The 46,793-nt window shown below is 62.4% G+C and carries 47 protein-coding genes (1 of these 47 cut by a window edge); 34 read left to right on the top strand and 13 right to left on the bottom strand.

Annotated features, from left to right (window positions below; translation table 11 throughout):
- Positions 1 to 299, bottom strand: partial view of an Asp23/Gls24 family envelope stress response protein gene (locus ACFWEM_RS24160; protein WP_003941912.1) — the 5' portion only. Its footprint begins 169 nt before the window's first position; 299 of the gene's 468 nt are visible here — the first part of the coding sequence; it begins with the start codon at positions 297 to 299; its stop codon lies beyond the left edge, outside the window.
- 127 nt (positions 300 to 426) lie between these two features.
- Here ACFWEM_RS24160 and ACFWEM_RS24165 point away from each other — a divergent pair, with 127 nt between their 5' ends.
- Both ACFWEM_RS24165 and ACFWEM_RS24170 read left to right on the top strand, forming a co-directional pair.
- Complete coding sequence (locus ACFWEM_RS24165; protein WP_378537695.1) at positions 427 to 1,662, top strand: NAD(P)/FAD-dependent oxidoreductase; 1,236 nt, start codon at positions 427 to 429, stop codon at positions 1,660 to 1,662.
- Positions 1,663 to 1,704: 42 nt separating this feature from the next.
- A complete protein-coding gene (locus ACFWEM_RS24170) occupies positions 1,705 to 2,469 on the top strand; it encodes a glutamate racemase (RefSeq protein ID WP_378447216.1) in 765 nt (254 codons plus the stop codon).
- Positions 2,470 to 2,502: 33 nt separating this feature from the next.
- Here the strand turns inward: ACFWEM_RS24170 and ACFWEM_RS24175 are convergent, their stop codons facing one another.
- Positions 2,503 to 2,871 (bottom strand): SPW repeat protein, encoded by a 369-nt coding sequence (locus ACFWEM_RS24175; RefSeq protein ID WP_378537707.1) that lies wholly within the window; start codon positions 2,869 to 2,871, stop codon positions 2,503 to 2,505.
- Between the two features lie 359 nt (positions 2,872 to 3,230).
- On the opposite strand from ACFWEM_RS24175, the gene ACFWEM_RS24180 reads away from it, so the two are divergent.
- Together ACFWEM_RS24180 and ACFWEM_RS24185 are read left to right on the top strand one after the other, a co-directional pair.
- Entirely contained in the window at positions 3,231 to 3,968 is a 738-nt protein-coding gene (locus tag ACFWEM_RS24180; RefSeq protein WP_378537714.1) for a DNA alkylation repair protein, read from the top strand.
- A gap of 38 nt (positions 3,969 to 4,006) precedes the next feature.
- The gene (locus tag ACFWEM_RS24185; RefSeq protein ID WP_378537716.1) at positions 4,007 to 5,323 is read left to right on the top strand and encodes a glycosyltransferase 87 family protein; all 1,317 of its coding nucleotides are present in this window, start codon (positions 4,007 to 4,009) and stop codon (positions 5,321 to 5,323) included.
- Here the strand turns inward: ACFWEM_RS24185 and ACFWEM_RS24190 are convergent.
- Entirely contained in the window at positions 5,295 to 6,350 is a 1,056-nt protein-coding gene (locus tag ACFWEM_RS24190) for a ferredoxin--NADP reductase (RefSeq protein ID WP_003941851.1), read from the bottom strand. The genes ACFWEM_RS24185 and ACFWEM_RS24190 overlap by 29 nt on opposite strands.
- Before the next feature lie 361 nt (positions 6,351 to 6,711).
- Here ACFWEM_RS24190 and mdo point away from each other — a divergent pair, with 361 nt between their 5' ends.
- From mdo to ACFWEM_RS24210, 4 genes are all read left to right on the top strand, one after another.
- On the top strand, positions 6,712 to 7,986 hold the full coding sequence (gene mdo, locus ACFWEM_RS24195; RefSeq protein ID WP_003942095.1) for an NDMA-dependent methanol dehydrogenase: 1,275 nt from the start codon (positions 6,712 to 6,714) through the stop codon (positions 7,984 to 7,986).
- A gap of 85 nt (positions 7,987 to 8,071) precedes the next feature.
- Positions 8,072 to 9,154 carry an AAA family ATPase gene (locus ACFWEM_RS24200; protein ID WP_378537718.1) on the top strand — a complete coding sequence of 361 codons (1,083 nt, stop codon included), beginning with the start codon at positions 8,072 to 8,074 and terminating at the stop codon, positions 9,152 to 9,154.
- Positions 9,151 to 10,674 (top strand): VWA domain-containing protein, encoded by a 1,524-nt coding sequence (locus ACFWEM_RS24205; RefSeq protein WP_378537720.1) that lies wholly within the window; start codon positions 9,151 to 9,153, stop codon positions 10,672 to 10,674. The genes ACFWEM_RS24200 and ACFWEM_RS24205 overlap by 4 nt, the downstream gene beginning before the upstream one ends.
- Before the next feature lie 56 nt (positions 10,675 to 10,730).
- Positions 10,731 to 10,883, top strand: coding sequence for a hypothetical protein (locus tag ACFWEM_RS24210; protein WP_378537722.1), 153 nt, complete (start codon positions 10,731 to 10,733; stop codon positions 10,881 to 10,883).
- Positions 10,884 to 10,920: 37 nt separating this feature from the next.
- Here the strand turns inward: ACFWEM_RS24210 and ACFWEM_RS24215 are convergent, their stop codons facing one another.
- Both ACFWEM_RS24215 and ACFWEM_RS24220 read right to left on the bottom strand, forming a co-directional pair.
- Entirely contained in the window at positions 10,921 to 11,340 is a 420-nt protein-coding gene (locus ACFWEM_RS24215; RefSeq protein ID WP_378447223.1) for an RNHCP domain-containing protein, read from the bottom strand.
- Between the two features lie 15 nt (positions 11,341 to 11,355).
- A complete protein-coding gene (locus tag ACFWEM_RS24220) occupies positions 11,356 to 11,718 on the bottom strand; it encodes an RNHCP domain-containing protein (RefSeq protein WP_003941922.1) in 363 nt (120 codons plus the stop codon).
- 436 nt (positions 11,719 to 12,154) lie between these two features.
- On the opposite strand from ACFWEM_RS24220, the gene ACFWEM_RS24225 reads away from it, so the two are divergent.
- The 3 genes from ACFWEM_RS24225 to ACFWEM_RS24235 are packed head-to-tail and all read left to right on the top strand — an operon-like array spanning position 12,155 to position 15,442.
- Positions 12,155 to 13,360, top strand: a complete 1,206-nt coding sequence (locus tag ACFWEM_RS24225; RefSeq protein ID WP_378537724.1) for an iron-containing alcohol dehydrogenase — start codon at positions 12,155 to 12,157, stop codon at positions 13,358 to 13,360.
- Positions 13,361 to 13,388: 28 nt separating this feature from the next.
- Positions 13,389 to 14,762: a GAF domain-containing sensor histidine kinase gene (locus ACFWEM_RS24230; protein ID WP_003941844.1), complete on the top strand. Its 1,374-nt coding sequence runs from the start codon at positions 13,389 to 13,391 to the stop codon at positions 14,760 to 14,762.
- On the top strand, positions 14,759 to 15,442 hold the full coding sequence (locus ACFWEM_RS24235) for a response regulator (RefSeq protein ID WP_378537726.1): 684 nt from the start codon (positions 14,759 to 14,761) through the stop codon (positions 15,440 to 15,442). Before ACFWEM_RS24230 ends, ACFWEM_RS24235 begins: the two co-directional genes overlap by 4 nt.
- On the opposite strand, the gene ACFWEM_RS24240 is transcribed toward ACFWEM_RS24235, so the two are convergent.
- Entirely contained in the window at positions 15,439 to 15,978 is a 540-nt protein-coding gene (locus ACFWEM_RS24240; protein WP_378537728.1) for an RNA polymerase subunit sigma, read from the bottom strand. The two genes, ACFWEM_RS24235 and ACFWEM_RS24240, sit on opposite strands and share 4 nt — an antisense overlap.
- A gap of 83 nt (positions 15,979 to 16,061) precedes the next feature.
- The gene (locus tag ACFWEM_RS24245; protein WP_378537730.1) at positions 16,062 to 16,556 is read right to left on the bottom strand and encodes a GbsR/MarR family transcriptional regulator; all 495 of its coding nucleotides are present in this window, start codon (positions 16,554 to 16,556) and stop codon (positions 16,062 to 16,064) included.
- A gap of 68 nt (positions 16,557 to 16,624) precedes the next feature.
- Between ACFWEM_RS24245 and ACFWEM_RS24250 the strand changes: the two genes are divergently transcribed.
- Both ACFWEM_RS24250 and ACFWEM_RS24255 read left to right on the top strand, forming a co-directional pair.
- Positions 16,625 to 17,560 carry an ATP-binding cassette domain-containing protein gene (locus ACFWEM_RS24250; RefSeq protein ID WP_378537732.1) on the top strand — a complete coding sequence of 312 codons (936 nt, stop codon included), beginning with the start codon at positions 16,625 to 16,627 and terminating at the stop codon, positions 17,558 to 17,560.
- Positions 17,557 to 19,227, top strand: a complete 1,671-nt coding sequence (locus ACFWEM_RS24255) for an ABC transporter permease (RefSeq protein WP_378537734.1) — start codon at positions 17,557 to 17,559, stop codon at positions 19,225 to 19,227. Before ACFWEM_RS24250 ends, ACFWEM_RS24255 begins: the two co-directional genes overlap by 4 nt.
- Positions 19,228 to 19,250: 23 nt before the next feature.
- Here ACFWEM_RS24255 and ACFWEM_RS24260 read toward each other — a convergent pair whose 3' ends face one another.
- Complete coding sequence (locus ACFWEM_RS24260; protein WP_378537736.1) at positions 19,251 to 20,039, bottom strand: thioesterase family protein; 789 nt, start codon at positions 20,037 to 20,039, stop codon at positions 19,251 to 19,253.
- A gap of 233 nt (positions 20,040 to 20,272) precedes the next feature.
- Positions 20,273 to 20,749 carry a MaoC/PaaZ C-terminal domain-containing protein gene (locus tag ACFWEM_RS24265; RefSeq protein WP_378537738.1) on the bottom strand — a complete coding sequence of 159 codons (477 nt, stop codon included), beginning with the start codon at positions 20,747 to 20,749 and terminating at the stop codon, positions 20,273 to 20,275.
- Positions 20,750 to 20,859: 110 nt separating this feature from the next.
- Here ACFWEM_RS24265 and ACFWEM_RS24270 point away from each other — a divergent pair, with 110 nt between their 5' ends.
- On the top strand, positions 20,860 to 21,285 hold the full coding sequence (locus ACFWEM_RS24270; protein WP_378537741.1) for a DUF6314 family protein: 426 nt from the start codon (positions 20,860 to 20,862) through the stop codon (positions 21,283 to 21,285).
- 16 nt (positions 21,286 to 21,301) lie between these two features.
- Here the strand turns inward: ACFWEM_RS24270 and ACFWEM_RS24275 are convergent, their stop codons facing one another.
- Positions 21,302 to 21,514, bottom strand: coding sequence for a molybdopterin-binding protein (locus ACFWEM_RS24275; RefSeq protein WP_003942061.1), 213 nt, complete (start codon positions 21,512 to 21,514; stop codon positions 21,302 to 21,304).
- 141 nt (positions 21,515 to 21,655) lie between these two features.
- On the opposite strand from ACFWEM_RS24275, the gene ACFWEM_RS24280 reads away from it, so the two are divergent.
- On the top strand, positions 21,656 to 21,859 hold the full coding sequence (locus ACFWEM_RS24280; RefSeq protein WP_378447235.1) for a DUF4287 domain-containing protein: 204 nt from the start codon (positions 21,656 to 21,658) through the stop codon (positions 21,857 to 21,859).
- A 6-nt stretch (positions 21,860 to 21,865) separates the two neighbouring features.
- Here ACFWEM_RS24280 and mftM read toward each other — a convergent pair whose 3' ends face one another.
- Together mftM and mftR are read right to left on the bottom strand one after the other, a co-directional pair.
- Positions 21,866 to 22,699: a mycofactocin oligosaccharide methyltransferase MftM gene (mftM, locus tag ACFWEM_RS24285; RefSeq protein ID WP_378537743.1), complete on the bottom strand. Its 834-nt coding sequence runs from the start codon at positions 22,697 to 22,699 to the stop codon at positions 21,866 to 21,868.
- 30 nt (positions 22,700 to 22,729) lie between these two features.
- A complete protein-coding gene (gene mftR / locus ACFWEM_RS24290; RefSeq protein ID WP_317552370.1) occupies positions 22,730 to 23,329 on the bottom strand; it encodes a mycofactocin system transcriptional regulator in 600 nt (199 codons plus the stop codon).
- A 150-nt stretch (positions 23,330 to 23,479) separates the two neighbouring features.
- Between mftR and mftA the strand changes: the two genes are divergently transcribed.
- The 18 genes from mftA (at position 23,480) to ACFWEM_RS24380 (ending at position 45,070) form a co-directional block, all read left to right on the top strand.
- Entirely contained in the window at positions 23,480 to 23,575 is a 96-nt protein-coding gene (gene mftA, locus ACFWEM_RS24295) for a mycofactocin precursor MftA (RefSeq protein WP_063836238.1), read from the top strand.
- Positions 23,560 to 23,847, top strand: a complete 288-nt coding sequence (gene mftB / locus ACFWEM_RS24300) for a mycofactocin biosynthesis chaperone MftB (protein ID WP_007728309.1) — start codon at positions 23,560 to 23,562, stop codon at positions 23,845 to 23,847. The genes mftA and mftB overlap by 16 nt, the downstream gene beginning before the upstream one ends.
- Positions 23,848 to 23,924: 77 nt before the next feature.
- Complete coding sequence (mftC, locus tag ACFWEM_RS24305) at positions 23,925 to 25,139, top strand: mycofactocin radical SAM maturase (RefSeq protein WP_317552369.1); 1,215 nt, start codon at positions 23,925 to 23,927, stop codon at positions 25,137 to 25,139.
- A gap of 40 nt (positions 25,140 to 25,179) precedes the next feature.
- Complete coding sequence (gene mftD / locus ACFWEM_RS24310) at positions 25,180 to 26,358, top strand: pre-mycofactocin synthase MftD (protein ID WP_378447238.1); 1,179 nt, start codon at positions 25,180 to 25,182, stop codon at positions 26,356 to 26,358.
- Between the two features lie 26 nt (positions 26,359 to 26,384).
- Positions 26,385 to 28,316 (top strand): mycofactocin system FadH/OYE family oxidoreductase 1, encoded by a 1,932-nt coding sequence (locus ACFWEM_RS24315; protein ID WP_378537747.1) that lies wholly within the window; start codon positions 26,385 to 26,387, stop codon positions 28,314 to 28,316.
- Entirely contained in the window at positions 28,313 to 29,140 is an 828-nt protein-coding gene (locus tag ACFWEM_RS24320) for a mycofactocin-coupled SDR family oxidoreductase (protein ID WP_003941966.1), read from the top strand. Before ACFWEM_RS24315 ends, ACFWEM_RS24320 begins: the two co-directional genes overlap by 4 nt.
- A complete protein-coding gene (locus ACFWEM_RS24325; RefSeq protein WP_378537749.1) occupies positions 29,140 to 31,089 on the top strand; it encodes a mycofactocin system FadH/OYE family oxidoreductase 2 in 1,950 nt (649 codons plus the stop codon). The genes ACFWEM_RS24320 and ACFWEM_RS24325 overlap by 1 nt, the downstream gene beginning before the upstream one ends.
- Positions 31,090 to 31,141: 52 nt before the next feature.
- Entirely contained in the window at positions 31,142 to 32,380 is a 1,239-nt protein-coding gene (locus ACFWEM_RS24330) for a DUF222 domain-containing protein (protein WP_378537751.1), read from the top strand.
- A 101-nt stretch (positions 32,381 to 32,481) separates the two neighbouring features.
- Positions 32,482 to 33,174, top strand: a complete 693-nt coding sequence (gene mftE / locus ACFWEM_RS24335; protein ID WP_378537753.1) for a mycofactocin biosynthesis peptidyl-dipeptidase MftE — start codon at positions 32,482 to 32,484, stop codon at positions 33,172 to 33,174.
- 97 nt (positions 33,175 to 33,271) lie between these two features.
- Positions 33,272 to 34,669, top strand: coding sequence for a mycofactocin biosynthesis glycosyltransferase MftF (mftF, locus tag ACFWEM_RS24340; protein WP_378537756.1), 1,398 nt, complete (start codon positions 33,272 to 33,274; stop codon positions 34,667 to 34,669).
- Complete coding sequence (gene mftG / locus ACFWEM_RS24345) at positions 34,666 to 36,147, top strand: mycofactocin system GMC family oxidoreductase MftG (RefSeq protein ID WP_378537758.1); 1,482 nt, start codon at positions 34,666 to 34,668, stop codon at positions 36,145 to 36,147. The genes mftF and mftG overlap by 4 nt, the downstream gene beginning before the upstream one ends.
- Before the next feature lie 106 nt (positions 36,148 to 36,253).
- Positions 36,254 to 37,567, top strand: a complete 1,314-nt coding sequence (locus tag ACFWEM_RS24350) for a helix-turn-helix domain-containing protein (protein ID WP_019744245.1) — start codon at positions 36,254 to 36,256, stop codon at positions 37,565 to 37,567.
- Between the two features lie 143 nt (positions 37,568 to 37,710).
- A complete protein-coding gene (gene adh / locus ACFWEM_RS24355; RefSeq protein WP_007730158.1) occupies positions 37,711 to 39,234 on the top strand; it encodes an aldehyde dehydrogenase in 1,524 nt (507 codons plus the stop codon).
- An 89-nt stretch (positions 39,235 to 39,323) separates the two neighbouring features.
- Positions 39,324 to 39,884 carry a DUF779 domain-containing protein gene (locus ACFWEM_RS24360; protein WP_378537760.1) on the top strand — a complete coding sequence of 187 codons (561 nt, stop codon included), beginning with the start codon at positions 39,324 to 39,326 and terminating at the stop codon, positions 39,882 to 39,884.
- 141 nt (positions 39,885 to 40,025) lie between these two features.
- The gene (gene eat / locus ACFWEM_RS24365) at positions 40,026 to 41,498 is read left to right on the top strand and encodes an ethanolamine permease (RefSeq protein ID WP_003941913.1); all 1,473 of its coding nucleotides are present in this window, start codon (positions 40,026 to 40,028) and stop codon (positions 41,496 to 41,498) included.
- Positions 41,495 to 42,919, top strand: coding sequence for an ethanolamine ammonia-lyase subunit EutB (locus ACFWEM_RS24370; RefSeq protein WP_378537762.1), 1,425 nt, complete (start codon positions 41,495 to 41,497; stop codon positions 42,917 to 42,919). Before eat ends, ACFWEM_RS24370 begins: the two co-directional genes overlap by 4 nt.
- Positions 42,916 to 43,689: an ethanolamine ammonia-lyase subunit EutC gene (gene eutC / locus ACFWEM_RS24375; protein WP_378537764.1), complete on the top strand. Its 774-nt coding sequence runs from the start codon at positions 42,916 to 42,918 to the stop codon at positions 43,687 to 43,689. The genes ACFWEM_RS24370 and eutC overlap by 4 nt, the downstream gene beginning before the upstream one ends.
- Before the next feature lie 82 nt (positions 43,690 to 43,771).
- Complete coding sequence (locus tag ACFWEM_RS24380; RefSeq protein ID WP_378537766.1) at positions 43,772 to 45,070, top strand: HAD family hydrolase; 1,299 nt, start codon at positions 43,772 to 43,774, stop codon at positions 45,068 to 45,070.
- A gap of 15 nt (positions 45,071 to 45,085) precedes the next feature.
- On the opposite strand, the gene ACFWEM_RS24385 is transcribed toward ACFWEM_RS24380, so the two are convergent.
- The gene (locus tag ACFWEM_RS24385; RefSeq protein WP_378537768.1) at positions 45,086 to 45,961 is read right to left on the bottom strand and encodes a glycosyltransferase; all 876 of its coding nucleotides are present in this window, start codon (positions 45,959 to 45,961) and stop codon (positions 45,086 to 45,088) included.
- Between the two features lie 177 nt (positions 45,962 to 46,138).
- Here ACFWEM_RS24385 and ACFWEM_RS24390 point away from each other — a divergent pair, with 177 nt between their 5' ends.
- On the top strand, positions 46,139 to 46,678 hold the full coding sequence (locus ACFWEM_RS24390; RefSeq protein ID WP_378537770.1) for a hypothetical protein: 540 nt from the start codon (positions 46,139 to 46,141) through the stop codon (positions 46,676 to 46,678).
- Positions 46,679 to 46,793: the final 115 nt, after the last annotated feature.

A 46,793-nucleotide genomic window follows, 5' to 3' on the forward strand; every position in this document is an offset into this window, starting at 1 on the left:
GCGACGCCGTACTCGGCGACGATTCCGATGTCGATGGCGGCTTGTTTCTCGCCCACCTCCACCGCCACGCCCTGGGCATGGTTGACGCGGGCGCCCGGTATGCGGTCGCGAAGTGCCCCCACCGCACGCGCTGTGCCCCCGCCGACGTCGTACACACCGTTGATCTCGCGGGTCGCGATACCGGCGATCTTGGCGACCACGGCGTCGGCGATGATCGTCTTGCCCTGGGTGCTGACTAGTTCCGCGCCACCGTCGGCGCCGAATCGGACGCTGTTCTTTTCACTGGAATCGCTGGTCATGGGGGCTCCCTGCTCATGTGTCAGTGCGTGCGTCTGAAGTACTTACAACTGTAGTGACTGGTCGGTGGCCATGCGGGATGCACCACACCTACTCCGGCATTTCGTATGGCAGAGTCGGAGGCAAATAGTGACGGCGTTCATAGCGGACGCTGCAAGTGACGTGGGTCGGACAGGGTGGTACGTGGTGGCACGGATAGTGATCGTGGGTGCGGGTTTGTCGGGACTGCGGACCGTCGAGGAACTACGACGAGCGGGTTTCGACGGCGAGTTGACGCTCGCCGGTGGGGAAACGCATCTGCCTTACGACAGGCCTCCGTTGTCGAAGGAAGTGATCCGCGGTGACAAGGACGAGACAACGCTGCGCCCGGCCGAGTTCTACGTAGAGAACAAGGTGGACCTCAAGCTCGGTTCGCCGGCAACCTCGGTGGACACTGCTGCCAAGTCCGTGGCGTTCGCCGACGGATCCACCCTGGACTACGACGAGTTGATCATCGCGACCGGACTGACTCCGCGTCGGATCGCCGGCCTTCCGGAGCTGTCCGGAGTGCACGTTCTGCGCTCCATCGAGGAGGCGTTGGCCCTTCGCGCCGACTTGGCTCCCGGCAAGCGCGCGCTGATCGTCGGGGCAGGCTTCATCGGTTGTGAACTGGCCGCGAGCATGAAGTCTCACGGCGTCGACGTCGTCCTGCTCGAACCCCGACCGACACCGCTGGCATCGGTGCTGGGCCCTGTCGTCGGCGCTCTCGTCGAACGTCTACACCGGAACGAGGGTATCGACGTCCGCGTCGGCACCGGCTTGACCTCGCTGTCCGGTGAGGAAGCGGTTACGGCCGCGACCTTGAGCGACGGTTCGGAGATCCCGGTCGACGTGGTGGCGATCGGAGTCGGTTCGGTGCCTGTCACGGGCTGGCTCGACGGTTCGGGGATCGAACTCGACAACGGAGTGCTCTGCGACGGCGTCGGCCGCACCAGCACCGAACACGTCTGGGCGGTCGGCGACGTCGCGTCCTGGCAGATCGGTGATCGACGCAAGCGTGTCGAACACTGGACCAACGCGGGAGATCAGGCCAAGATCCTGGCAGGTGCGATCACCGGCACGGGTGATCCGGATGCGCCGGCGCAGGTTCCGTACTTCTGGAGCGATCAGTACGACGTCAAGATCCAGGCTCTGGGGACCGTCGCACCCACGGACACCGTTCACATCGTCAAGGACGACGGCCGCAAGTTCGTCGCCTACTACGAGCGCGACGGTGTGTTGGCCGCTGTCGTCGGCGGAGGTAGCGCGGGAGCCGTGATGAAGATGCGTGCAAAGATCGCGGCCGGCACGCCCATCTCGGACGTGTTGGAGTCCACGCCAGCCTGAACGGATGAGGCAGGACCGGTTCCGAGACGATAGATTTGTGCGGTGATCGTTGCACTCATCGACTCGGGGCTGGGCCTGCTCCCTACCTCTGCGTGGCTCAGACGCCTGCGCCCGGATCTCGATCTGGTGCTGTCCCTGGATCCGGACGGCGCCCCCTGGGGGCCCAAGCCAGAGCCGTGGGTCATCGACCGGGTCCTCGGTGCGGTGCGGCGGAGCCTCGATCGTGGAGCTCAGGTCATCGTTCTCCCATGCAATACCGCCAGCGTCACAGCGCTGCCGCACGTCCGCGAACTCGTCGGACCGCAAGTGCCCGTCATCGGAACCGTGCCCGCGATCAAGCCCGCTGCCGCCGCGTGCGATTCGGTGGCGATCTGGGCGACCGCCGCTACAACTGCCAGCCGGTACCAAGCCGATCTGATCGAGCAGTTCGGCAACGGCGCCAAGGTCGTCGGGGTGCCGTGCCACGGCCTGGCCGATTCGATAGATCTCGGTGATCGCGCAGCCGCACTTGCTGCCATCGATTCCGCGGTTGCCCGGACGCCGGACGACGTCAGCGGCGTTGTCCTCGGGTGCACCCACTACCCACTGCTCGCCGACGAAATCGCAGCGCGGTTGCCGGCGGGCGTTACGCTCTTCGACAGCGCGGAAGCCGTTGCACGACAGACTTTGCGGCGGATCGACGGGCTCGGCGCCGCGGGCGTGGGATCGGGAACCGTCGAGGTATTTGTGAGCGGGAGGCCGGGCGCGCTACCGCCCAGCGCCGAAGCCTTCGACGCCGGGCGATTGTTGGGCGCGATCAAAGCCTGATTCAGCAGCTCTGTCCCTGATCCAGCGGCTCTGTCAATGGGCAGCTACGCCGCCGTGACCCCCGTGATGCATCCGCGCACTCATCACCGGCATCGCACTCACCGCGACCACAACTGTCAAGGCCCCGACCACCCAGGCTGTCCACGACGCACCGCGCAGAGCGTCGAAGTTCATGACCCAGGGTGAAATGAACATCAAGACGCCGAAAACGCCCATCGCGTAATCCGCCATGGCCAGGTCCGGACGTGCCATGTGCGCCAGACCCGACAGTGCAACCAGGACACCCAGGACGACGAGTGACCACATTGCCCGATCGGTGGTGTCGAGCCACATCGGCGAGAGAGCCGCAAAGACGCCGAGAACCACCGCGACGGCATCTTGCATTCGATTCCACGACTTCATGACGAGACCTCCAAAGACGAGAGTGTGTCCACCTGTAGTACACGCCCGCGGAAGATCGAGATCAACTCTCCGCCAATTGCATTCGCGTTGCAGTTAGGGTCGATACGGGGGCTCGAATATCAAGATTTGTGACCATTCGTCCGGATTACCACGAGCCCACGCGGCGCGCTTGCCGCGATATGTCCCGAGAGTGCCATGAGGGTGAGAGTGGTGAATGCGATAGCGGCGGTGATCATGGGTGGTCCTTTCACTGACTGTCCTCGAGTGTCGTCTGCCGACCTGTGGCCGAGCAGGGCACACGGTGTGAGCACGCTGAGAATCGAAGAGTCAGCACGGGCGACCCGTGAGAAGGTTCTGGGGTGACGCAATCGAGTGCCCAGGACGTGATCGAGCAATTGGCCGATCTCGCGGATCCCGCAGATGCCGTCCACCTTCAACGGTTCTTCAAGACGGGGCCGGGGGAGTACGGCGAGGGTGACGTCTTCATCGGAGTGCGAGTGCCGAAGACGCGTTCGGTGGTGAAGAAGCATGTGGGCCTCGCGTTGCCTCAGATACGCCTCCTTCTCGACAGCGACGTTCACGAGCACCGGTTGGCCGGGCTGCTGATCCTGGCCGCTCAGTTCGAAAAAGTCAGTCGCCTAAAATTTTTCGACGACGAGAGTCGCGCCCGCATCGCCGACTTCTATCTCACCGCTGTCGAGGACGGGCGGGTGAACAATTGGGATCTCGTGGATTCGTCGGCCGGCCAGATTCTCGGCGGCTGGCTGTACGACCGAGATCGCCGGCTGATCTTCGAGCTTTCCGATTCGGGTGACCTGTGGCGACGACGGGTGGCGCTGCTGACGACGTACGGCTTCATCACGCGCGGTGACGCGTCGACCACGCTCGAACTTGCCGCACAGGTGCTGGGTGATCGACGGGACCTGACCCAGAAAGCGATGGGCTGGATGCTCCGCGAGGTGGGCAAGCGGGTGGATCGGGATTTGTTGACCGGCTTCCTTACTGAGAATGCAGCAGACATGGGACGCACGGCGCTGAGCTACGCGTGCGAACACCTGACCGCAGACGAGCGAGCGCACTTCCGAGCAGCCCGCTAGACGACTACCGCTCGGTAGGTTGTGGGACGATTCTCGGTATGCCCGCCATCCGTGTCGAGGCGTCTCGAATTGTGACGATCGGTTCACTGATCGCTGCCGGCGTCGCAGCTCTGTGTTATCTCGTGTACTCCGTTCGAGCCGTCGAACCCGTTGATTTTCTCGTCTACCGCTATGCCGCCCAGGCATTTGCCGCAGGCTCGAACATCTACGAGAGCAATCTTGTCGGCCCGTTGATCGTCGACGAGGGCATGCCGTTCACCTACACCCCGTTCGCGGTGATCTTCCTCTGGCCGACTGTTCTCTTCGACTGGTGGACTGCCTATCTGCTGTGGTCGGGGTTGTGCATCGCGGCCGTCGTGTGGACGGTCGCAAGGTTCACTCCCGCGCGCGTCCCGAAGCGGCCCCTGGTCATGGCGGCATTGGTCCTGGCCGTGTCGGTGACGCCCATCGTCAGTGCACACATCTCCTTCGGCCAGGTGAACCTGGTGCTGATGGTGCTCGTCCTGTTCGACGTGACCCGCCGGGAGGATTCGAGATTCGGCCGATGGATCCCGCGAGGACTTCTGATCGGCGTCGCGGCTGCGATCAAGCTGACGCCCGCTCTGTTCGTCGTCTACTTCGTCGTGACGAAGCAGTGGCGGCTCGCGATCTGGAGTTCGATCGGATTTGCCGCGTCGACGGCCGTCGCAGTACTGGTCGACCCGGCCGTCAGCTGGACCTTCTGGTCGGACGTCGTCTGGAATCTCAGTGATCGGGTGGACTTGAGCGGGCAGGCGATCGCGAGTGCCGGCAACAGTTCGCTGCAGGGTGGGCTTGCGGCCCTGGGCACCTGGACGGCGGCGCTGGCGATGCCGTTGACCGTGCTGTGCGCGGCGGCAGCGCTCTGGGTCGCCCGAGATGTCTATCGCGTCGGGCGTGCGGTTGATGCGGCGTTGGTGATCGGATTGAGTGCGCCGATCTTGTCGCCGATCAGCTGGATACACCACTGGGTGTATCTCGTGCCCGCTGCAGTCACGATTCTCTTTCGGCTTCGATCGCCCCTGCAGTTCGGTGCCGCAGCACTGGGGTTGGCGCTCGTCTACTGCGGGCCGAGTATGGGGCAGCAGTTCATCGAGACGTCGCCGCTCCTGCTGCCGTTGGGGTTGGTCCTGCGGGAGGGCTTCCTGATCGTGACCGTGGTACTGATTCTTGCGCTGTGGCGGTTGCCCACAACGGCGCCGGAGTGGGTTTCGGAGTGTGGATCAGACGGCTCAGGAGATGACTCGGAACATGACAAAGCCCCCGATTCCGCAGGGAATCAGAGGCCGTCATGCGTGGAAGCAGGGCTTAGAACTCGATCTTCAGGTGATCGGTGATCGGCTTTGCCTGGCAACCGAGAATGTAACCGTTCGCCACGTCCTCGGCGTCGAGGATTTCGGAATTGTCCATCTGAACTTCGCCTTCGGTGACGGTGCAGGCACACGAGCCACACTCACCTTCCTGGCAGGAATACGGTACGTCGAGGCCCTTGGCGAGCATGATGTCGACGAGCGTCTGCTTGCGCGGCCAGACGAGGGTGTGGGTTTCACCGTCCAGTTCGACCTCGACGGTTGCGGCGTCGGCAGCTTCCTCGTCGGAGACCTCGGCTACCTCGACGTCACGGAACGGGTCGCCGGCGAGTGAATTGAAGACCTCGGCGTGAACCTGCGTGCGGGGCATGCCCGCTTCTGCCAGTGCCTTGTGGACGGCGTCCATGAAGGGGCCGGGACCGCACATGAAGGCCTCGTACGCGACAAAAGGCTTGGCGAGCGTCGCCAACTGTGAGACAGCGGGGAGTCCCTGCACGGTTTCGATCCAGTGGACCACGGTGAGGCGGCCGGGGTGTTGCGCTGCCAGCTCGCGAAGTTCGGCGCCGAAGATGACGGACTTCTCGTCGCGGTTCGCGTAGATCAGCACGACATTGCCGCTGCCCTGCGTGAGGGCGGACTTGAGGATCGAGATCACCGGAGTGATCCCGCTGCCCGCACCGAAGAGCAGGAAGTCGTGATCGAGCGACTTGGGCGTGAAGACACCTGACGGCGGCAGCACTTCGATGGTGTCGCCGACCTGGAGCTTGTCGCACAGCCAGTTGGAGCCGTAGCCGTCGACGGTTCGCTTGACGGTCACCTTGGGGGCGTCGTCGGTGAAGGGCGAACTGGCCAGGGAGTAGCAGCGAGCAACCGAGCCGGTCTGATCGCTCGGGATGCGCAGGGTCAGGAATTGACCGGGCTTGTAGTCGAACTTGTCCTTCAGTTCTGCGGGAATTTCGAACACCAGCGACCGGGCGTCGGAAGTCTCTTCGATGACTCCGGACACGGTGAGTACCGCCGATCGCGAGCTGTGCGGTACCTCGACTGTCGTCATCGCGAAGCTAGTCCTCTCGTGAAGCTGGGTAAAGCGCAGGTCAGTGAAGTGCAACATCTAGAACGTGTTCTAGTTCAATGTTAGCAGTGATGAAAAGCTACTGGGGATCGTAGTCGCCGAGCAACACGTTCCCGATCAGCGGGAACCACCTCGGTCTGATCGGGCCGTCCTGGCAGTCCGGGGCGGGGCCGACCTGCCCGAACGGGCGGTTCGCGGGCGGCGTCCGGGCGGTTGAGCTGCCGAAGCCTGTGCAGGGGCTGTTTGTCGGTACACAGTGGAAACCAGGTGAGACGCCGGTCACAAAGAATCGGCTCGAATCCCTCCCGCAGTCACATTCGTGCACATCCCCGAGGAGATACCGATGGCTATCGAGCTCAACCAGATCTGGGACTTTCCCATCAAGGAGTTCCACCCCTTCCCACGCGCCCTGATGGGTGTGGGCGCTCACGACATCATCGGGGTGGAGGCCAAGAACCTCGGCTTCAAGCGCACCCTTCTGATGACGACCGGTCTGCGCGGTTCGGGCATCATCGAGGAGCTGGTCGGCAAGATCGAGTACCAGGGTGTCGAGGTCGTGCTCTACGACAAGGTCGAGTCGAATCCCAAGGACTACAACGTCATGGAGGCCGCGGCTCTCTACCAGAAGGAGAAGTGCGACTCGATCATCTCGATCGGCGGTGGTTCGAGCCACGACGCCGCCAAGGGTGCTCGCGTCGTGATCGCACACGACGGTCGCAACATCAACGAGTTCGAGGGCTTCGCCAAGTCCACCAACAAGGAGAACCCGCCGCACATCGCCGTATCCACCACGGCCGGTACGGGTTCCGAGACGTCGTGGGCGTACGTCATCACCGACACGTCGGACATGAACAACCCGCACAAGTGGGTCGGCTTCGACGAGGCGACCATCGTCACCCTGGCGATCGACGACCCGCTGCTCTACTACACCTGCCCTCAGCACTTCACCGCGTACTGCGGCTTCGACGTACTCGCGCACGGCAGTGAGCCTTTCGTGTCTCGTCTCGATTTCGCGCCCTCGCTCGGTAACGCGATCTACTCGGTCGAGTTGGTCGCGAAGAACCTGCGCGAGGCTGTCTTCGAGCCGCGAAACCTCAAGGCCCGCGAGGGAATGATGAATGCGCAGTACATCGCCGGACAGGCCTTCAACTCCGGCGGGCTCGGCATCGTTCACTCGATCTCGCACGCGGTCAGTGCCTTCTTCGACAGCCACCACGGTTTGAACAACGCCATCGCGTTGCCGCGTGTGTGGGAGTACAACCTGCCTTCGCGCTACGAGCGCTACGCCCAGTTGGCCGGTGCACTCGGTGTCGACACTCGTAACCTCACCACGGTTCAGGCTGCAGATGCTGCCGTCGAGGCGGCCATCCGTTTGGCCAAGGACGTCGGTATCCCCGACAACTTCGGTCAGGTTCGCACCGATTCGTACGCGAAGAACCAGATGAACACCAAGAAGTACGAGGGTCGTGGTGATGTCATCAAGGGTGACGAGAAGACTGTGCGCGCGATCTCCGAGCACATTCAGGACGACTGGTGCACCCCGGGTAACCCCCGTGAGGTCACCGTGGAGTCGATGATCCCGGTTGTCGATCACGCGATCAACAAGTCGTACTTCTAGCAGGGCCTCCGGCCCCGTGCGCGCTTAAGGAGTCCAGAGACTGCTTAAGCGCGCACAGGGGGCTTGCCCCCATGAAAGGTGTTCAATGTCCAATCGCAGTTTCTCCAGCGGAATCGAAGTGAAAGATGCTCTGCGAGAGCAGGACTACATCGCGGACGACGAGTTTGCGGTAGTCGTTCATCTGGCGACGGCGCTGGGGCGTTCGCTCCTGCTCGAAGGGCCGGCCGGTGTCGGCAAGACGGAACTGGCGAAGTCGCTGGCTGCGATCGGTGGACGCAAGCTGGTGCGTTTGCAGTGCTACGAAGGGCTGGACGACAATCGCGCCCTCTACGAATGGGACTACGCGAAGCAACTCCTGCACGTGCAGATGCTCCGCGACCGGATCAGCGATCAGGTCTCCGAGTTCGACAGCGTAGCCGAAGCGTCGAAGTTTCTGGCCGATCAGGATTTCGGTTTGTACTCCGAGAACTTCCTGTCCGTGCGGCCGCTGCTCGAAGCGATCCTCTCACCCGAACCGGTGGTGCTCCTGGTCGACGAGGTGGACCGCACCGAGGAATCGATGGAAGCGTTGCTACTGGAGATCCTTGCCGAACAGCAGATCACCATCCCCGAGGTCGGCACGTTCGTGGCCCGATCGCAGCCCTGGGTCATCTTGACGTCCAACGACACTCGCGAACTCTCGCCGGCTCTCAAGCGGCGCTGTCTGCATTACCATCTCGGCTATCCGACGTCGGAGCGTGAACGCGAGATCGTCACGGCCCGAGCACCGGAGGTAGATGCGGCCACGGCCACGGAGGTTGTCGAATTGGCTCGCATCCTGCGTGATCTCCCGCTGCGCAAGAGCCCGTCCATCTCGGAGGTCATCGACGCGGCCAGAGCCGCAACAGTGCTCGCGGCCAGCGGATTCGACACCGCCTCCGACGCCAAGGTGCGCGACATCCTGCTCACGGCGTTGCTCAAGTACTCGTCCGACGTGACGCTGGCCAAGGAGCGATTCGACGGAAAGTTTCTCGAATCATCTTCGCGCGACGGTGGCGAGCCGATCGAGCGAGCCACTGTGGCAAGCAAACCCGCCAACACGACGACGGCCGTGTTCCGGGGAACCGGCGGACGCGACCCCCATCAACAGGGAATCCGCGGCGGCAGCGGAATCCGTTCGACGCGATGACGACGCTCGGTGGCCTCGCCGTGTGGCAGCCGTCGTTTGTTCTCGACGTGGTGTCCGCGAGCTTCGGCCGATTGCTGAGGGCGGCCGGAGTTTCCGCGTCACCGGCCGAGGTCATCGAGGTTCGGCGTGTCCTCGCGATGGTCGGCGCCTCGGATCGCGAGACGTTGCGAGCGTGTCTCCGGGCAGTGTGCGCCAAGTACTCTCACGAGCAGGCCGGTTTCGAGCGGGCGTTCGACGCGCTGTTCCGGCCGGCCGCAGGCAAAGCGCACGCCGAGCGGATGGCATCGCGAGCCGAGGTGGCGGACGGTCTGCCGACCGCGCTGGGGATCGACGAGGGTCAAGAAGTTGGTCGGTACGCCGAGTACAACGAGCGTGCGGCCGAGGTAGGCGACTACTTCGACACTCCGGAGGCGGAGAAGGGCTTCAACCCGCACAAGGACGACGACGATGTGTCGATGACGTCGAGTGACGCCGAACTGTCGGTCGATACCGGTTCGGAGACCGGTCGACGCGGAGTCAGTTACACGGTCGACGTGGACCGTGCAGCCTCGGCGGTGGTCGGTGATCTCAGTACCAGTGTTGCTGCAGCAGTAGTCGGTTCGTTGTCGTGGGACGATCCGACGTCGATCCTGGCCTGGCTGGACGCATACGACCCGAGCAAGGCGTACGCGGACGTCTCCGACGACGGACCGTTGACGCAGGCGCAATTGAATCGGCTCGTCGAGGCAGTCGAAGCGTTTGTGCAAGCGCTCTCGGCCGCTGCGCTGGCCGAATCCGCTCCCGATGCGCCGGACAGTGAATCTGCTGACGGTGCAACGCACAACGACATCGAACTCGCGTGTCACGAGGTGCTTCGGCGGATGCGAGGTCCGTCCAGGCCTCGACCCCGTGAGCGCTCTCGTGGGCATCTCGACATGCGCCGCACGGTCCGTTCGAGCCTGCGTACCGACGGAATACCCTTCCATCTGGTCGTGAGGGCTCCTCGCCCCGATCGTGTTCGGTTGCTTCTGATCGCAGACGTGTCATTGTCCGTGCGCCCCATCACCGCGTTCACTCTGCGGTTGGCTCAGGCAATGCATCGGCGGGCAGATCGTTGCGAAGTACTCGCATTCGTTGATCGTCCGGTCGACGTGACCGATGCACTTCTCGCCAGTAGCGGAGACGGTGCACTGGCCGCGGTGCTCGCGCACCCGGGCCTGGATCTGGAAGCCAGCAGCGACTACGGGCGGGTGCTCACAGAATTGTTGGACGAGCACGGAAATACCTTGAACTCGCGGACTTCCGTCATCATCGTGGGTGACGGTCGATGCAACGGCTTGCCCCCGCAGGTGGACAAGCTGGAAGAGATACGACGCAAGGTCCACCGTCTGGCTTGGATCACGCCGGAACCACAGCGTTACTGGAACCAGGCGTCGTGCGCGATGCCGGAGTATTCGGAGATCTGCGACGAGGTGGTTGTTGCCCGAGATGCCGCGCAACTGATGGCCAAAGCAGCCGAACTGGGGCACGCACTTCGCTGATGTCACTGCAATTCACCGATGTCACTGCGCGATCCGTCGTGAACTAGTTTGATCTCATGACCGAAATCAGGGGATCGATCTGGCGACCGATCGCGGCGCTGACAGTGCTCGGAGCCGTGTGCGGTCTCGTCGCACTCGGGATTGGTCATCGGACCGACAGCGGTCGGCTTGCTCTCCGGGATCGTGTTCGTGGCGTTCGTCAGGTGTAATCGCGCGCAGAACTGCGCGATTACACCGGACGAATCATCAGAGCGCTAGCAACGCTCGCGAGCCCAGGCGAGGGTCCGCCAACGGACGTAGCGCCAATCGCAGCAGGACCAAGGCGTTGTCGTCGCCGGCGATCCTGTTGACTTTCAACGTATTGCACTCGACGCACTGGTGAACGAGCATCCATTCACCGTCTTGCCGGACCGACAGGGACAGCGCCGCCATTGCGCCTCTGCACTGTTGTGCTCGGTCGCCGGGAATACGTCCATCGACGTGTCGGCTTGCCAGACAGTTCGGGCAGTGGTTCCGATGGGCGGTGCCCGGGGCCGCGGTGGGGATATCCAAACGGCATGTGAGACAACGGAAACTTGATCCTGGCTCGCCGCCGATTCCGTGCAGTACGTGCTTGGTGCGTTGCGGTGCCCGCCGCGAGCGGGTGCTGGGATTCCTACGTGGCATCTGCGTTCCCACCCCTCACAAGTCGCCGAAGGCTTCGAGCGGGAAGGGCGGTTGCGCGAGTGGCCGCACTGCCATCCTCATCAACAACAACTGGTTGTCGTCACGGCTGACGGGGTTGGAGGTGAGCTCGAGGCACTGTGCGCAGCGGTGGATGATCATCCAATCGCCACTGCGCAGTACTGCGATCGAAATGGGAGCCATCCGCATTCCGCAGTCCGACGGTCCACCTTCCACCTGGTCGAACAGGTGTCGGGAATGCAGGCAACTGGGGCAGTGGTTTCGGCGATCACCATCGGGGCCGTACGTCATGACTGTGAGTCCGCACTGAATGCACGAGAAGGTGTCGGTTTTCGAGATTGAATTGTGTGATTGAGGCACTGGAGAACTCCTAGCTGAGTGAACAAAGCAGTAGGAGCAGGCCGAGGGGGCCTCGCGGCTGTCAGTCCGACGTTTGGAGGATCAGCATGTGACCCTCGACGTTGCCGGCAGTGCAGGGGCGGGAGGCGCGCTCGGCGCGGGCTGGGTCATAAACACCTTCTGGATCAGTACTACCGGCCGCTCTGGCCGAAACCGAAAGTACAACGGGACCTGGTCGCCGCGCCATCCATTTTCCGGAGACGTTTTACCTGCCCGAATGGGTAGGCAAGTGCCTCTCCTTCGGTGGGTGTGCCCCGACTGCCGTCCGCGTAGGCTCGGGGCCAGCGATTGTAAGGTGGATCTCACCAGTTGGGTGCACGTGAGAGCTGATGCACTGGGAGCGACGGATACGAAATCCCGAGCGGAGATCTCAGAGCAGCGAGAGGAGAGTGGGGTCGTGTCCGTGGCTTATCCGGATGCTGTGAACCACGGTGTTCATCGCCGCGGTACTGCTGCTCGACTGGTCAAATTTCACGCCCCCGAGATCGTCTTCGGCATCGGTTCCCTGGTCGAGGCAGCACACGCGACTCTGAGGTTCGGCGGGTTCCGACCGTTCCTGGTCACCGATCCCGGTCTGATCGACGCCGGATGGGTCAGCGAACTCGAAGGCCATCTCACCGAGCAGGGGTTGACCGCGACGGTGTGGTCAGGGCTGACGCCCAACCCCAAGGACTTCGAGATCGCGGCCGGATTCGAGGTGTACCAGGAAGGCGAGTGCGACGTCATCATCGCGCTCGGCGGCGGTTCCGTCATCGACGCGGCAAAAGGTGTTGCCGTCCTCGCTGCCAACGGCGGCAACATACTCGACTACGAGGGTGTAGATCAGGCGACAAAACCGATCCCGCCGTTGGTGATGGTTCCCACCACGTCCGGCACCGGCGCGGACGTGTCGCAGTTCTGCATCGTCACGGACACGACCCGCGGCACCAAGGTCACCATCATCGGCCGGGCTCTGGTCCCCGACGTCACGGTCATCGATCCGCGGTTGCTCACGACGATGCCCGAGTGGCTCAACGCTGCAACGGGATTGGATGCACTGACGCACGGTATCGAAGCCTTCGTCTCGCTGGCGCACAATCCGTTGACCGATCATCACGCGCTCCGCGCTGTCGGGCTGGTGACCGAGAATCTGGTGCACACGATCCAGGACCCGATGGAGATGGAAGCGCGGTCGGTGATGGCGCAGGCGAGCCTCGAGGCCGGGTTGGCGTTCACCAACGCGATACTCGGCGCCGCGCACGCGATGAGCCATCAGGTGGGCGGCATGCTCGACCTGCCGCACGGCGTCATCAACGGAATTCTGTTGCCCCACGTCATCCGTTTCAATTCCACGACGGACGCTGCCCCCTTTGTTGCCATCGCTGCGGCACTGAGTCTTCCCGAGCAACACGGCACCCCGGAGGAAGCAGCGCTGGCGGTGGCCGATCGGGTCGAACGGCTCGCACGTGAGGTCGGCGTGCCGAAGGGGCTGGGGGAGTTGGGTGTTCGAGAGGAAGATCTGAGTAGGCTCGCCAGCTTCGCTTTGCTCGACGCCTGCATGTCCACCAATCCCCGGGAAGCGACGCAGGAGCAGATGGTGGCGTTGTTCAGAGGTGCCTTGTGAAGAGGGACGCTGTGAAGTGGTGCAGACGATGACCGCGGACCTGTCCAGGCTCACCGGATTACGGTCGGGTAAGAGTTCGTTCTACCCGCAGTATCGCGGTGCGGCCGAGCGCCTCGAGCGCGTCGTACATGCGCTGGAGTTGATCTCGCGGGCTTTGGTGCGCACCGTCGAGGGGCCGGAAACCCTCGTCTGCGCGGTCGCGGAAGCTGCCCGTGCGCATCTGAGTGCCAACTGGATAGTGTTCGCCTTGGCTGACGGAACTTTGCCCGATGCCGGGCCCCGGCGATTGGTCCTCGGTCCGGATGCGACGCCGTTCCTGGTCGACAATGTGGAGGGGCCACCGCTTCCGGAGGATGTCGTTGAATGCCTCGACGACATCCGTTACGGCAGAATCGAATCCAACTCGGTGATCGACGCTCACTACGCGTTTGTGCCGATCGTGCTCGGCGGTGGTGTGGTCGGCGCCTTTGCGGCCTGGACGCCGGCCAATCGGACGCTCGATACGACGGACGGGGCCGTGCTCAGCATCCTGGCCAGCCAGACTGCTGTGGCCCTGCAGAATTCGGCGCTCTATCAGCGCGGACAGTTACTGCTCGAACGTGCTGAAGACGCGTACGCGGAGGCCAATCGCACTGCGGCCGATCTTGCGGTGCGCAACAGTGAATTGGAGTCCACTCAGCGTCAGTTGGGAGTGGCGCACCGACATCAGGTGGTCGACGACGAACGTCACCGGATCGCCCGCGAACTTCACGACAGTGTGACGCAAGCGGTGTTGTCGGCCGGCATGCAGATCGAGGTGTGCCGCAGCGACATCCCGGAGGCCGAGCGCAGTGAAAGACTGGACTTGGCAAAGGATTTGACCAGGCGGGCAGTCGAGCAGCTTCGTTCGGCGATTTACGCTCTCAATCATTCCTCGGACGCGGACAGGACGTCGCTGCCCGAGATGCTCGAGCAACTCGGCGTGGTTCACATGCCCGACGAGTTGGCGGTCAGCGTTCGCGTCGGCGGTACCCCGACCGAACTTCCGGGCGATGCCGAACACGCTCTTCTCCGGATCGCTGGGGAAGCTCTCTTCAATGCAGCGGTCCATGCTCACGCGAATCGGGCGGTGCTTCGTCTGACCTATCGGGCGGACTCCGTGTTGCTGTCCGTCTCCGACGACGGTGATGGTGACCCTGCGCGAATGCGTCTGATCCTCAAACTCGCAGCCACCAACGACGTCGACGGCCGCCATCGCGGTCTCGCGAACATGCAGGCGCGAACACTCGAGTTGGGTGGTGCGCTCGAAGTACGGCGCGCGCGGATCGGTGGGATTCAGATTCTCGTGCGACTACCACTGCCGTTCGACTCGGGCATGGAAAACCTTTGCTCCACCACTGAAATCGAGAGCGAGGAATCATGACCACTGCGCGTCCCGTCATCACCCGCGGAGCATCGCCGGTTCAGGGATTGGTCCGAATCGTCCTGGTCGACGACCATGCAATTCTGCGGCAAGGGCTCCGCTCGGTGCTCGAGCGCGAAAGCGACCTCGAGATCGTGGGGGAGGCGTCGTCCCTCGCCGAGGCGCTTGCCGTCGTCGACAAGGTCGGCCCGGACATCGTCCTGATGGATCTCAAACTCTCCGCAAGCTCCGACTACGAGGGGCTGACCCTCTGTGGCCAATTGTCGTCAGCGCATCCTGGGCTCGGACTGTTGGTTCTCACCACCTTTCTCGATGATCAACTGGTAGTGCGAGCGGTGCACGCAGGTGCTCGCGGCTATGTGGTCAAAGACGTCGACACCACCGAGCTGGTGCGGGCGATCAGAGCGGTCTCGCGAGGCGAGAGTGCGTTCGATTCTCGCAGCGCATCGGCTGTCGTCCGTTCGCTCAACGGACAGTCGGCAACCAAGGAACGATTGACCGATCGCGAGCTGGAGGTACTGCGGCTTCTCGCAAACGGCTTGTCCAACATCAAGATCGGTGAGCGATTGTATATCTCACCGACCACTGTCAAGTTTCACGTCAGCAACATCATGCGCAAACTCGAGGTGAGCCGACGAGCGGAAGCTGTCTACGCCGCGAGTAAGCAAGGTCTGATCTAGCTTCGGTCGGAGACCGTCCAGGCGCGTAGTGCCTGATGCTGGACGAGGAGCACGCTCGAACGAGTTGTGCGGAGAGTCGACGCGGTCATGTCGGCAGTCAGACCGACCGCGATTCGAAGTACCAGAACCTCACGTTGGTCGTCGGTCAGGCGACGAGGGCGGTTGAATTGCCCGTTGATGTTGTGTGACTGGGGAATTGCCGCAATCCGTTGCGATGCCAACTCGTACGCAAATGTCTCGATCCGTGTGTCGGCCGAGATCGTCTCGGACATTCGTGTGACGACGTCCAGGGTGCATTGGTGGGCGAGATCGTCGGCGAACGCTGCGACAGACGTTCCGAGAAGTCTGGCGCGATAGTAGAGAACGACGCGAGGGTGCAACCGGGCCAGGAGTTTCGAGAGTGCATGGTGATCGCCGGCGAATGCCTCGGCGGCGGTGCGATTCAACGAAATCGATCGTTCACAGGTTTCGGGTGAAGCGGTGTGTGCGAGGGGCGGAGTCGGTGAAGTGTTCGCGCCCCTGATCGACAGCTTCATGAACAACTCCTCGGGTACACCGCACCTGACCATGCTGGACCGAGAATTGAGGTACCCCGCCGAATTTGCGGGTAAACCCGAAGTTACCTGCCAGGTGTCCGGTCTTTTCGCCGTGAGCGCCAGTCGGCGAGCATGCGCGGCATTTCCGCGGCCATGAAGTCGAAGAAGTCGCGCAGATCGGCCATCCGATCGCCGGCGGTGGTTCCTTCGCCGAGGACCCGAATTCCCTCGTCCGCCACTGCCGAGACCTGATAGAGGGAGGACTGTTTCGTGACAAACGCGTCGGCCCACATCTCGACGCTGACGCAGTAGTGCTGACGCCTCGACCCGGGGACGGCCACACGCTCTATCAACCCGACTTGCTGGAGGTATCGGACAGCTCCGGAGATGGCGGCGGGGCTCACTCCCAACCGAGATCCGAGATCTCCCGGTGTGGACGAGGGCGTCTCGCTGGTCATCAGCGCGGCCCAGACGCGTGCGGGCATCGGCGGAAAACCCATGTCGCTCAGCACGAGTGAGAGTCGCTCGACATAGTGTCGGCTCTCGTCCGGGACGACGGTATGGCTGGTGTCGGTCATCGGAACCTTTCGATCTTTCCTTCTTTTCTATCTTCACACATTTGTGAAATCGGCGTACGGTCAAATTCATGGGTGCGGCAATTTCAGTGAAAAGCCTCGTCAAGACCTTCGGTACCACCCGCGCGCTGGACGGCCTCGATCTCGACGTCTCGACGGGTGAAGTACACGGATTCCTGGGGCCGAACGGCTCCGGAAAGTCCACCACTATTCGTGTGCTTCTCGGCCTGCTCCGCTCCGATTCCGGGGACGCAACCGTCCTCGGCGGCGATCCGTGGCGAGACGCCGTGACTTTGCATCGACGGCTCGCGTACGTACCCGGCGACGTGAATCTGTGGCCCAACCTCACCGGCGGGGAGGCTGTCGACCTGTTGGCCGGTCTGCGCGGTGGTCTGGACCGAAAGCGGCGCAGCGAGCTGCTCGAGCGCTTCGAGCTGGACCCGACCAAGAAGGCGCGTACGTACTCGAAAGGTAACCGGCAGAAGGTTGCACTCGTTGCTGCCTTTTCGTCGGACGTCGACCTTTACGTCCTCGACGAACCGACATCAGGACTCGACCCGTTGATGGAAGCGGTATTTCAGGACTGCGTCGAGGAGGTGGCTCACGCCGGGAAGACGGTTCTGCTGTCGAGCCATATCCTGGCCGAGGTAGAGGCATTGTGCGATCGCGTGAGCATCATCCGCGACGGGCGGACGGTGGAAGAGGGAACACTCTCCGAACTCAGGCATCTCACCCGCACATCCGTCTCGGCGGAGACGGTGCGCCCGATCGGTGGACTCGACGGACTCGGCGGTGTCCACGACGCGGTAATCGACGGTAACCACTTCACCTGCGAAGTCGACAGCGCACAACTCGGGCCACTCATGACGTACTTGGTCGGCTTCGGGATCGTGGCGCTCACTTCCACTCCACCGACGCTCGAAGAACTCTTCTTGCGGCACTACGGTGACGAGCGGGCCAGGGAGACTTCGGTCCACCTGCGGGCCGAGACCGGAGTATTGCCATGACCGTCGTTGCCGAAGCCGCTCCACCGGTACCGGCGTCGGCAAGTCAGTTCACCGGCACGCGCCGACTGGTTCGGTTGGCTTTGCGACGGGACCGGATCCAGCTTTCCGTGTGGGTCGTCTCGATCGTGCTGTTCATGCTGCTTGTCGTCGCCAGTGTGACCGGGCTGTACACGACACCCGAGGAATTGCGAAACATCGCAGTCAGTTCCGCGGTATCGCCGGTGGCGCTGGCAACCAACGGAATCGTGTCCGGCGATTCGCAGGGCGCGATAGTCGCCAGTCAGTCGGTGCTCGTGTTCGCGTTGGTGGCGGCATTGATGAGTACCCTTGCGGTGGTTCGCCATACGCGACAAAACGAGGAGACCGGCCGTGCCGAGATGATCGGTGCGGCGGTGGTAGGTCGGCGAGCGCTCCTGACCTCCGCGTTGATTGTCACGGTCGGTGCGAATGTGGTTCTGGCACTGGGGATTGCACTGGGATCGATCGCCGTCGGCCTGCCGGTCGGCGGTTCGCTCGCACTGGGCGCGTCGATCGGCGGTACCGGAATCGCGTTTGCCGGAGTGGCGGCAGTGACGGCGCAGATCACCGACGGCGCTCGTACGGCCAACGGGTTGGCGGGCGCCGCGATCGGTGTTGCCTTCATGCTGCGCGCGATCGGTGACGTCAACAGTACGGTCGTCGACGACGGAACTCGCGTGGTGAGCGGTTGGTTGTCGTGGCTCTCACCGATCGGGTGGGCACAACAGATCCGACCTTTCGACGACGACGCCTGGTGGATCCTGTTGTTGTTGATCGGATTTGCGTCTGTGCACGTCGTGGTGGCGTTTGTTCTCATCGGCCATCGTGATCAGGGAGCGGGACTCGTTCAGCCCCGACCCGGCCCGCCGGCCGCGGCATCGTGGCTGCCGTCGGCTTGGGGCCTGGCGTGGCGCATGCAGCGAATGACGATGTTCTGGTGGATCTTTGCCATCGTCATACTCGGATTCGCGTACGGTGCTGTGGGCAACGAGATCGACGCGATGGTGGGATCGTCGCAGCAGACCGCAGAGATGTTCGAGAAACTCGGTGGCGGCGGTACGGATCTGGTGGACTCCTACTTGGCCACCGCTCTCGGTCTCACGTCGATAGTCATCGCGGCATATTCGGTCCAGAGTCTTCTCCGTATGCGGGGCGAGGAAACCTCGGGACGGCTCGAACCGTTGCTGGCAACCTCGCTGTCGCGGCGGAAGTGGATGCTGTCCCACTTGGGGGTGGTTGTCGGCGGCGTGATCCTCGCGCACGTCTTGATGGGTGCGTTCACCGGATTCGCCTTCGGGCTCGTCACGGATGACATCGGCGGCAACACATTTCGGATGACCGGCGCGGCGTTGGCGTATCTGCCTGCGGTGCTTGTCGTCGTGGGGTTGGTGTCGTTGGCTTTCGGACTGTTTCCGACGTATGCGTCGTCCCTCTCCTGGGGAATCTTGGCGGCATGCATCGTGCTCGGGCAACTCGGTACGCTGCTGAAACTTCCGCAGATAGTTTTGGATCTGTCACCGTTCACCCACGTGCCGGGTGCCCCTGCCGAGCCTGTGACTGTTCTACCCCTGCTTGCGATGATTGTTGTGGCAGTTGTGCTTTCGATCGTGTCGCTTGCCGCATTCCGGCATCGCGACATCCAGATGTAGTCGAGCTGCACTCAATTGGGAGTTCAACTCAGAATTCGACGAAGCTGACGCGCCTGCGCGGTGAGACGTCCGGTCGAGTCGAACAATTCGGATTCGTCGACGCAGAGAGTGTCTGTCGCCCATACAGTCCCGTGACGCAGGCGATACCACGGTGACAGTGATTGGGGATCTGCCGTGAGGTGCTCCGGGATGAAATGCGCGGTGAACTCGATGGTCGGAATGGCCACGGGCATCGTCAGTGTCGCGAACAGTCCAGGTGGAAGTGCATCGAGCAGGACCGCCGCACGCTCTTGCGCCGTGAAATCGAGATCTGTGAGCAGCCGGATCCAGACGTCGAATTCGGGGGAGTCACCACCGGCGAACGGCCTCGCCGAATTGATCGGCCGAATGTCGAGGTGCTGGGCGAACGGCACAAAATCCACCGGGATCTCCAGTGGCGGCAGGGTTGACGGGTCGGCCGAACTCGGCTCGACTCCGGGGGCGGACAGCGTCGTGACTCCTGTGTCGCGGGCTAACCGAACAAGGGCGGATCCTGCACCGGTCAGCGTGACGTGGCAACTGACGGTCCGCCCGCCCCGCATCTCGCCGACAGTCAATTCGGCCGGTCCCGGAGGGACGGGGCGGTCCAGGTGCGCCGTGACTGCCAGCGGTTCGGCTCCGGACGCGTCGGCGGCGACTCGCAGCATCCGTGCTACTGCAAGTCCGCCCTGAATGCCGTCGAAACTCCGCCAGCTGGAGTCGAATTCGGTGTGATGACGCGCTGCATCGGTCGGCGACGCGGCCGTCACGGATGCCTGACTAGTAATTACCATAGTCAGCAGACTAGATGCTGACTATGGCAATGGCAAGCCAGGGTCTATTCGGGAGTGCTGGACGACCCACCGAAGAGCATGTAGATGAGGATCTGAAGAATGCCGAGAGGATTGATCTCGCCGAGGCTGCTCATGTGTGAGGAACTCCTGATTGCGGGGATGGGTAGTGTTGCGTCGCAACGTCACTGAAAGTACGGCAATTCAGACAATGCGGTGCGGAATTTACCGATAATTCACTGTCCGCGAGTCGGGCGGCAGTGCAGGTAAGCGTCGGTGACGACGTCGAGAACGCGATTGCCGTGCGCATCGACCAGTTTTGCCGTGATGGTGACCAATCCTCGCGCGCGATTGTCGAACACGACGTTGTCGACGGTGACCTTTCCGCTCAGGGTGTCACCGGGGCGAAGTGGACGTAGGAAGCTCACGTCGCGCATGGTCTTTCCGGCGATCACGTTCCACTGGTCATAGAGACTGTCGACCACCAACTTCTGGCAGATCGACAGGGTGTGCAGCCCGCTGGCGATCAACCCGCCGAAGACCCCGGACCCGGCGGCTTCCTTGTCGATGTGAAACCACTGGGGATCCCACTGGGTTGCGAACTCGACGATCTCTTCTTCGGTCACCGAATACGAGCCCAATGGGATCACTTGGCCGATCTCGAGATCTTCGGCGAACACTGTGCGTTTGTGAAGGGCGGCCGAATCGTTCATGTCTGTGTGAATCTCCTGCGTGTTCCGGGTGTACTCGGAACATACTCCGGCAGTGTGTTCGAGTCGGTCTCCGGTGTCGTCGGGTAATCCAGGGTCACTAGAATCGTCACATGGTTGACGACGCGAAGATCGAGCCGAGGGCGCTGGCAGGAACGTGGCACTTCGAGCGCGACATCGTCGACCGTCTTTCCGGTTCCACCAAGCATGTCTTCGGAGAGACTACTATCTCCGACGCCGGTGACGGTCGGATGCGCTGGTACGAGAGTGGAACTCTGCGTGACGGCGATCTGGAACTGCCCGTGTTCCGGACTTTGTTCATCGCTGAGCACGGCGCCGGGTGGGCTGTGACATTCGAGGACGGCAGAGAGTTTCACGACTGGGCACCGGGGGAGGAAGTCGAGCACCTGTGCGGTGCCGATACCTACCGCGGGCGAATCGACATCACTGCCGGCGATCGATCGGCCTGGACTGTCGTCTGGACCGTGACGGGGCCGAGCAAGGACTACACGATGACCACGCATCTCACCCGGCCCTGATCACAGCGTTCGCCAGTTATTCGACGCCGATCGTCACCTCGGTGGACTTCACGAATACCGTTGCAGCTTGGCCTGGTTCAAGGTCGAGATCCAGCGCGGCATCGCGGGTGATCGACGAAGTCACGATCTGGTTCCCGCCGTCCAATTTCACCTTGACTGTTGCCATGACGGTGCCGAGGTTGACCTCGGTGATGGTGCCGGTGAGTTGATTTCGTGTGGACAGTCGCATCTCTGAACTCCTGTGCTCTCGGGTAGTTGTACTTCGACCCTAAGCTGCCTGGCCCGTGGATACCCAGCGATTCCGCAGGTGCGGACATGCAGGCGAGAGAGTTGCGCGAATGATGTCGGCCGCCCGCGGTAGATTCCGGTCATGACTGAACCTGTGAAGGGCCCGGCGTCGTACTTTCCGTCGATCGAGAAGAAGTACGGTCGGCCGATCGGTGAATGGCAAGAGCTCATTCGAAGCTCAGAGCTCACCAAGCACATGGAATTGGTGAATTGGTTGAAGTCGGAGCACGGTATGGGCCATGGTCATGCGAATGCCCTTGTCGCGCATACGTTGAAAGAAGGCTAGTTCACTTCAGGCGGCAGTAGCGTCCAGCACCAACCAGCCGCCGTGATGCTCGAATACCTCGAACGGCACACCGGTCTGCCGGCCGACTGCGCGCAGCGATTCGAGGTCGAAGGTGCGGATGTGGCCGTGGCACGCGGTGGCTTCGTTTTCGAAGGGGACGGCTATGACGACCCTCTGACGTGCGATTCGGAGTGCCTGCGCAATCACCGCTTCGCCCACTGGGTCGTCTACGTGCTCGAGGAGATGAATCGCGGTGACGGTGTCGGCGCTGTTGTCCGGAGCCGGGACTTCCCCCGCGTCGCAGATCACCGTGTCGATCTTGATGCCGAGTGAGGGGGCTACCGCGTCGAGCAGAATCATCGTTCCGGGCAGGATGTCCGTGGCGGTCACGTCCATTCCGGCGCGCGCGAGCCGCAAGGGCAGGAAGCCGAAGCAGGACCCCAGATCGAGCACGGAACCACGAACCAGTTCTTCGGCTTTGTCGTGAATCGGTGCGAAATCCGCAGTGCCGTCCAGTAGTTCGGCAAGCGAGTTCCGGTAGTAGGTGGTCCAGGATTCGAGAGCGCCGTCCACGGTGGAGCGAACCAGACCGACCATCGTCAGCTCGAATTCGTCCTGACCGAACTCCGCGTCCTGAATCGACGAGGTGACTCCGGCGACGAGGCGCTCGCTCAGATCAGCAGGATTGAGGGAGTGCCGGACGTGGAGGCGACCGCCTCGACGATCGAGCGAGATCGGACCGGAATCGACCCGTTCGACGGTGACATGCCCGAACGACCACAAGCCCGGCGTCGACGGTGCCAGTGAATCCAGGACCGGTTCGTTTGTTGTGGTGGACATGATCACCTTTCTCGGGTGGCTGATGCTCTATCAGGTGCTGATGCCGGTCCGCAGGGACTGCGTACCTGTTTTCAAGAGTTCCGGTAGCTCGAGTGAATCGTCGGTGAGCCACTGCTCGTACGCCGACATGGCCACCCCGAGCAGAAGATAGCCGACGGTGCGTGGGCCGTGATCGGTCGGTTCGAGATTCATTCGTCGTGCGACGTAGTCGGCGACCACCTGTCGCCACCCTTCGTACATCACCACAGAGTATGCCTGAAGCGTCGGAACTTCGAGGATCAATTCCATCCGTTTACGATGTACCGCAGTCTCTTCCGGTGGGAAGGTGTTGAACGTCAACAACGCGGATTCGAGTGCGTCGACCAACGGGATGTCGGCGGGCAGTGAATCCAGGTGCTCGCGCATCTCGCCGAGATGTCCGTCGAAGTCTCCCCAGGGAACGGCGTTCTTGGACGGGAAGTAGCGAAAGAACGTCCGACGCGCGATGCCGGCGGCGTCGGCTATCTGGTCGACGCTCACCTCGTTGAAGCCGACTGTGGAGAACAGTTCGATGCCGATCGTGCTGATTCCCTCCTTCGTTGTGGAGGGGCGACGACCTATCCGAGCGGACGGTTTCTTGCGGCTACGCATACTTTTTTCGCTCCATGTGTGTCATTCTGCACTCGATGCCATTACAGTGGTGAACCGAGTCACAGTGAAGTCCCACTAGTGACCACCAACTCCCAGGTTGGAAGTCTGATCTACAGACTTCCAGACGGAGTGCGAACGCAGGAGGAATCCATGTCAGATCGTGACAACAAGGCGCTCGAGAACGACCTCGTCGAGGAGTCCCTCGTGGAGGAAGTTTCCATCGACGGCATGTGCGGCGTGTACTGACCGTGTCTGCTTTGGATCTCGACGCGGGGTGGAAACTCCACCCGCAGGTAGCGCTTCGCCCCGAACCTTTCGGGGCGTTGCTCTACCACTTCGGAACGCGCAAGCTCTCGTTCCTGAAGAACACGACCATCGTTGCGGTGGTCAAGGCGTTGCCAGACCATCCTGATGTCCGGTCCGCACTGCGTGCGCAAGGCATCGAAGATGACGCGGCTCCCCAATATGCCCGTGCGCTGAGCACTCTCGCCGATTCGCACATGATCGTGCCTGTCTGAGCCAGACGCTCGCCCCCCACGTGCGGAACAGCCCTTCTGCACGTTCGCCCGCTTCATTTCTTCGCGAGGACACAGCCATGACCTCAGTTCTTGAACAGCCATCCCCACCCGCCAAGGTGGGTCGCCTCGTCGATCAGTTCGAACTCGGACTCGACGCCCCGATCTGCCTGACGTGGGAACTCACCTACGCCTGCAACCTGTCCTGCGTGCACTGCCTGTCGTCTTCGGGTCGTCGTGACCCCAACGAGCTGAGCACCGAGCAGTGCAAGTCCATCATCGACGAGCTGCAGCGTATGCAGGTGTTCTACGTCAACATCGGTGGCGGCGAACCGACGGTACGCTCCGACTTCTGGGAGCTCGTCGACTACGCGACGGACCACCAGGTTGGTGTGAAGTTCTCCACCAACGGCGTGAAGATCGACAAGAAGGTCGCCGCACGGCTCGCGGCCAGTGACTACGTCGACGTGCAGATTTCCATCGACGGTGCCACTGCTGAGGTCAATGATGCTGTGCGCGGGCCTGGTTCGTTCGCTATGGCCGAGCGCGCTCTCGCGAACCTGAAGGAAGCCGGCTTCAAGGACGCCAAGATTTCGGTGGTCGTCACGCGGCACAACGTCAGTCAGCTCGACGAGTTCAAGGCTCTCGCCGACAAGTACGACGCGACACTGCGCATCACCCGCCTGCGTCCTTCGGGCCGCGGCGCCGACGTGTGGGACGACCTGCACCCGCGTCCGGAGCAGCAGCGTGAGCTCTACAACTGGTTGGTGGCCAACGGTGAGGGCGTCCTGACCGGAGACTCGTTCTTCCACCTCTCCGCGTTCGGCGATGCACTGCCCGGTCTCAATCTCTGTGGCGCGGGCCGTGTCGTGTGCCTGATCGACCCGGTCGGCGACGTGTACGCGTGCCCGTTCGCGATTCACGATCAGTTCCTCGCCGGAAACATCGTGAAAGACGGTGGATTCCAGGAAGTTTGGCAGCACTCGGACCTGTTCGAAGAGCTGCGCTCGCCGCAGACCGGTGGTGCCTGCAGCAAGTGCAACCACTACGACTCCTGCCGCGGTGGCTGCATGGCAGCCAAGTTCTTCACCGGACTGCCGATGGACGGTCCTGATCCCGAGTGCGTCATCGGAAACGGTGAAATGGCCTTGGCCGGCGCGGGAGAGATCCCCAAGTCCAGCGTCGACCACTCACGTTCCGGTCAACGTAAAACCCCGCGTGCATCGGTGCCACTGACACTGATGATGCGTCCCCCCGCCAAGATTTGTGACGAAAACCCGCTTGCGGGAATGTAAGTAGCCTTTCCGGCCACTTGCGATACGAGAGGTTTGACTGATGGCAAAGAACGCATTCTTCGAGACCGTCGCCGAAGCACAGCGACGTGCACAGAAGAGGCTCCCCAAGTCCGTATATGCGGCGCTGGTGGCCGGATCCGAAAAGGGTCTGACCGTCGACGACAATGTCGCGGCCTACAGTGAACTGGGTTTCGCTCCGCATGCGGCCGGCTTGCCGAACGAGCGGAACATGGCCACCACCATTATGGGGCAGGACATTTCGCTTCCGGTGATGATTTCGCCGACCGGTGTGCAGGCAGTGCACCCCGACGGCGAGGTAGCGGTAGCTCGAGCGGCCGCAGCACGGGGAACGGCGATCGGCCTGAGTTCTTTTGCCAGCAAGTCCATCGAGGAAGTTGCAGCGGCCAACCCGCAGGTGTTCTTCCAGATGTACTGGGTCGGCAGCCGCGACGTGCTCCTGCAGCGTATGGAGCGCGCTCGCGCTGCCGGTGCCAAGGGCCTGATCATCACCACCGACTGGTCCTTCTCGTACGGCCGCGACTGGGGCAGCCCGTCCATCCCCGAAAAGATGGACCTCAAGGCGATGTTCCAGTTCGCACCCGAGGGCATCATGCGCCCGAAGTGGTTGTTGGAGTTCGCCAAGACCGGCAAGATCCCGGATCTGACCACCCCCAACCTCGCGGCCCCTGGCCAGCCGGCACCGACGTTCTTCGGCGCGTACGGCGAGTGGATGCAAACTCCGCTTCCGACGTGGGAAGACATTGCCTGGCTGCGTGAGCAGTGGGGCGGGCCTTTCATGCTCAAGGGCATCATGCGCATCGACGACGCCAAGCGAGCTGTCGACGCCGGTGTCTCCGCGATTTCCGTCTCCAACCACGGTGGTAACAACCTCGACGGCACCCCAGCGCCGATCCGCGTACTCCCGGGGATTGCCGAAGCCGTGGGCGATCAGGTGGAAGTTGTTCTCGACGGTGGCATTCGACGCGGCGGCGATGTCGTCAAGGCGCTCGCTCTCGGCGCCAAGGCCGTCATGCTCGGGCGCGCCTACCTGTGGGGCCTCTCGGCAAACGGTCAGGCCGGAGTCGAGAACGTGCTCGACCTGATGCGGATGGGCATCGACTCGGGACTGATGGGCCTTGGCCACTCGTCCATCACCGAACTGAGTCCGGCGGACCTGGTGATCCCGGAAGGCTTCACCCGCACGCTGGGTGCGAGCTGAAACTCCGGCTCTGATCGAGCTGTGAGTTGAGCCTTCACGAACACACAACCCTGGCCGGACGCACCGTCCGGTCCAGGGTTGTTTTCGGTCCGCACGAGACCAATCTGTCCCTCGGCCGCGAACTTTCGGATCGGCACCGCGCGTACTACCAACGCCGCGCCGAGGGCGGTGCCGGGATCGTCGTCACTGAAGTGGCGTCGGTGCTGGACAACGACTGGCCGTACGAGCGGGCACCGTTGGCATCGGAGTGCGGCCCCGGGTGGCAGTCGATCTCGACGGCGTGCGCTCCGTACGGAACATTGGTTCTTGCCGGTCTCGGTCATACCGGGATGCAGGGTTCGAGCGCATATTCACAATCGGTGCTGTGGGGACCGTCGCGGGTAGCCGACCCGGTGACGCGCGAGTTGCCGATGGCAATGGGGCAGCCGGAGATCGACCAACTGATAGCCGGCTTTCGCGACGCAGCGGCGCTGGCGATCGCTTCGGGAATGGACGGCGTGGAACTCGATGCCGGCCCTCGAAGTATTCTGCGGCAATTCCTTTCGGGCCTGACCAATACTCGACAAGACCTATACGGCACTGATCGCGCTGCCCTCCTTCGTGAGGTCATCTCGGGAGTGCGTGAGGAAATCGGACCGGACCACGTTGTCTCCTTGCGGTTGTCCTGCGACGAGGAAGCACCGTGGGCGGGATTGACACCCGATCTTGCCGCAGGCTTTGCGCGTGAAGTATCTCCGCTCCTCGACCTCCTTGTCGTCGTCCGAGGTGGACTCTATTCGGCTGACCGATACCGTCCCGACTTTCACTGCTCGACGAACTTCAACTTCGCCCTGTGCCGTGAGATCAAGGCCGCGGTCACGATTCCCGTTGTCCTGCAGGGGAGTGTCGTTGATCTTGCCGAGGCTTACGCGGCGCTGGAAATAGCAGAGTTCGTCGAGATGACCAGAGCCCAGATCGCGGACCCTGACGTGGTCGTGAAAGCCGCGCGCGGCGATCGTCCGCGGCCGTGCGTGCTCTGCAATCAGACGTGCCTGGTGCGTGATCCTCGCAATCCGCTGGTGACCTGCGTCGGAAATCCGAGCGCCGGTTTCGAGACGGTGGACCCCGATGAGCGAGAGCAGATTTGGACACCGGGATCCGTCCTGGTTGTGGGCGGTGGCCCCGCCGGAATGGAAGCTGCACGGATCTCGGCGGCCGGAGGGCACTCGGTCACACTGGTTGAGAGTTCATCGCAGTTCGGCGGCATGATCCGAACTTTCGCGCGAGGTGACGGCCGCGGGCGGTTCACACTCCTCGCGCAGTGGCTCGAGGACGAATGCCGTCGAAGCGGGGTGGCGATGCGAACCGGGGTGGCGATCGACGCACAGGATCTCGACGACGCACGCAGTCGGGGCGAGTTGGTTGTGGTTGCCACCGGTAGTGCTGCGAGGGCACCGGCATATCCGTGCGACGACTCGGTTCGATGGATGGATGCATCGGAAGCCTACGAGAAGTTCACTTCGGTGGGGCCGGGCCCGGTAGTGCTGATCGATCCGCTCGGTGGACCGATCGCGGTGGCGCTCGCAGAAGCACTCGCAGCCAAGGGCGTCTGCGCCTCGATTGTCACCCCGGACACCATCGTCGGTTCGAGGCTCGGCGCGAGTGGCGATCTGGTCGGCGCCAACACCCGCATCCAGCAGGCCGAGATCACCCGAGTGCTCGCATCGCGTGTCGTCGAAATCGCCTCAGGGGCCGTCTGGGTCGAACACGTCTACACCGGTGAGCGGTCTCGGCTCGAGTGCGAAGTGGTGATTGACTGCTCGCCTCGTCTGCCGAACGAAACGCTGAAGGAAGCGGCCGACATCCAGGTGGGTGACTCGGTTGCCCCGAGAACTGTTCTCGAATCCATCCGCGAAGGGCGCTTTGCAGGGTTTACTACTAGAACGAGTTTCAATTCTGCAGAGAGGGCTATCTCATGACACAGGGTTCAGTTCGTTCGCTCGAAGGTCGCGTTGCTTTCATTACCGGCGCAGCTCGCGGTCAGGGACGTGCGCACGCGGTCAAGATGGCGCGCGAGGGAGCAGCGATCATCGCAGTCGACGTGTGCGCGTCGGTGGCGTCGGACAATTCTTACGACGCAGCAACTTCCGAGGACTTTGCCGAGACGATACGTCTGGTCGAAGCGGAAGGTGGGAAGATCCTCGCCCGCGAGGTCGATGTCCGTGACGGCGCAGCGCTCACCGCGGTGGTCAAGGACGGTGTCGAGCAGTTCGGACGCCTCGACATCGTGGTCGCCAATGCCGGGGTATGTAACTGGAATCGATTCTGGGAAATGTCGGACGAGCAGTGGGAAACCCTGATCGACATCAACCTGACAGGAGTCTGGAAAACCCTCAAGGCATCGGTGCCGGCGATCATCGAGGGTGGGCGCGGTGGATCGATCATCGTGGTCAGTTCGGTGGCCGGACTCAAGGCGCTGCCCGGACAGGCGCACTACGCGAGCGCCAAGTTCGGTCTCGTCGGTCTGACGCAGGCCGCGGCAAAGGAACTGGGGGAGTACAAGATCAGGGTCAACTCGATCCATCCCTACGGAGTCAATACGCCGATGGGCGTCGACCAGGGCGCGCTCGAGGTATTTGCCAAGTTCCCGCAGTACCTTCCCAACTTCACTCCGATCCTGTCGGATATCGCTTTTGCCGAACCCGACGAGATTGCCGATACCGTTCTGTGGCTCGCCGGTGACGGTTCACGCACCGTCACGGCAAGTCATATCGCGCTCGATCAAGGAAACTCCAAGGTCTGATGACGCCGTACCCGCGCCTCTTCACGCCACTGCGCCTGGGCAACCTGACACTCCGCAATCGGGTCGTGTTCTCCGCACACCTGACCAATTACGCGGAGAACGGGTTGCCGACGGAGCAGCACGCGAGCTACTACGAGGCGCGGGCCCGCGGCGGTGCGGGTCTGATCATCACCGAGGAGCACTCGACGCATCCATCGGATCGACCGTACGAGAAGATGATTGCAGGCTATCGGCCCGAAGCAATCGAGGGCTACCGGCGGATCACCGACGCCGTTCATGCGCATGGTTCGTCGATTCTCGCGCAGATCAACCACAACGGCGGTCAGGGTGCTGGAACCTATTCGCGATTGCCGCTGTTGGCGCCGAGCGCGGTCGCCGATCCGTTGTTCCGCGAGGTGCCCAAGGCCGTCGACGACGCGAACATCGCCGAGCTACTCGCAGGGTTCGCTCTTGTTGCGCGCAACTGCGTCGCCGGTGGCTTCGACGGGGTGGAATTGCAGGCGTCGCAGTCGTCCATCGTGCGCGCCTTTCTCTCACCCTCGACGAACCTGCGCACCGACCGTTACGGCGGAGGCGTGGCAGATCGTGCGCGTTTTCTGCTCGAGGTGCTGGGGGTGCTTCGTGAGGCCGTCGGCCCAGATCGTGTGCTCGGCGTGCGCCTGAGTGGATACGAAGGAACGCGGGGTGGGATCGAACTGTCCGACGCGGTAGCCACCGCCCAACTCATCGAAGCCGACGGTCGTGTCGACTACATCAACACTACCGTCGGAATGGCAACGGAAACACTGCATCTGGTCGAAGCGTCGATGGCTGTACCCATCGGCTACGCCAACTTCGTCCCGTCTGCGATCCGGGAGGTGGTCGATCTTCCCGTGGTCGGCGTCGGCCGTTTCAAGACGCCTGAGCAAGCTGAAGCTGCGCTCGCGGGCGGTGTGTGCGATCTGGTGGGTGTGGTTCGTGGGCAGATCGCCGATCCGGATTTTGTGAACAAGGCGCGTGCCGGTCAGTCGGTGCAGGTGCGAACCTGCTTGTCCTGCAACCAGGAATGCGTCGGGCGGATGGGTCTGGGGCGTTGGTTGGGGTGCACCGAAAATCCGCGCGCCGGTCGAGAATCGGTCCCACTGCCGATGCCGCGGCGACGAGGTCGCACTGTGATGGTGGTCGGCGGCGGCCCTGCCGGCCTGCAAGCTGCGGCCACCGCGGCCCAGCGAGGTCATGCGGTGACGCTGTTCGAGCGTGAACGAAGACTCGGTGGACAGATTCTCACCGCCTCGGTGGTCCCCGCTCGCCGAGAACTTGCCGACCTCGTCCGAAATCTCGAATCGGAGTGTCGCCGAAGCGGTGTCACGATCGAGCTGGGTGTTGGAGCTGATCTCGCGATCGTGGAGGAGGGCGTGCCCGACGTGGTAGTGATCGCAACCGGGGCGCGGCCGGTGCGCCCAGCGTGGGCGGGTGGATCCGAGCGTGTGGTGGGTGTTCGAGAGGTTCTCGACGGCAAGATTTTGCCGAGTGGAACGGTGCTTGTCTACGACGAGTTGGGATTCCATCAAGGTACGTCGGTGGCGGAGTTCCTCGCTGATCGAGGCTGTGCGGTCACGATCGCGACCAACGGCATGGTGGTCGCGCAGGACCTGAGCATCACCTTGGATTTCGAGGCGTGGAACCGCCGGGCGTTCGAGAAGTCGATCATGCAACGGACGGATCTGATGGTGACTTCGGTGAGAGCTGGAGCCTCGCCGCTCGTGAGCTTGGTGCACCTTCCGACGGGTGTGGTCGAGGAAGTTGCGGTCGACTGGGTGGTTTTTGTAACGCAGCAGGAACCTGTCGACGAGCTATGGAATGCGTTGCAGGGAAGTTCTTTCGAGACTTTTCGAATCGGTGACGCTCTGTCGCCGAGACGTTCGCATGCCGCGGTCATCGAAGGTCATCGAATTGCGTTGTCGATATAAGTCGTCCGTTATGTCCCTGGTTATCGAAAGTATGTTCGATTAAACTTTCGGCATGGACAGTCGGGAAGCGTGGCAGTTGGATGGTGAGGGCCTCAAGGGTGAGGTTCTGGATCTGGTGCGTGTCCGGCATGAGTTGCAGTCGCGGATGGTGTTGTTGATCGTGGAGATGTTTTCCCGGGAGACTGTGGTCGGGAAGGGTTTTCGGGCGATCGCGCAGTGGTTGCATGGTTCGACGAATTTGGAGATCGGTGAGTGCAGTCTGTTGGTCAGTCTAGCGCGGTTGCTGTTGCTCGAACCTGTTGTCGCGGATGCTTTTCACCGGGGTGACGTTGATGCGTTGAAGGCCCGTCAGGTGGCGTCGTTTTGTCAGCATCCACCCAAGAACATGACCCCGGCGGATGTCGACAAGGCCCGCGGGATCCTGTTGGAGTTGGCGTCGAAGAACATCGCTGATTGTGATGCGGTGCGGGCGGCGATCCGGCGGATCGAGAAGCAGTACGGCACACGTGAAGACGGCGTCCCGGTGGGTGAGGATTCGGAGCGCAACGAGTTCTACGCCTCGAAAGGCTTGTACGGGCGGGTCAGCGTGAAAGGCGATTTGGATGCTGTGAACGGGGCCCGTCTGATCACGTTGTTGTCGAGCCTGTCGGCGCCGACACCGGAGAAAGACGGCGTGAAGGACACGCGTACTCCGGCGTTGCGGCGGGCGGACGGGTTTTGCGAGTTGTTGCGGCGGTACGAGCGGGCGGGACTGGGTCCGATCGAGGGCGGAGTGAAACCGCACATCACGGTCACCGCGTCGGCGAAAGACATGACCGACCTCAAAGCATTGAAGGACCTGCTGCCGTCCACCGAAGAGCTGGGTTTCGCGTGGACGGATTGGATAGGTCCGATCAGCATCGACACCGCACGAATGTTGGCCTGCGACTGCACCATCACCCGAATCCTCTTGGACGAGAATGGTGTTCCGCTCGAGTGCGGCAAGGAAGCAAGAACCGCGACGGTACCCCAGCGGCGCGCGTTGGCCGTCCGGGATGGTGGGTGTGCGTTTCCGGGGTGCGGGACTCCATCGGGGTGGTGCGATGCTCACCATATTGTTCACTGGAACGATGGTGGCCCAACAGATCTCGACAATCTGATCTTGTTGTGCGGTCATCACCATCGGACACTGCACCACACGGAATGGCGAGTCGAGATCGGCCCCGATCGGAAGACGGTGTTCTACCCACCGATGTCGGTTGATCCGTATCAGCATCCGATCGGTGGGAACAGTCCGCCGACAGCGGCGTGAACCGCGACCAGTGAAAACTCATACACCGGGGCACAACCATGCCCCGGTATATCCGCATGCTGTGTTGCGGTGGGAGGGGCCTGCACCAATACGATCGGGGGATGAGCTCTCCGCGTGACCTTGCTGCCATCCCGAGTCCGGCGCTCGAGGGCACTGCGCTCACCGTCGTAGTCCCGGTCGGTTCTTTCGAACAACACGGTCCGCATCTGCCTCTCGATACGGACACTCGGATTGCGAGAGCAGTCGCACAGGCTCTGCCCGACGTCGTCGTGGCCCCGGCCATCGAATACGGGGCGAGCGGCGAACACGAAGGGTTTGCCGGCACGATTTCGATCGGTGCCGAGGCTATGGAAACCCTCGTCGTCGAATACGGAAGGTCGGCGTTCAGGTGGACGAAGCGGGTGCTGTTCGTCAACGGCCACGGCGGAAATGGTCCCGCGCTGGCCAAAGCTGTGGCACTTCTTCGATACGAGGGACGTGACGCCGCTTGGGTGCCGTGCGCTGTTGCGGGTGCCGATGCGCACGCGGGGCACACTGAAACGAGCCTATTGCTGCACCTTTCGCCCGATTTGGTGCACATGAGCCTTGCTGAGACCGGAAATTTGTCTCCTATCTCAGACCTGATGCCAGGAATGCGTTCGGGCGGTATGGTCGCTGTGTCGCAAAACGGCGTTCTCGGCAATCCGGTCGGGGCTACCGCCGAAGACGGCGCATACATCTTCGGTGAGTTGGTAGGACGCGTGACGGATGGACTGGCCCGGTGGGAGCCTGGTCCAGATGGGAGGCTTCGGTGACGACCACGACCGAGTGGGGGCGGACGGTCCACCTGCGACGGCTTTCGAGGCTGCGACGAGTTGCAGCACGACGGGCTACGTCCCTTACGATCACCTGATGCGACCAGCAAGACTCCCCGACGGCTTCGGCATTCGGTTGGACCCCAAGGTGCGCACGTACTCGGGTGGCCGGGTACTCATCGGCGGATCTCCGACGCGGATGCTCAAGCTGGCTCCGACGGCTGCGGCGATGATCGGTGACGGCTTCCTCGAGGTGGTCGATCAGCAGAGCGCTGCGGTTGCGCGACACCTTCTCGATTCGGGTGTCGCGAATCCTCGTCCGATGTCGACGCCGTCCGCTGCCGATGTCACGGTCGTGATTCCGGTCAAGGACAACCAGGCCGGCGTCGAACGCCTATTGCCCGTCCTCAAGGATCTGACCGTCATCGTCGTCGACGACGGCTCGGAAGTGCCGGTGGAACCTCGGCGAGCCTGCCCGGGCACCGGCACCATCACAGTAGTGCGGCACGAGAGCGCCCGCGGACCCTCGGCGGCACGAAACTCGGGATTGCGTTCGGCTCAAACACGTTTCGTTGCTTTCCTCGACTCCGACGTCATCCCGCGTGCCGGTTGGCTCGAGCTGATGTTGGGTCACTTCAGCGATCCAGGGGTTGCCCTCGTTGCGCCCCGCATCGTCGCCCTCGATCCGTACGGGACGGCGCTGGCGCGGTACGAGAACATGCGATCGTCTCTCGACCTCGGACGCAAGGAAGCTGCGGTGAAATCGGGCAGTCCGGTCGCCTATGTCCCCAGCGCCGCCGTGATCGTCCGGCGCGACGTAGCGCTCGAATGCAACGGTTTCGACGAGAGCCTCGAAGTAGCCGAGGACGTCGATTTCTGCTGGCGCCTACAGGCTGCTGGTTGGCGTCTGAGGTACGAACCGGTAGCGCACGTCGCTCACGATCATCGAGTGCAGTTCGACAAGTGGTTCGCCAGGCGTGCGTTCTACGGGACGGGTGCGGCGCCGTTGGCTGCCAGGCACGAGGGTTCGGTTCCGCCGATGGCGATGTCGTTCTCGACGCTCTTCGCATGCATCGCCGCCGCAACACTGACACGTTCCGGTCTTGCCGGCGCTCTCGGCGCTTTGCTGTTCACCGTCTACCGGCTGCGAAAGATGTTCACCGGTCTGAGTCAGCCCACCCGGATCGCGGCCATCCTCACCGCGCAAGGGTGTGTCGGTGGATTCTGGCAACTCGCATCGGCGATGTGTCGTCACTACTGGCCCGTGACGCTCTTGGCGGTGATCGCCTCCCGTCGAATACGACGACTGGCCGTCGCAGCAGCCGTCGCCGAAGGGTTGGTGGACTGGTATCGCCACCGTGAGCCAGGCGGACTGGGACCGGTTCGGTACGTCTTCTTCAAACGAGCAGACGACATCGCTTATGGAGCCGGACTCTGGCGTGGCGCATTCGACGCCCGCGACTGTGCGGCGCTGAAACCTCGAATCACCAAGTGACAGAAGCCGACTACGCAGATTTTCTGGTTGTCGGTGGTGGCACGTGTGGCTGCGTCGTCGCAGCCAGGCTCAGTGAAGATCCATCCGCCACGGTGATGCTCCTCGAATCGGGAAGCGGATACCGTTCGGCGCTCGAACTTCCGGACGTCCTGAGTGATCCGTACCGACTGCCGGTCGGACCTGCGAGCGAATACACGTGGACGTATCCGGTCGAGTTGACACCGCGTCGGGCGTCCACGATCGCGCGCGGGCGGACACTCGGTGGGTCCGGGGCTGTCAACGGCGCGTACTTCACCCGCGCAACCCGCGCCGATTTCGAGAACTGGCCGAGTTCGTGGCGATACGACGACGTATTGCCGTACTTCAAGAAGTCCGAATCCGATCGTGATTTCGAGGGCGAGTTCCACGGGAGCGGCGGTCCGATCCCGGTCGAGCGGCGAGCGTGGGACCAACTGCATCCACTGAGCGGTGAGTTCCAGGCCGCAGCACTCGCAGCTGGTTTTCCCGACGACGTCGACAAAAATGCGCCTGACTCGTTCGGCGTCGGCCGGGTGCCGCTGAACGTATCGGATCATCGTCGGATCAGTACTGCGGTCGCCTATCTGATGCCGGTGTTGCACCGCCCGAATTTGCGGGTGGAATCCGGCGTGAACGTCATTCGTATCGCGTTCTCGGGAACCCGTGCGATCGGCGTCGACGTATTCGACGGCGGTAACGTCCGGCGCATTCGTGCCGACCACGTGATCGTGTGTTCGGGTGCGGTGGCGACGCCACACATTCTCTTGAACTCCGGCATCGGTCCGGCGGAACAACTTGCAGAGCAAGGAGTTTCCGTCATCCTCGACCGACCTGGCGTCGGCCAGAACTTCGTCGACCACCCGGAAGTGCTGCTGCCGTACTATTTTTCGACGCCCCGCACGATTCGATCACAGACTCCGGTTCTGGAGACGGCCCTCAATCTCGCTGAACTCGAAATCCGTCCGTACACTGCGTCTTTCACGGACCTGGTTCCTGGTGCGCCTCGCATGGATCACGGCGTCGGGGTGGTCCTCATGGCGCCGCGCAGTCGGGGAAGTATCGAACTGGCATCGGGGGATCCCGCTGGGGCGCCGCGTATTCGATACAACTACGTCGCGTCGGCGCACGATCGAGCCGCCATTCGGGAAGGGATGCAGATCGCCGAGAATCTTCTCGAGTCGATCGCCGAGACAGGATTGATCGACCGCCCCGTTGTGGAGTACGCCGACGAGTGGATTGAATCCCGACTCGGTACGTCCTTACATATGTCCGGTAGCTGCGTGATGGGGGTCGAGTCGGACCCGTTCGCAGTCGTCGATGGTCGGTGCCGTGTGATCGGTGCGCAAGGGCTCAGTATTGTTGACACGTCAATCCTGCCGACGATCCCGACTCGCGGCCCGCACGCGACCGCGGTGATGGTCGCGGAGCGAGCAAGCGCCATCCTGCTCGGTGACGAGTGACCAGGAGCGGCAACAGGCAGGGGCTGACAGGCAAACCGAATGGTCGTTCTCGCCGATGAGTTGTGATCGGCGTTACAGTGGTCCACGGAGCGGAGGAACGCAAAATATGGCACGTGAACAGGCTGTGTCCGGCAACCCGTGGGTGGCGGTCAGGCCAGGCGATGACGTCGCGTTACTAGCGCGGCGACTTTCGTCTGCCCATCAGTCGTTCATCGATGCCCGGGGCGTGCCCGGACAAGGACTTACCGACGACTCCCATGTCCGTTCGGTCGTGCTCGAATCCTGGATGCGGAGCCGCAACAAGGGAGTAAATCCCGACGTTGTCGGCAACCCTGAAATGCTCGAAGGGCTCGAGCTCGAGAAATATCGATCCGCGCATCCCATGTCCCTGATACGACCAGTGATCCGGAAACTGCTGGTGGAAGATGCTGCCGAGACCGGCTTGCTGATCGCGATCAGTGACGCACACGGTCGACTGCTCTGGGTAGAGGGTGACAATTCGGCCAAGGACAAGGCGTTGTCCATGAACTTCGTCGAAGGCGCCGACTGGAGCGAAGATCGTGTCGGTACCAACGCGCCGGGAACGGCGCTTGCTCTCGATCACTCCGTACAGATTTTCGGATCCGAGCATTTCAACCGAACCGTGCACGACTGGAGTTGTTCGGCCGCCCCTGTCCACGATCCCACCACTGGTCAGATCCTCGGTGCCATCGACATCACCGGTGGACCCAGGGTCGCGGTACCCGAAGTGCTGTCGCTGATCCGTGCAACTGTTGCTGCCGCCGAATCGGAATTGCGATTCCACCTCTTGAACTCGCCCATCCCGCTCAGTGCCACGGCTCCACGCCTCGAGACCTTCGGTGCAGGCCGGCCGACGTTGGTTCGCGGCGGCGACCGAATCCCGATTTCGCAGCGTCACGCCGAGATTCTCCTTCTGCTCTCCGAGCATCCGGAAGGTCTCAGCTCCGACCACCTTGCGGTCCTGCTCGACGAGGGTGAACTCGACGCAGTGACCATTCGCGCGGAAATGTCGCGGCTTCGTAAGGTTTTCGGCGCTGACCGGCTGGCTTCGCGCCCCTATCGGATCATCACGGAGTTCACGACAGACGTCGGCGACGTGCGGGCAGCGTTGGATCGCGGCGACGCGGCGACGGCGATGAAACTGTATTCGGGCCCCGTGCTGGCCGGCTCGGCCTCTCCCGGTATCGAAGAGGTGCGGGAAGAACTGCGCACCAGGGTGCAGGCGGCTCTGCTGCGTGGAGGTGACGCCAACCTTCTGGCCCGGTGGACCACGTCCGTACACGGCCGCGAAGACTCCGTCGTGTGGGAGGCCTACCTGTCCACGTTGGATCCGCAATCTCCGCTGTATTCGCAGGTCCAAGCAAGAATTGATCTCCTCGACCGCCAATTGGGCATCTGAGACTCAGCTGCGTCTCTCGCACGCAACGTACTTGCAACGTTGCAACTCCTAGTGTTGTGAATCACACCCCACCGGGGGGTGGGATTGCAGTCACCGATTTGGTGGGTGCGCCCAGGAAGAACACGTTTACATAGGAGCTTGCAATGACCGTGTACGCCCGCCCAGGTACCGCCGACGCGATCATGTCCTTCCAGTCTCGATACGACAACTGGATCGGCAACGAATGGGTTGCTCCGGTCAAGGGCCAGTACTTCGAGAACCCGACACCGGTGACCGGACAGAATTTCTGTGATGTGGCCCGTTCCACCGCAGAAGACATCGAGCTCGCTCTCGACGCAGCGCACGCAGCAGCTCCGGCCTGGGGCAAGACCTCGGTCGCCGAGCGCGCGATCATCTTGAACAAGATCGCTGATCGTATGGAGGAGAACCTCGAATCCATCGCACTCGCCGAGTCGTGGGACAACGGCAAGCCGATCCGCGAGACCCTCAACGCCGACATTCCGCTCGCCATCGATCACTTCCGTTACTTCGCGGGAGCTATTCGCGCACAGGAAGGTTCGCTCTCGGAGATCAATTCCGACACCGTGGCCTACCACTTCCACGAGCCGCTCGGTGTAGTCGGTCAGATCATTCCGTGGAACTTCCCGATCCTCATGGCCGTGTGGAAGCTTGCGCCCGCCCTCGCTGCCGGCAATGCCATCGTGCTCAAGCCTGCCGAGCAGACACCCGTCTCGATCCTGCACCTCATCGGCATCATCGGTGACCTGCTGCCTGCCGGTGTTCTCAACATCGTCAACGGCTTCGGCGTCGAGGCCGGAAAGCCGCTGGCGTCGAGCCCGCGAATCAAGAAGATCGCGTTCACCGGCGAAACCACCACCGGTCGCTTGATCATGCAGTACGCATCGCAGAACCTCATCCCCGTCACCCTCGAACTCGGTGGCAAGAGCCCCAACATCTTCTTCTCCGACGTTCTCGCTTCCAACGACGACTACCAAGACAAGGCGCTCGAGGGCTTCACGATGTTCGCCCTCAACCAGGGCGAGGTCTGCACCTGCCCGTCGCGTTCGCTGATCCAGGAAGACATCTTCGACGAGTTCCTCGCGATGGCAGCCATCCGCACCAAGGCTGTGCGCCAAGGAGATCCGCTCGACACCGACACCATGATCGGCGCGCAGGCCAGCAACGACCAGCTCGAGAAGATCCTCTCGTACATCGAGATCGGCAAGGCCGAAGGCGCCAAGGTCATCACCGGCGGCGAGCGGGCCGAACTCGGCGGAGACCTGTCCGGCGGCTACTACGTCCAGCCGACTGTCTTCACCGGCAACAACAAGATGCGCATCTTCCAGGAGGAGATCTTCGGACCAGTCGTCTCGGTCACCTCGTTCAAGGACTACGACGAGGCCATCGAAATCGCCAACGACACCCTCTACGGTTTGGGTGCCGGAGTCTGGTCCCGCGACGGCGGAGTTGCGTACCGCGCAGGCCGTGACATCCAGGCCGGTCGCGTCTGGACCAACACGTACCACCAGTACCCGGCACACGCCGCCTTCGGTGGATACAAGCAGTCCGGCATCGGCCGCGAGAACCACCTGATGATGCTCTCGCACTACCAGCAGACCAAGAACCTCCTGGTCAGCTACGCCCAGAAGGCTCAGGGCTTCTTCTGATCGACCCCCGGCACCCGTGAGCCCCTCGCTGCGGGTGCCGGTGAGCACGACTGCAACATGCACACCTGCACAACAACACGGAGGTTGGAATGAGCGCCACGGTCACACCCGATACCGGCGCCGTTCCACCCCGGTTGGTGACCACCGCTGGGGCGGCTGACCTCCTGCGCCGCCTCAGCGGGACTCACGGCGAACTGATGATGCATCAATCCGGTGGATGCTGTGACGGCTCCGCCCCGATGTGTTATCCCTCAGGGGAATTCATCGTCGGAGACCGTGACGTACTACTTGGAATTGTCGACCTCCGGCTTGCTGTCGGAGAGATTCCCGAAGACCTTCCCACCGGAACGGACGCTGTACAGGTCTGGATTTCCGGATCACAGTTCGAAGCCTGGAAGCACACCCAGTTGGTTCTGGACGTCGTGCCCGGGCGAGGCGGTGGATTCAGCTTGGAGTCTCCTGAAGGATTCAGATTCCTCAGTCGAGCAAGGGCATTCACGCCGGAAGAGAACGAAGCACTCGGCGCGTCGAGCATTCTCGTCGGCGCAGATTGGGAAGCGGGCGTGCGGCCTCTGCCGCCGACGGTTCCCCAGGTGGTCGCCGAGGCCGTCGATGCCTGCCCGGTGCCGGGTGCGGCGCGCCGGGCCTGAAGAAACTCGGGGGCCGACCACATGACAGCCAGTTAACAGCGCGGTCATCTCCAGGCGACCTTCTCCGTACATCGCCCACATACCGTTCATTTCACGCGACGCATCCACCGTGCGTCGTCTCATTCTTGACCGATTCAGAGGATGGACATGTCTCTTTCCGACCACGCAACCGGCAAAAACGCCGGTGCCGCGGGTGCACACCACGACGGCGCCGACTTCCACGCGGAAGACAATTCGTATCTGGAGAAACGAACACTCCGAAAGGGAACAGCAGGGTGGGTGCTGCTTGCGGGGTTGGGCGTCAGCTATGTGATTTCCGGTGACTACGCCGGCTGGAACAACGGGCTGGCCGAAGGCGGCTTCGGTGGCCTTCTCATCGCGGCCGTCGTCATCGCGGGTATGTACCTGGCGATGGTGCTCGGTATGGCCGAGATGTCTTCGGCGCTTCCGGCTGCGGGTGGCGGGTACACGTTCGCCAGACGGGCCATGGGTCCCTGGGGCGGATTTGCCACCGGCACAGCAATTCTCATCGAGTACTCGATAGCGCCCGCGGCGATCGCGACGTTCATCGGTGCGTACGTCGAGTCCCTGAACCTGTTCGGGATCACCGACGGGTGGTGGGTGTACCTCGCGGTGTATGCGATCTTCATCGGCATTCACCTCACCGGTGCCGGTGAGGCACTCAAGGCGATGTTCATCATCACGGCCATCGCACTCGTCGGCCTGGTCGTGTTCGCGGTTTCGGCTGTCGGCCTTTTCGATTCGTCCAACCTCACCGATATCGCCGTCGACACCAGCGCAGTCGGATCGTCGTCGTTCCTGCCGTTCGGTCTGCTGGGAATTTGGGCCGCCGTGCCCTTCGCGATCTGGTTCTTCCTCGCCGTCGAAGGTGTACCGCTGGCCGCCGAGGAAGCACGGGAGCCGGAGAAGAACGTCCCTCGCGGCATCATCATCAGTATGTTGATCCTGATCGTCACAGGCGCAACGGTTCTCTTCCTCGCCACCGGCGCGCTCGGTGCCGATGCCCTGTCCACCTCCGGAAATCCGCTCGTCGAGGCTTTGGGGGACAGCGGAGCGGCAAAGGCGGTCAACTACATCGGGCTTGCCGGTCTGGTCGCGAGCTTCTTCTCGATCATGTACGCATACTCACGTCAGACGTTTGCGCTCTCCCGCGCCGGCTACCTGCCGAAGAACCTGTCGGTGACCAACAAGCGCAAGGCCCCCACCCTCGCGCTCGTCGTTCCCGGAATCATCGGCTTCGCGCTCTCACTCACCGGTGAAGGTGCCATGTTGCTCAACATGGCCGTGTTCGGCGCGGCAGTCAGCTACGTCCTGATGATGGTGAGTCACATCGTCCTTCGCAAGCGTGAGCCGAACATGCCGCGCCCGTACCGCACTCCCGGCGGTATCGCCACCACCTCGTTTGCACTCGTGATCGCAGCAGTGTCCGTGGTGGCAACCTTCCTGGTGGATCCCGTTGCAGCACTGCTGACGTTGGTCGCCTTCGGTGTTCTCATGGCGTACTTCGGTCTCTACAGTCGCCACCACCTTGTTGCCAACTCGCCGGACGAGGAGTTTGCTGTACTTGCACAGGCGGAAGAAGAATTGGGATGAGTCGCGGGATGGCCAAGTATCACCAGCAGGTATCCGGAACCAACTACTCGTTCGACGGTCTCGTCGATCTGATGGCGAAGGCGACACCGCTGCGCTCGGGCGACGAGCTCGCCGGTTGCGCGGCAAGCTCCGACGCCGAACGTGCTGCTGCCCAATGGGTTCTGGCTGACCTTCCCCTGACTGTATTCCTCGAGGATCTTGTGGTTCCGTACGAGGACGACGAGGTGACTCGGCTCATCATCGACAGCCACGATCGCCTGGCCTTTGCACCGGTGGCACACCTGACCGTCGGCGGACTGCGGGACTGGTTGCTCGAGACGGCGTCGGCGCCGGAAGCTTCCGCACGCTTGTCTGCCGTCAGTCCCGGGCTCACCCCGGAAATGGTTGCCGCGGTAAGCAAGATCATGCGCAATCAGGACCTGATCGCTGTCGCCAAGGCCATCACGGTCACCGCGGGGTTCCGTACGACCATCGGTCTGCCTGGTCGGTTGAGCACTCGACTGCAACCAAATCATCCGACGGACGATCCACGCGGCATCGCGGCGGCAACACTCGACGGTCTCCTGATGGGATGCGGCGACGCCGTCATCGGTATCAATCCCGCGACGGACTCTCCCCAGGCCACCTCGGATCTGCTCCACCTGCTCGACGACATCCGTCAACGTTTCGAGATCCCAACTCAGTCGTGTGTGCTCTCGCACGTGACCACCACGATCGGACTGATCGAATCGGGGGTGCCGGTCGATCTGGTTTTCCAATCGATCGCCGGCACCGAAGGCGCCAACTCCGGTTTCGGAGTGAACATTCCGCTGTTGCGCGAGGGCAACGAGGCCGGGCGTTCGTTGAACCGCGGAACGGTCGGCAACAACGTCATGTACCTCGAGACGGGTCAGGGGTCCGCCCTGAGTTCTGGGGCGCACTACGGCACCGGCGGAGTCCCGGTCGATCAGCAGACACTCGAAACCCGGGCATACGCGGTGGCACGTGATCTCGAACCGCTGTTGGTCAACACGGTGGTCGGCTTCATCGGCCCCGAGTATCTCTACGACGGCAAGCAGATCATTCGTGCGGGCTTGGAAGATCACTTCTGCGGAAAACTGCTCGGGCTGCCGATGGGTGTGGACGTCTGCTACACCAACCACGCCGAAGCCGATCAAGACGACATGGACAACCTCCTCACCCTGCTGGGCGTCGCCGGCGCTGCGTTCGTGATCGCGGTTCCTGGCGCCGACGACGTGATGCTCGGCTATCAAAGTCTGGCGTTCCACGACGCGCTGTACGTACGTAAGGTCCTCGGTTTGCAGCCCGCCCCGGAGTTCGAGACCTGGCTCCACAATTTGGGGATGACCGACGCAAACGGTCGGGTTCTTCCGATCGACGCCGAAATGTCGCCGCTGCGGGCTTTGACGGTGAACTCATGACCGAAGATCAGGCTCCGATCCTCGATTTCTGGGGTCCACTGCGCAAGACCACACAATCGCGTATCGGGTTGGGTCGCGCCGGTGATTCGTTGCCCACGAAGCGGGTTCTCGAATTCAAGGCAGCGCACGCCGCCGCTCGCGACGCAGTCCACGAGCCACTCGATTCGCAGACGCTTGCCAGTCGGGTCGAAGGGGTGGGTATCGGGGCACCGGTGGTCGTGGCGAGCAGTGTCTCCTCGCGCAGCGAGTATCTCCGGAGACCAGATCTGGGACGCCAGCCTGCCGACCTGAGTGCGATCTCGAGTTCTGACAAGGAGATCGGGTTCATCCTCGCCGACGGACTGTCGCCGCGCGCGCTGATGGACCACGGCGAACAACTCCTGTCCGCGTTGGTCACGGTGCTGGGAGAGCGGTATTCCATAGCGCCGCCCGTGATCGCCACGAACGCGCGTGTGGCACTGGGCGATCACATCGCCGCCGCGATGGGAGTGCAGACTGCGATCGTCCTGATCGGCGAACGTCCAGGGCTCTCTGTTGCGGACAGCGTCGGGATCTATCTGACTCACCTTCCACGCGTCGGTCGCACCGACGCGGATCGAAACTGCATTTCCAACGTCCACCCACCCGAGGGGCTCGGATACGAGCAGGCCGCTCGTGTCGTCCTGGGGCTGGTGGCGGGAGCGCGCCAGTTGGGCCGCTCCGGCGTCGACCTCAAGGACACCTCTCGCGCCGACGCCGTTGCGTCGGGAGAAGTGCTGACGCTCGATTAATTGACAGCTGCACGGCATACCTGGGTCGATCGACACTCGGGTGTGCCGTCGTACCCGAATCACGACGAAAACGAGGGAATCGATGTTCCGTTCGCTGCATGCCCGCGCCCTGTGCGCGTTGGCCGTAGGTAGTGTTCTGTTGAGTGCAACTGCTTGTAGTTCAGCCGAAAGTGCTCCGAAAGAGGATGCGGCGCAGAGTGGTTCATCCTGCGCGCCACTGGATTCAGGTCTTGTCTGGTACGGCGACAACCGAACGAAGCTGGACTCCATGATCGCGGAGTTCGGGACGTGCGGTGCTGCAGGTGATGTCGATAAGGGTGCTCCGTTGGCGCTCTTCGACTGGGACAACACAGTTGTCAAGAACGACATCGGAAGCGCCACTGCATTCTGGATGATCAAGAACAACAAGGTGTTACAGCCTGCCGGAGGGGACTGGGCAACCACCAGTCGCTTCATGACGCCAGCCGGCGCTGCCGCACTTTCCGCCGCCTGTGGCTCGGAGACCGCGCCGGGACAACCGTTGGCAACCAGCACCGACGTCGACTGCGCCGACGAGATCGTTGCGGTACTCGAAGAGAAGACTCGCGACGGGCAGGCCGCATTCGACGGTTACGATCACCGCCGGACCAAGGCAGCGTACGCGTGGGCCGTGCAGTTGATGGCGGGGCACACCGAGGACGAGATCACCGAGTACGCGCGCGCCGCACGCGCCGAGAATCTAGCTGCCGCAGAAGGATCCGATCAGATCGTCGGTACCACGGAAGTCGACGGCTCGGTGCGTTACTACGCGCAAATCGAAGATTTGGTGAAATCCCTCGGCGCTCATGGATTCGACGTGCGGATCATCTCCGCGTCGGCCGAACCGGTAGTTCGAGTCTGGGCGGAACAGCTGGGATTGGACGCCGATCACGTGATGGGTGTGCGGCCGATCGCCGAGGACGGTGTTCTGACCGGCCGCTTGCGTGGATGTGGTGGCGTTGCGGACGGCGACGACTCGGTCATTCCGTACATCGACGGCAAGCGGTGCCAGGTCAACGAGGTTGTCTACGGGGTCGTCGGGCCTACGGCGTTCGAGCGGTTGGCCGCCGATCGGCGTCAGGTGTTTGCTGCCGGTGATTCTGTCACCGACGTGACCTTCCTCGGAGATGCGACCGGTGCGCGTTTGGTGATCAACCGCAACAACCCTGAACTGATGTGCAACGCCTACGACAACAGTGATGGAAAATGGCTGGTCAACCCCATGTTCATCGAACCGAAATCCCAGGCGGATGCACCTTATCGTTGCTCGACCGACGCGTACACCGACGCGGCCGGGGCCAAAGGCGCCGTCACTCGCGAGGACGGCAGCGTGATTCCCGATCAGGCCGATTCGGTCGCCTGAAACGATATCGGGCGCTCAGAAGTAGAAGGTGCGATTCCTGGCGGCGCATTTGAGCTTGCCCACCTGTAGACCGGCAAAGGCGATCCATCGACCCCGCGGCATTCCGCTGAGCCTTTGTGGAATCAACGGATTCAGCAAGATGAGGCCGGCAAGCGTCGTGAGCGAAGACTTCATCGTCGGTCGTTGGACCCCGTAGTCCCGAAATGCAAGAAATAGCTCGACTTCAGCCATACCGTACGACACGGTCTGGTGCCATGTTCCGCTAAGGGTTGATCGAAGGCGGTAGGCGACGGTTGCCTTAGGCGCGTGGGCGAAGGACAGGCCTGAGATCTGGGCTCGCCACGAAAATTCGACATCCTCGCCTGCTGTCATCGATTCGTCAAAGCCGCCAATCGAATCGAAGGCGCGCTTCCAGATTCCAATGTTGCACCCCATCGCAGAAGGAAGAAAGCGGCCGAGAACCAACCCGTCCGTCGAGGCAAGTGGCCGCCACGAATGCACTTCCGACGAATTGATCGATTCTGATTCCACGCCGCCGGCAATCAGATCTGCGAACTCGGCCGAAAGAAGTAGCTGGGTCAGCCAGGAACTGTGGACGCGGTCGTCTCCGTCGCAAAATGCAAGAAATTGCCCACGCGCATATGCTGATCCATTGTTCCTGGCAAAGCTGATTCCAGCTCTCTGAGAAGAATCTACATATCGAAGGTTGAGCTCAGCCGTGAGCGGGTGATTTGCAATGTGCTGCTCGAGGCCGTCTGTCGATCCATTGTCACTCACGATGACCTCGAAAACTCCGCCGAAGTTCTGCTCGCTCAAGGCAACCAGCTGGACGTCGATGTATTTCATGACGTTCAGGCAGGGGATTATTACAGACACCATTGGAGCTATCACACTGCAAACATACCGGATCGTCCGAATTGTCAGTGGGGGAGCCCATCGTAAGTTGCTCGACACATGGCTAAGCGTGTGTGATCTGATTCTGTCGAGCCCTTTGTCGGGCTGTGGAAACCCTTGGGTGTCCGCTGAGATGCTGGAGCCGCAATGGCGGCACGTGAGTAGGAGAAATCGATGGCCTTCGCTGGCAATGTGGACGAACTGGCACTGCTCCAAGCAGTACGTCTCAAGGAGCGGGTCGGAGCGGTTGTACTGGCCGAGCACTTGGGCGTCAGCGCAGCGTCCGGTCAAGCTGCGTACGACGCACTTGTCGCGCAGGGTAAAGCGGCCGAAGCAGAAGGTGCCATCAGCCTGACTGAGAAAGGCCTCGCGGAACTCGAAGATCAGTTGGACGCTGAGCGGGTTTCGATCGACGAGGACTCCATCGTCGAGGTGTACGAGGCTTTCGTTCCGCTGGACGAGGAGTTCGTTGCACTTATCGACGACGCAGACGCGAATTCCCTTGCCGAGCTGGACCGCCGGGCTGCAAACCTGTTCGACGATTTGTCAGCATTCGTTCCGCGGTTGTCCCGCTACCAGGATCTCTTCTCGGATGCTCTCGCGAAAGTTCAAGCGGGGGAGTCCAAGTGGATTTCAGAACCGATCATCGACTCCTACGCCACGGTGTGGGGAGAGATCCGTCAGGAGCTTTTCGGGGCTGCCGGAAAGGCTTGATTCGTAGCGCTGGACCCTGACGCAGTTCAGCGTGGGCCGTCCGATTCGTGTGAAAGAATAGGACGGCCCACCGCAAGTGAACAGCCCGGAAAATCCTTAACAGAGCATAAAACTC

The organism is Rhodococcus sp. NPDC060176, from assembly GCF_042728675.1.
Taxonomy (GTDB): Bacteria; Actinomycetota; Actinomycetes; order Mycobacteriales; family Mycobacteriaceae; genus Rhodococcus_F.

What these genes read in the sequence shown, in the direction of transcription:
- ACFWEM_RS24205 (WP_378537720.1), top strand. Translation starts at nt 9,151, where the DNA reads ATGACGACGCTCGGTGGCCTCGCCGTGTGGCAGCCGTCGTTTGTTCTC.
- ACFWEM_RS24230 (WP_003941844.1), top strand. Translation starts at nt 13,389, where the DNA reads ATGACCGCGGACCTGTCCAGGCTCACCGGATTACGGTCGGGTAAGAGT.
- ACFWEM_RS24255 (WP_378537734.1), top strand. Translation starts at nt 17,557, where the DNA reads ATGACCGTCGTTGCCGAAGCCGCTCCACCGGTACCGGCGTCGGCAAGT.
- mdo (WP_003942095.1), top strand. Translation starts at nt 6,712, where the DNA reads ATGGCTATCGAGCTCAACCAGATCTGGGACTTTCCCATCAAGGAGTTC.
- eat (WP_003941913.1), top strand. Translation starts at nt 40,026, where the DNA reads ATGGACATGTCTCTTTCCGACCACGCAACCGGCAAAAACGCCGGTGCC.
- ACFWEM_RS24330 (WP_378537751.1), top strand. Translation starts at nt 31,142, where the DNA reads ATGGACAGTCGGGAAGCGTGGCAGTTGGATGGTGAGGGCCTCAAGGGT.
- mftF (WP_378537756.1), top strand. Translation starts at nt 33,272, where the DNA reads ATGCGACCAGCAAGACTCCCCGACGGCTTCGGCATTCGGTTGGACCCC.
- ACFWEM_RS24260 (WP_378537736.1), bottom strand. Translation starts at nt 20,039, where the DNA reads ATGGTAATTACTAGTCAGGCATCCGTGACGGCCGCGTCGCCGACCGAT.
- mftM (WP_378537743.1), bottom strand. Translation starts at nt 22,699, where the DNA reads ATGTCCACCACAACAAACGAACCGGTCCTGGATTCACTGGCACCGTCG.
- ACFWEM_RS24185 (WP_378537716.1), top strand. Translation starts at nt 4,007, where the DNA reads ATGCCCGCCATCCGTGTCGAGGCGTCTCGAATTGTGACGATCGGTTCA.
- ACFWEM_RS24245 (WP_378537730.1), bottom strand. Translation starts at nt 16,556, where the DNA reads ATGACCGACACCAGCCATACCGTCGTCCCGGACGAGAGCCGACACTAT.
- mftE (WP_378537753.1), top strand. Translation starts at nt 32,482, where the DNA reads ATGAGCTCTCCGCGTGACCTTGCTGCCATCCCGAGTCCGGCGCTCGAG.
- adh (WP_007730158.1), top strand. Translation starts at nt 37,711, where the DNA reads ATGACCGTGTACGCCCGCCCAGGTACCGCCGACGCGATCATGTCCTTC.
- ACFWEM_RS24350 (WP_019744245.1), top strand. Translation starts at nt 36,254, where the DNA reads ATGGCACGTGAACAGGCTGTGTCCGGCAACCCGTGGGTGGCGGTCAGG.
- ACFWEM_RS24190 (WP_003941851.1), bottom strand. Translation starts at nt 6,350, where the DNA reads ATGACGACAGTCGAGGTACCGCACAGCTCGCGATCGGCGGTACTCACC.
- ACFWEM_RS24240 (WP_378537728.1), bottom strand. Translation starts at nt 15,978, where the DNA reads ATGAAGCTGTCGATCAGGGGCGCGAACACTTCACCGACTCCGCCCCTC.
- ACFWEM_RS24390 (WP_378537770.1), top strand. Translation starts at nt 46,139, where the DNA reads ATGGCCTTCGCTGGCAATGTGGACGAACTGGCACTGCTCCAAGCAGTA.
- ACFWEM_RS24320 (WP_003941966.1), top strand. Translation starts at nt 28,313, where the DNA reads ATGACACAGGGTTCAGTTCGTTCGCTCGAAGGTCGCGTTGCTTTCATT.
- ACFWEM_RS24270 (WP_378537741.1), top strand. Translation starts at nt 20,860, where the DNA reads ATGGTTGACGACGCGAAGATCGAGCCGAGGGCGCTGGCAGGAACGTGG.
- eutC (WP_378537764.1), top strand. Translation starts at nt 42,916, where the DNA reads ATGACCGAAGATCAGGCTCCGATCCTCGATTTCTGGGGTCCACTGCGC.
- ACFWEM_RS24370 (WP_378537762.1), top strand. Translation starts at nt 41,495, where the DNA reads ATGAGTCGCGGGATGGCCAAGTATCACCAGCAGGTATCCGGAACCAAC.
- ACFWEM_RS24380 (WP_378537766.1), top strand. Translation starts at nt 43,772, where the DNA reads ATGTTCCGTTCGCTGCATGCCCGCGCCCTGTGCGCGTTGGCCGTAGGT.
- ACFWEM_RS24265 (WP_378537738.1), bottom strand. Translation starts at nt 20,749, where the DNA reads ATGAACGATTCGGCCGCCCTTCACAAACGCACAGTGTTCGCCGAAGAT.
- ACFWEM_RS24210 (WP_378537722.1), top strand. Translation starts at nt 10,731, where the DNA reads ATGACCGAAATCAGGGGATCGATCTGGCGACCGATCGCGGCGCTGACA.
- ACFWEM_RS24280 (WP_378447235.1), top strand. Translation starts at nt 21,656, where the DNA reads ATGACTGAACCTGTGAAGGGCCCGGCGTCGTACTTTCCGTCGATCGAG.
- ACFWEM_RS24235 (WP_378537726.1), top strand. Translation starts at nt 14,759, where the DNA reads ATGACCACTGCGCGTCCCGTCATCACCCGCGGAGCATCGCCGGTTCAG.
- mftD (WP_378447238.1), top strand. Translation starts at nt 25,180, where the DNA reads ATGGCAAAGAACGCATTCTTCGAGACCGTCGCCGAAGCACAGCGACGT.
- ACFWEM_RS24200 (WP_378537718.1), top strand. Translation starts at nt 8,072, where the DNA reads ATGTCCAATCGCAGTTTCTCCAGCGGAATCGAAGTGAAAGATGCTCTG.
- ACFWEM_RS24215 (WP_378447223.1), bottom strand. Translation starts at nt 11,340, where the DNA reads ATGCCACGTAGGAATCCCAGCACCCGCTCGCGGCGGGCACCGCAACGC.
- ACFWEM_RS24360 (WP_378537760.1), top strand. Translation starts at nt 39,324, where the DNA reads ATGAGCGCCACGGTCACACCCGATACCGGCGCCGTTCCACCCCGGTTG.
- mftA (WP_063836238.1), top strand. Translation starts at nt 23,480, where the DNA reads ATGTCAGATCGTGACAACAAGGCGCTCGAGAACGACCTCGTCGAGGAG.
- ACFWEM_RS24175 (WP_378537707.1), bottom strand. Translation starts at nt 2,871, where the DNA reads ATGAAGTCGTGGAATCGAATGCAAGATGCCGTCGCGGTGGTTCTCGGC.
- mftR (WP_317552370.1), bottom strand. Translation starts at nt 23,329, where the DNA reads ATGCGTAGCCGCAAGAAACCGTCCGCTCGGATAGGTCGTCGCCCCTCC.
- ACFWEM_RS24325 (WP_378537749.1), top strand. Translation starts at nt 29,140, where the DNA reads ATGACGCCGTACCCGCGCCTCTTCACGCCACTGCGCCTGGGCAACCTG.
- ACFWEM_RS24250 (WP_378537732.1), top strand. Translation starts at nt 16,625, where the DNA reads ATGGGTGCGGCAATTTCAGTGAAAAGCCTCGTCAAGACCTTCGGTACC.
- mftC (WP_317552369.1), top strand. Translation starts at nt 23,925, where the DNA reads ATGACCTCAGTTCTTGAACAGCCATCCCCACCCGCCAAGGTGGGTCGC.
- ACFWEM_RS24275 (WP_003942061.1), bottom strand. Translation starts at nt 21,514, where the DNA reads ATGCGACTGTCCACACGAAATCAACTCACCGGCACCATCACCGAGGTC.